Genomic DNA, 52,370 nt, shown 5'->3' on the forward strand with positions numbered 1-52,370 from the left:
TCGGCGCCATGTTCTTTCGTTAAGCTCTGGTACCAAGTGCTTTATTGCATTATATGCGACAGATGAGGGAACGCGCTTAAAACCGAGGCCTGCACACCGTGGGCAATCTTTGAATACTGGGACGCCCTGTCGTTCTGTTTGTGCTTCATCCAGTACTTTCCCCCGCCCCTTGCATCGACAGCGCTGTGTTAACTGGCCTTTTCCCTTACATGACTGGCAAATCACTTTTTCAGTTTCCACGATCTCACGCTCAGTATTTGTATATCGTTTGGGCTTGTCCTTGGTAAAGGAGGAAAAGACAGCGTCTCTTGTTGAATATTTTGTTGTAGTGACTTGTTTATCAATCATCCCTTTGCCGCTACAGGTTGAACATGGGAAAACGGAACCTGCCGAACGAGCGTAGTCCTCAAATGCGATTTTGGCCAATATGATTAAACAATGACCTAGTTTTTTACCTGCAGCTTTTGCTACCAGCTTTGGGGTCTGTTTTTTCGCATATTGCGTCAAGGCTTCTATGGTAGAAATTTTATCCTCTTCGCTGACATCATTTTTAGCGAGAAAAGCCGTCATGCCAAACTTAGCCTGAGGATCAATCATCCCCATAGCAGCTATGATGTCCGTTCCAGTTAAACGGTCGGGTGATGTACTGCTCGCAGTATCGCTAAATATCGGTGATTTGGGGTGAAAGTTTTTCAGTGCATTTTCGAGTTTCATTGGTCTTGCCTCTAAATAAAATCTAATAACTGAGCTGCCACATTTTCAGCAACCTGTTGGGTGGGAATTTTACGAAATAAAATACAGTTCCAAAGTACATCGAGGGTGGCTTTGTAGAGTTCACCAAAAGCTAGGTCGTTCATTTTGGTAAAACTGATTAATTGGGTGATACGGCGTAGGCTGCCATCAGACATTTCAAAGGTTTCATAATGGCCCAATTGTTCTACTAACCAATAACGGAGAGCATTAAAGAATTTATCAATTGGAGTATTGTCGCCAATTGGCTGCCAATATTTATCCCCTAAATTGAGTATTGCGGAGTAGTTGCGATGGCGTCGTGAATCGCGGTCTTTCTTGAAATCAGCCGAAAGCACACCACCACACTTGATTTTGACGTGCATGAATTCCCTTGCTGGGCGGGAAGCCGAAACAAGAGAGCCGTTAGATATTTTGATAAAGCTATACTGTGCCATACTTTTTCTCTCAGTAGACACAGCGAGTATTTAGATTGGGTGTTCAAGCCAATAAATGGATTATACACAAAATACTGTTTAAATGAACAGTGTTTTGTGTGTTTAACCTACCTATTCCACAGTCGTCTATGATAACAACTTAGATATCCTATTGTTTCGTTTAGAGCCGAATAGTATCACAGTATGTCATCCATTCGAATCAAATTCGCATTCTTACAAGGCTCTCTACTGGCTCTACGTAATGCACAATTTCTTTGAAGCATTTTTACCCCCTACTTACCAAGAAATAACTCAGCCTCAGTAATGCCTGATTCTTTTTGCCGCTTACGTTATTCAGCTTTACGTTCTGTTACTGTTTTTTGTCATTGGCCTGCCACTTCATCTTAGTTTGGTTAATGCACTGAGCAATAACGCTCGATAGATAGCTCATCGACTCGAGCGCCACCAAGATTTGCCCAAAATACGATTGTTGAAAGTACATCTTTTTCGCTTGTTGCGACAAAAAGAGTTATGAAAGATTCTTGGTTCCATAAACCACTTGCTTTATAAACCGATTTTTTCATTTTCACTCCAACTAACGACATCTAATAACCTTATGACAAGACGGCCTTATATCCGTTATAAAATATATAACCATATGATGGGAGCGATTTTCTTTTTTCCAAGTGCATATATTTCAACTTTTAAGCGATGTATTAAACGATTAAAAGATAAATCAAATCACCTCACTTCGGGTTATAAAGCAAGTGGTCTAATAACCCGTTTGTTTTTGATGCCCAGCCAATGCCTTTACAACATTTTGGAATGGAGTTACCTTTGATGACTTAGCTGATATAGCCCTGTATCACTCCAATGGTTTGAGCAAATTCAGACTGATTAAGTTACTGTTATTTTTTAGGTAAATATTTAATCTTATTTGTTAGCTCCTTTTTTACTTAACGATTCAACATTAGCAGTACTAATAACGAAAAATAATAGCAATACTAGTGGCATAATATTAGCAATACAAATAAAATAGATGATATGAATAGAAAAATTTCAGAATCAGACAAAATAGCAGCCCAAAATTTACGTAATATCTGGGAAAGCAAACGTGAATCTCTCAGCTTAACTCAAGAAAAAGCAGCTGAGGCACTTGGCTTTTCTACGCAAGGAGCCGTCAGCCAGTATCTCAATGGCCGTACTGCGTTAAATACAGATACCACATTAAAATTTGCCGCTTTACTTCGTGTTAAGCCTGAAGATATCAACCCCGAATTAAAAATTTTACTCGATTACGTCAGGTCAACAAATAGAAGTGAAGATACCACTCACCCACAACAATCGATTAGAAGCGATCACAACACATTGAGATTAATGGATATATATGCAAAAGCAGGTCCCGGTGGTTTTATTAATAATGACTTCCCTGACACCATAAAATCAATAGAATTCTCTTCCGAAAAGATTTTTGAGTTATTTGGTCGTAAAAGTCTTAAAGGAATTGAGATGATTAATATCAGCGGCGATAGCATGTCTCCGGCAATTAATCCTAGGGATGTTGTTTTCGTTGATACACACAGTGACTTTTTTGATGGGGATGGCGTCTATGTATTTAGTTTTGAAAGCTCCCTATTCATAAAACGATTACAGCGAGTTAAAGGCCGGAAGCTTGCGGTCAAATCTGATAATCCTGCCTATGAAACTTTTTATATTGAAGAAGCTGAGATGCATGATTTACGCGTAATAGGTAAAGTCATAAAGTCTCTTCCAATAAAAATGGTTGATTTTGCTTAACCAAAACAATCAATTAAATACTATCGCTAATATTTTCGGTTTTTTATCGCCTAGAGTAATTAGCAGTGCTATTGAATGATAAAAATATCGATGCTAATATTATTTCTACTAATACAAACACAGCAAGTATTTAGATAAGTGTTCAAACCTAAAAATCAGCCTACCTAGGGAAAAGAGTTAGGCTAACGTAAGAGGCAAGACCAGCCAGTTAGGGCTGACAAGCGTTGATTGATAGGCGTAAAAAAACCCACCTAAATGGGTTTCTTTACCTCGGGTCGCCGACCAAAGCTAACCGAGTATTCTGCTAGCGCGACCAAACGCTAGAAGAGGCAAGACCAATGATAAATCACTGATCAACTTTATTTTAAAGGAGCCGCAATAAAAGCACAACCTAAACGGTCTATGCCCACGCTCTATATGGTGAATTTTAAATTTCATCGGTTTAGGGTAACATTTTAATTGCGTTAAAAAACGTTAGGATATATAGCAAGGATAATGAAAAATAGATTGATAAATGGTACAGTTATTACTGCTTATAGCCCTAGATATTCCCCCTCATCAACTAAATAAACTTGTGTTAAATACCACCTGTTACCCTTAAAATTAAATGATATTCATAAATAGATGAGCAACTTTCTGGCTCGATATATTACATAGTAACAATAATAGATAGCCCTAATGTCTATAATCAAAGCCTATAGGTAAGAAAAAGCCTTTGCAATTAGGCCGTTATGCAGGTTAGTTTTACTCCACCTAAATAAAAAAACGCACTTACCGTGTCATTTCATTGATATATAGTTACCTAAAACATGGTTGATAAGGGGTATCACTGATGCGCAACAAGTACATTAAGTAAAATTTATCAACATGCACAGAGAGATAATAGCCCCTTACTTAAGGTAAATAAGCATTCTTTTCTATATCGATACTTTTCCTACTGATAACCGCTTAACCCTATTATCTTTTTCTATTTTGACAAATTACTATAGATAAAAAATCTATAATATCAAATTTAAAGAAATAATTCCTTATGAAAATAGGCGTAACCCTATCTATAAAGTCGCCATGGCTTATATATAAACTTTCATTAATAAGTACTGCACGCAATTGTTTTCGTTTATTCCAATCAACATCGGATTGCACAGTGATTGTCACCCTATTTTCTTTATCATTTAATGTTGAAAGAGTGATTTTTATTTCTCTTTTTTCTTTATCACATCCATATATTACTCCCAACTTAGGGTATAAGTCATAGTTTATATTTTCAAACAAACCGCTGCTATTTAACTCTCTTAAAAACTTACTAAAAATAATAATCATAGTTATCCAATAAAAAGGTGCCATTAGTTAGCACCATAAATTACAATATAGAATATAAAGTTAAATTTAATAGCTATGTGAATAGTTTTTGTATCTATACCCTTGAGACTTCATACATTCAGCGATGAGTTCTGGCCTTTCATTTGAACTCACTAAAGCAATACCAATATCATATTTACATTTTGCCAAGACATTTTCAGAGTCTTCATAATTTACACCTTCTTTATACCAGCCTGGGCCTACAACACATCCACATAATAAAAACACTGATGCATATATAGTATATTTAATATTTATTTTCATTTGCATGTTCTTTAAAATGTATATGAGAGACCAATTATATTGACTAGCCCATATTTTTGTTTTGTAATTGGGCTATCAGCCGCATCACCAAATAGATAATAACCTCCAGATTTTAAATTAAGGAAAAAATTCTCACTCAACCTATAGTTCAACCCGATTAGAATACCTGCATCTTTAATACCTGCTTTGGGGGTATATACAGCGTAATCCGTCTTAAGAGACTGCTTTTCAGTCACGCCGAAGTAAGCTTGGTTATAATTTTTATTTACGTATCTTGTGGATATATTGGTATCAATAAACCAGTCATCATTTAATTCAAAATGCGAGTTAACCCCAAACTCAACCCTTGTTGCATTATCAACATCTACCCCGCCATAATCCCTATGTCCAAGTGCCGTCAATGAATTAATATAGATAGAATGCTCTTCTATACTATAACTCACTTCAAAACCCGCAGCTATAGCACCTTTAAGGTCTCCCATTCCCTTTAAGTCTTTATTTTTACTACCAGAAAAACCAATTTCCTCTTTTCGACCTTGCATATAAGCGCCAAGAACACCTATATGAAAATTATCAAACAGACTATATTGCCACTTTGCACCACTAGTGCCCAAACTAAATATACCAAAACTGTTTGTATCTACTGTGTATTGGATCGTCGCATCCGGTATTAAAATATATTTATCAGACCCTTCATAGGGTGATGACATTCCAACACCTGCACCTAATATTAATTCATCGGCAAAAGAATTAGTGCATAAAATAGCACCCAACATTGGGACTAAATATTTAACTGTCATGATTTTCACTCTTTATTTACAGGATTATAAATGTAATTGGCTTATTAAAGACATTTTGGATTTTTCAACATAACGTTTAAGGCCATTTTCATCATAAAATGCCTTATCATTTCCATTATTTAATTCTTTAAGTTTATCTATAAGGTCAAACTTATCTCCCTTACTTGCAATAAATATATCTACCTTTTGATCATACAAAACCTGATAGCTATACTGGAGGTCTTCAATAATTTCTGGATAATTCAGATTATTAATTAAATAATAGCCAGGAGTTGCTAGGCTATCTGCATATATCAGTGTGTCATTATTATTTAGTTTTATCTTCCATGACGTACTTCCCGGTAAATGCCCTGGCGTTAATAATATAGTAAAAGTTACACCATCAAGACTAAATGATTCATTATCATTTAAGAGTAAATCTGTTTTAACTGAAGGAAATAATAATGCATCACCTAATGCAAAATCATCTGCACCACCTAAAGCCAATTGCTCAGCATTGAGTTTATTCGAAACGACCTTTGCACCACTTATTTTTTTTAATTTAGCTATCCCACCCGCCTGATCCAACCTAGCATGGCTGTTCAAAATATATTTGATATCCCTAATATTAAACCCTAGTTTTTCAATATTACTTTGAATTAACTCTGCGCTTTCATTTAAGCCCGCATCAATGAGTACATGACCTTTATTTGTTGTGATCAATATAGACGTTAAATTTGTCGTTCCAACATACCAAACTTGAGGGGCTATTTTGAAAGGTGCAATAGGCTTTGCCCATTCCATAAAGACACTTTTAGGTGGAGCGACAGATAATGGTTGCTCAGGATGTAATGAAGCATAAGCTATAGGTTGCACGACTAACCCTTGCATGCAGAGCAATACTATTAATTTTAACTGTTTCATGAATACCGTTACTTGTTTATCATCGAAACAAGATGATAGTATAAGTAAATTGAATTCTGCTCATTAATATTGGTGCAAAATGAACCTGGCTCAATTTGATTTTAATCTTCTCAAAGTTCTCTATGCATTACTTTTAACAGGAAGTACCAAGGAAGCAGCTTCTAAACTGGGTATTTCATCTTCCGCGGTCAGCCACGCATTGAGTCGGCTACGCTCAGCGTTGGGTGACCCGTTATTTAAACGAGAAAATAATCTTCAAGTTCCAACCCCATTTGCTTTAACACTTAAAGCGAAACTCGTTCCCCTTTTTATTTCCTTGAATGATGATTTATTTACAGATTCCATTGATGGCTCAAGAAGTTTCAAAATTGTCTGCCCCCCAGCATTGATGGATATTATGACCTCTCCTTTATCAGAACTGTCTTTCAAGTTAGATTTTTACGCGGAATGTATTCCATACCAAAGGCGGTCTTGGCGTGAAGAAGTGCTTGATGGCACCATTGATTTAGTCTTTGCTGTCGGTGGAGATCAAAGCCCTGTATCGTCGCTAAAATTTGAAACTATAGGTATTAGCCGATTAGTCATTATCTACGGAGCGCCATTAAGACCAGCTTTAGAGCACGTTAAAGAATTAAGCCTTGAACAACTCGTATCTTATAAACATGTCTATTGTTTACCTTGGCCCCAAGATGACAACGAACTAGATAGGCAATTACGTCGAAGAGGTTTATTTAGAACTATTGGCTTTAAATGCCCAGAATATTCGCAAGTGATATCAGCAATAAATAGCAGCCCATATTTAGCGATTGTGCCAGAACCTTGGCTAGAAAATCAGTCACTAAAACATACCATTTACCAAACGAAGCTTACTGATAGCCTTGCCATTGGTAATTTATTTATGATGCACAGAAAATCAATGCAACCTTGGAAGAAAAAAATTGTTGCGTCACTTAAATCCAAAATAGAATCGTATTATAAGACGACTAATTTATAACGATATCAGAGCATCTGTTAATAAAAGTATATAAAATCGCTATCCAAGCGAGTAAAAATAAGTAAGGCGGGAATATCCCGCCTTTTGTTATCATTTTAATGGTGAGTTTAATAATGCTATGGCGTTACCAGAAAAGTGCGTATAAAACACACAAAACAACCATAATAACGTAAGCGGAAATATTGAAACCTGTTGACGTTTTAAAGGTCTCGGAAGTTAAAATAATAGCGCCATCACAATCATCCCCTTTTGCCGTTGTAAGGCTAATCAACCCGATCACTACAGCAGTAAAGAAGAAGGTGTACATCATTTGATCAAGGAAAGGCATACCTAATGGCATTAATTTCAAGAATAAAGCAAATGGAATAGACAATAATACCCCGATGATCGCGCCTTTCGCATTTGTTTTCTTCCAGAATAAACCTAACAAGAATACCGCTAAGATCCCAGGGCTCACTAAGCCTGTATATTCCTGTATATATTGGAAAGCTTGCCCGATATTACCCAGTAATGGTGCAATAAAGCAGGCGATGATCAATGCAACAACCGCACTGACTCGGCCAACATTAACCAATTTATGGTCCGTTGTTGCAGGTGCAATATATTCCTTATAGATATCCATGGTGAAGATAGTCGCTACAGAGTTCAACATAGAAGCTAAAGACGATACGATAGCGGCTGCTAATGCTGCGAATACCACCCCTTTCGCGCCTACAGGCAAGAACTGGGTTAGCCACGGATAAGCTTTATCCGCTTGCGCTAATGTCGGTATATGTTCTTGTGCCATAGTCCCCAAACCAGCAAGCAATGCAGGGTCTGAAACTATCACAAAAGCAGCGATACCAGGCACAACAACTAAAATCGGTACAATAAGTTTTAGAAACGCAGCAAATACTAACCCTTTTTGAGCTTCATTGATGGATTTAGCGGCTAATGCACGCTGAATGATATATTGGTTAAAGCCCCAATAGTATAAGTTGGCAACCCATAAGCCACCGATTAACACGGCTATCCCCGGTAAATTACTAAACTGAGGGTTATCTTGGCTTAGGATCATTTCAAAATGAGTAGGCGCTTCGCTTGCCATACGGCTCATTCCTGCAAACAAACCGGCGTCCCCACCAATATAACTCACAGCCATAATTGTCGTTAACAAGCCACCTAAAATCAGGAAGAATACTTGCACGACATCGGTCCATGCTACTGCGGATAAGCCACCATAGAGGGAGTAAATTACCGCAAATAATGCTAAACCAAAAATAGCATAATTCATTGGTATACCTAGGATTGTTTGTAACGCTAACGCACCTAAATATAGGACTGAGGTTAAGTTAACAAAGATAAATAATGCTAGCCAGAATACCGCTAAAATGGTTTTTAATGTTTTATTAAAGCGTTTTTCAACAAATTCAGGAATAGTATAAATACCTTTATCAATAAACACAGGCATAAAATACTTAGCGACAATAATCAAGGTAAGTGCCGCCATCCATTCGTAGGATGCAATTGCCAGACCAATCGAAAAGCCTGATCCAGACATGCCGATAAATTGTTCTGCGGATATATTTGCTGCAATTAATGATGAACCGATAGCCCACCAAGGCAATGTTTTACCTGCCAAAAAATAATCTTTAGTTCCTTTTTTTTGCCCGTTTTTATCTCGTGATACCCAGAGCCCAACACTAATAATAACAAGCACGTACAGGATGAAGATCCCGTAGTCTAAAGTGCTTAGTCCAACCCCTTCTGTCTGCATAATAAAATTCCTTCGCCAAATGATAACGAAGTTAGTGTAAACGTTACCACAAATAATCACCGTTACTTAAATCACATATTTTCACAATATTCTTAAGAATATTCACTGAATTAGCTAAACATTAGATTTAAACCTAGAAATCACGTCATAAATGGCATAAATAACAGAGAGAATCTGAAAGTCAGCAGGCTAAAATCTAAAATACGTGATGACCATCAAAAATAAATGATAACGTTTACATAAAAAGTGAATGAGTGCTCAATTCATGGCTCTAATGGCATTACCACTAAGAATGCAATGGTCGAACGGAATTGCGCTGAACTAAGGTCGGGGAGTAAATTAAGCTATCCCCTAAGATTTTTTCACCCCGAGCTAAAGAGAGGGCTAATTGCGTTGCTTTTTCAGCCATCATTTGAATAGGATAACGTACAGTGGTTAAACGCGGGTGAATATACCGAGCAATCAAAACATCATCAAAACCAATTACTGAAACCTGTTCTGGTGAGTGAATTTCATTTTCATCCAATACGGCAATCGCCCCTGCTGCCATAAAATCGTTATAGCCAACCACGGCGGTGATCTCCAATGACTTGGTTAGCAAATTAGTCATTGCTTGTTCCCCGCCTTCACCGTAAGGGACACCATATTCGACATAACTTTCTGAAAGAATAATACCATTATTTTTTAACGCATCGCGATAGCCCATTAAGCGCTGTACCGCATCCTCAATTTGATGATTTGAAGAAATATAAGCGATTTTAGTATGCCCATGACGAATTAGATGTTCAGTCGCTAAATATGCCCCTTTATAGTTATTTAATGAAATACAACGGTGAGCGATTTCATCAATATGCCGATTAATCAGCACCATACTTGGAACTTCTTTCGCGTATCCAATCAGTTCATCATCCGAAAGGGCTTTTGAATGAATAATCAATGCATCACAGCGGTTATTGATCAATAACTCAATAGATTGGCGCTCTTCTTTGGCATTATGATAACCATTGCAAATCAAAATATGTTTGCCATTTCGATGAGCAACGCCATCAACGGCTTTAACCATTACCCCAAAAAATGGGTCGGATACATCATTAACCAGTACACCTATTGTATTAGAACTTTGGTTCACTAATGCACGAGCAGCAGCATTTGGCCGGTAACCCAACTTATTCATTGCACTTTTTACTGATGCAATAGAAGCTTGACTCGCTTTCGGCGATTGGTTGATCACCCGTGAAACCGTTGCAACAGAAACGCCGGCTTCTTTTGCTACATCTTTGATTGTCGCCATCGTATACCTCTACAATTAGGATGGCTTATTAAACAATGAGCTAGGATTAAAAACAATGGCATAACGCATATTAAAATCATTTAAATGAAAACAACGGATTATTCATGCCTAAATAGCAAAACACCGCATCACTGCGGTGTTAATAATTATGCGAAATAATACATTAAAAAATAAATTGATAGCATGTTTCGCTAGTATAGCGTTGATTTGAGTATGAAATTGGGCTGTATTTAGCCCCCCATTCAGGGTGGTTTACCGCATCAGGTGGAAATTGAGTTTCAAATGCAACGCCAGAAAACGGGGTATATTCCTTTGTTTTTCCCGCGACAGAAGTCAAATAATTCCCTGTATATAATTGCATTGCTGGCATGGTTGTTGAAATATTCATCTGAACATCCCCCGCAGGTGCACGAAGTGAAGCGACCGTTTGCTTCCCATCAATACGAGTGCTATCAAGGATAAACGTATGGTCATATCCCCCAACCATTATTTGGTCTTCATCTTGTAAAAAACCACGGCCAATTGGCTTTCCTTGGCGAAAATCAAAATAGCTGCCAGTAACACCGCGCCACGCCCCTGTTGGCACCCCGTCTTTGTTTGTCGGTACATAATCGTTACTGTGGATTTTAAGCTCGTGCTCAAATAACGTTTTTTCCGTATTTTCCCCAGCAAGGTTAAAGTAGGTATGGTTAGTCAAGTTCACAGGGCAAGTTGCCGATGTTTGGTACTGATAACGAATAATGACCTGATTTTCATCTGTTAATTCATAACTCGTATCGACTCGCAACTCACCGGGAAAGCCTTGGTCACCATGAGGGGAAATCAGAGTAAACACCACCTGTTGAGCATGACGCTGTGAAATAGCCCAAACCCGATAACTGAAATTATCTTCCCCCCCATGTAAACAATGCATTCCTTGATTACTAGACACTTTATAATTTTCACCATCAATCGAAAATTGTGCGTTCGCGATTCGGTTGGCAACACGGCCCACTGTAGCCCCTAAATAAACCGTCTGCTGCATCTGCTGCGCAATATTTGGCGAACCTAAAATAACATCACGCTGACCACTTGCTAAGGGTAAGATACAGCTCATCCAGCTTGCCCCCAGGTTCGTCAAAGTAATTTTCATACCATTTTGATTGGTTAGCTCAATAATTTTAGCGGCTTGTAACGCAAGACGTTGCTCGTGAGTAAATTGCATTTTTTCCCTCAATTTGTCAGGTTCTATGATCAACTCAAACTCACTACGCCAGCGCCGGCACTTGGCTGACAAACATAAATATCCGCCTGTAAGCCTGTCATTTTAGAATATTGGGCTTCAACAGCCTCAATCACTGGTTGCACAAGTTGTTGTTGCATTAAGGCCACCACACAGCCCCCAAAACCACCACCGGTCATACGCACACCACCTTGAGCCCCTAAAACAGATTTCACAATGTCGACTAATGTATCAATCTCTTTTACGGTGATCTCAAAATCATCGCGCATGGAAATATGTGATTGCTCCATCAATTGGCTTAACAAGGGTAAATCATTTTGTGTCAACGCGATTGCGGCTAACTGTGTACGCTCATTTTCACTAATCACATGCTTAGCCCGTTTGGCAACTAATGGCGGTAATTGATGTTGTTTTTGCAAAAACTCATCATAGGTCACGTCACGCAATGCCTTTACAGCCAAGCGCTCAGCAGCTTCTTCACATTGTTTACGCCGAGTATTGTATTCACTTCCCACTAGCCCCCGTTGTTTATTTGAATTGATTATCATCACAACTAGGTCGTCAGGGATAGAAATTGCCAGTAAATCCAAACTACGACAATCAATCAATAAGGCATGCCCCTCATCACCACAGGCTGAAATTAATTGGTCCATGATGCCACAGTTACAACCGACAAATTGGTTTTCCGCCTGTTGACCATTCAGCGCAATATCTTGCTGACTAATATCTAATTGATACAAGGCCTTCATTGTTTGCCCTATAACCACTTCTAATGAAGCTGAAGAACTTAACCCCGCTCCTTGCGGTACATTGCCACTGACTGCGATATCACATCCGTTAAACTTAAACCCACGTTGCAGCAAGAACTTAATTACACCGCGAATATAATTGGCCCACATTTTTTCAGGTAAAAATGTAATTTCTTGGTCTAGGCTAAACTCGTCACAATCATTATTATAATCGGCAGCAACTACTCGAATAATACGGTCATCACGTTTTGCCGCCGCAGTCATTGTTAGGTAATTAATGGCACACGGCAGCACAAAACCGTCATTATAGTCTGTGTGTTCACCAATCAGATTCACTCGCCCTGGAGCCTGAACATAAATATTCGCTGGATAACCAAAGGTTTTCTCGAATGAATTAGCAACCGTTTTTTTCAGCATTTCCACTGTTTGCTTTCCTTAATCGTAAAATTGATTTACTCGAACAATAAAATCCAAGCAAATATTAATTTGAATAATTCCTTAGCTATTTCGTTAGGTTTAGCGTTGTTTGTAATGTATTTCGCTAACCTCTCTTAAACGCTGGGCTGCCTGTTCTGGCGTTAGGTCACGCTGGGTTTCAGCTAACATTTCATAACCCACCATAAATTTTTTGACCGTTGCAGAACGCAATAGCGGCGGATAAAACAACGCATGTAATTGCCAATGTTCAATATCTTTATGTGGTTTAAAATAAGGGGCAAAGTGCCACCCCATCGAATAAGGGAAGGAACACTGAAATAAATTGTCGTAGCGGCAAGTCAGTTTTTTTAGCGCCAAACTCAAGTCTGTACGGACGGTCTCATTCATTTCATCCATGCGCCTAATCGGTTGTTTAGGTAACAGCATCGTTTCAAACGGCCAAGCGGCCCAATAAGGTACAACTGCTATCCAATACTCTGTTTCCACCACAGTACGCGCACCAGATTTTTGTTCTGCATTGACATAATCCATCAGTAGATTACTGCCATGGCGCTGATAGTATTGTGCTAAAAAATGGTCTTTTCGTTCGATTTCATTTGGCAGAAAATCACTCGCCCAAATCTGCCCATGAGGGTGCGGTTGAGAGCACCCCATGATTTCACCTTTATTTTCAAATACCTGAACCCAAGTAAATTGTTTACTGAGTTCCGTAACCTGCTGTTGCCATGTTTCCACCACCTTTTCAATTTCTGGAAGTGAAAGCTCAGGTAGCGTTTTACTGTGATCTGGTGAAAAACAAATGACTCGGCTAACGCCTCTGACTGATTGAGTTTGAAATAACGCTGACTGGTTTTCTGGCTGAGCACAGGCTTGCTCTAACAAAGCACCGTGATCATTTTGAAAAACATAAGTACCTTGATAGTTAGGGTTTACCTCGCCTGAAACACGAGTATTTGTTGGGCACAGAAAACAATTTTTTTCGTATTCAGGCAAGTCTGTTATTGACGGCTTTTCATCTTGACCACTCCATGGGCGCTTTGCTCGATGAGGTGAAACCAAAACCCATTGCCCCGTCAACGGGTTATAACGGCGATGAGGGCAATCTGAGGGGTTAAATGGCATCTTATTCATGCTATCAATCTCCTATTTATTGTATCCATTAGGGTTATTTACTTGCCAACGCCAACTGTCTGCGGCCATATCATCAAGGGTACGCACCGCTTGCCAACCTAATTCACGATACGCTTTTTCAGGAGTAGACCAATACTCTGCGATGTCCCCAGCACGACGAGGTTGGATAGTATAAGGAATAGGCTTCCCAACGGCTCTTTCAAACGCCTGCAACACTTGCAGTACACTGAAGCCATTTCCGGTTCCCAAGTTATAGATATGTAACCCTGCTTGCTGACCGACTCCTTGCAATGTAGCAACATGCCCATCGGCTAAATCCATTACATGGATGTAATCACGAACGCCAGTCCCATCAACAGTAGGGTAATCGTTTCCATAAATTGCTAGTTTATCCCTTTTTCCTACCGCAACCTGTGTAATATAAGGTGTTAAATTATTTGGCACACCTTGAGGGTCTTCCCCCATTAGGCCTGATGAATGTGCACCCACAGGGTTAAAATAGCGTAATAAGGAAATCGACCACGAATTATCGGCGTGATAAAGGTCAGATAAGCAACGCTCAACCATGTATTTACTGGTGCCATAAGGGCTTTGCGTGTTACCTGTTGGGAAGTTTTCTGTAATGGGTAATGTGCTAGGTTCCCCATAAACGGTAGCCGAAGAGCTGAAAATTAAGCTTTTTACGTTAGCTTTATTCATACAACGAGCTAAAACCAATGTGCCATTGACATTAACATCATAATATTCAATGGGTTTTTTAACTGATTCGCCAACCGCTTTTAACCCTGCAAAGTGAATAACTGAACGAAATTGATGGGCGCTAAAAATAGATTTAATAGCCGGTTCATCTCGAATATCACAGTGATAAAAAACCGGCCTCACCCCAGTTAATTGTTCAATGCGATTAAGCACTTCCAATTTAGCATTATGTAAATTATCAACAATAACAGGAAGTAATCCAGCTTTTATTAATTGGACACAAGTATGACTACCAATATAACCCAATCCCCCAGTGACGAATATTTCACCCTGCTGCATGTTTCACTCCTTAGTACGCCTTCAATTTCATATTTGCCTTTCAGCTTGCCGTTGTGGGCGAGTATACCAACGAGTTGATATCCAATTCTGTGATCAAACTCAATTTAGTGTAAACGTTTACACAAAAATAGCAAAGAACCGATGAATATCATGTGAATTGAAAAAATAAGATGCCAATCGAGGATAATGATTTGGATAAAAAAAGCGCAGAGTAACTTTGTGACTCTAATAAGTTACTTTATGAATATTATTATGACGAAAAAATATTCAACCGAATCGAAATCAGTGTATTAGGGTTCCCCCCCAACCACATTATGAATAACGTTTAGTCACCACCATTCTTGTTTGATGATTTATGCCATTCATCTCATATATCAACGCTCCCACTCACTGTTTCGCTACTAGGAACAGTCTACAACCATATAATTAAATATAAAAATCAACATATTACATCAAAATAACTCTTATTTTGATGAATAATCACAATTGATTCAGTGACCAACTTAACACTGTAGCAACAAATCATTTACTTTGTATGTTATTTCATCTAAATATATTTACATCGATTAGCGGAACACTGTTCCTAATAAAGGAACGAAAAATAACAATAATACCGTTTAATTTAATGCACACAGGGGGAAGCATGAGTAATCAGTTACAATCCGCAGGGTTTGTTTTAACTCTGCTAGACCATTTTTCAATTGATAAACCAATATGGGGAGTGCGTGAACTGGCTCGTCATATCGGTAAAAGCCCCTCAATGGTGCAACGTGGGTTTAACCTTTTAGAGGAGCAAGGGTTTCTACAAAAAAATAACAGTAAAGAGTACTTATTGGGCTTACGCTGCATCGAAATTGGCCACATAGCAAATAATACACGGCAATTTTCTCAGTTGGCTAATGATTACCTCCAGCCATTAGCCAGCAAAACGCATGAAACTATTTTTATTTATCGTCGCTATAACGATATCGCCATTTGTAATTTTATTTTAGAAAATGACCACCTAATACGCTTTACCTCAAAAGAAGGTGAGGCCTTGTCATTACACGAAGCGCCTTTTACACAAATTATCTTAAGTTCAATGGATGTGACTTATATTGAGGATTATCTTTTAAAACACAATTTACAAAATGATTTGGAATTAAAACATCAATTGAAACTTTACGCGGATGAAGGTTATGCCTATTCAAAAGAAGCTTACCTTGCAGGGACTCAAGGGCTATCAGTACCTATTTTTTCATTTGAAAAAGGGGTGTTAGGCTCTTTATGTATTGCTGCCTCAAGCCAAAGTAAAAATTTAACTGAATATTATCCATTATTAAAATCTACAGCAAGTAAGTTATCTGCCATATTTTAAATATGGAGAAATATAAAAAATAAATATAATTCAATATTAAAATAGGTAACTCTATGAATATATCTCATGATAAAAATGATACTGAGGTACGTGTATCTATTTTTTCTCCAGCACTGCTTATTGCAATAATTATATTATCATTTGTTGGTGCTATTATCGGTATACAAATTATTGTCACACTAGGAATATCGGCGAACACCTCAATTATTGGCGCTGTATTAGCTATATTATTATCAAGATTACCATTTTCAATTTTTTCTTCATTTAAATTTATAGATGCTCAAAATTTAATTCAAACCAGTATTTCAGCCGCCACTTTTGCTGCAGCGAATGGATTGATGGTCTCAATCGGTGTCCCTTGGGTGCTCGGTATGCCTGAATTAATTTACCCTATGATGGCTGGTGCATTTGTGGCTATTATTATTGATGGCACAATATTATACGGATTATTTAATACTCGCGCATACCCAGCGAGTGCCTCTTGGCCTGCTGGCGTTGCAACAGCAGAAACACTATGGGCAGGAAATAAAGGTGGCAAAAGACTAGGTGCTCTATTAACAGGTTTTGCTGCAGGCGCAATCGGTGCGGGATTTGGCATCCCTATGGCCTCTGCAGGTATCGCTTTAATCGGTAGTATCTTTGCATTATTCATGTTTGCTATTGGCTTACTTATTCGTGGTTTTTCTGAATCGGGTCTAATTAGTTATAATTTATATGAACACTATGTCCCTCACGGTGTAATGATTGGGGCAGGAATTGTCGCACTCATTCAAATAGGTGCCATTGTTTTTCGTAATAAAAAAGAAACGGATCAGCGAATTAAAGAAAGTGAAGAACTTATTCAAAGTAGCCGCCGTATTAAATCAACACTAATTAAAGGGGCTATTTTCTACTTTCTCACCGCCCTCGCCTTAACCTTTATTAGCCAAATTTTTGTGGCGATGACATTGCCACAACTCATCGGATTCCTTATTTTTGCTACCCTAGCAGCTTTGATTCAAGAGATGATTGTGGGGATGGCTGCCATGCATTCAGGTTGGTTTCCAGCGACGGCAGCTGCGCTTATCTCATTAATGATAGGTATCCTTATTGGTTTTCCCCCTGAAGCATTAGCCGTATTAGTTGGGTTCTGTGTCGCCACTGGCCCTGCATTCGCAGATATGGGGTTTGACTTAAAGACTGGGTTTATGATCCGCGGTAACGGCAAAAACCCAAATGTTGAACGCTATGGCCGAAAACAACAATATTTTGCCTCTATTATTGGTTTTTCCTGTGCCTTAGTCGTTGTTGCACTGACTTATGATTTCTATTTTCAGCAAGACAAAATTGTCCCTGCCTCTCGACTCTATGCGGCAACAATTCAAGCAGGCAGTTCATCTGATGTCGCAATGATGTTGTTACTGTGGGCCATTCCTGGGGCTGTTATTCAATTAATTGGCGGGGCAAAAAACCAAATTGGTGTTCTTTTTTCAACAGGCTTGATGATCAACTACCCCATTGCAGGTTGGACCGTTCTCGTAGCGCTCGCCGTGCGAGTCATCATACAACGCTTCTTTAATATTAGCTCAGATAAAATTTCAACTTTCGCTGGAGGACTCATTGCCGGTGATGCGCTCTATTCCACCGCCAAAGCCTTTCTTCCAACGATAAAAGCAAAACTGCTTTCCCTATGGGCTCGATAGTTTTCAATAGGAATATAATTATGATGAATATATGGCAACAAGCACAGCAAGATACCCTAGTCTCACAAAACTACGTCTATTTCGATACTGGAGCCGCAGCCCCCCCACCCAAACCGGTCATTGATGCGGTAAAGGCCTACCTCGACAAAACAGCAGAACAAGGTATCTATCTGCCAAGTTTTCGCAAAGCAACATACCAGCAGGTCGAAGTTTGCCGGAAAAAAATGGCCACGTTTATTGGTGCTAAAGAAAATGAAATTGCATTCACTAAAAATGGTACAGAGTCCATTTGTTTAATTGCTAGAGGTATTTCATGGCAAGCAGGTGATGAAGTTATTATCCCGGATACCGAAATGCTCAGTAATATTTCAATATGGCAATTGCTAGCAGAAGAAAAAGGAATAAAAATTGTTACTGTTCAAGCCGATAAGCAAGGGGTTATTTCTCCCGCATCCATAGAATGCGCCATTACCCCCAAAACGAAACTCATCAGTTTTGTGGCATTATCTAATATAACTGGCGTTATGCAACCTGTGCAGGCTATCTGTGAAATAGCCCAAAAGTATAGGGTATTAAGCCATGTCAGTGCCTCTCAGGCTATTGGAATGTATCGTGTTAATGTTCAAAGTTGGCAATGTGATTTTATGTCCTTTTGTGGACGAAAAGGCTTAAGAGCAATCGAAGGCAGTGGGATATGTTTTGTCCGTGAGTCGTTAATCCCCTTATTAACCCCAATGCTAGTTGGTTGGTGGAATAGTAGCATCGACCCTAAAACAGGTACGGTGATATTACCCAAGACCGCTAAACGTTTTGAAGCAGGTTGCCCAAATATCCCTGCAATTATCAGTTTGAACTCTGCATTAGACTATGCATCCCAATTAGGTATCGAGCAAATTGAAATACGTAATCAAACCCTCACACAATATGCTATGCAGAAATTAGCCACAATTCCAAATATTGAAATATATGGTCCAGATAATAGCAATCAGCGTATAGGAATAATTCCATTTAACATTAAGGGTATTTCCTCTGATTTATTAATGCAAAAATTAGAAGCTAAAAATATCATTATTGAATCAGGGCATTTTATGGCAACGGCAATTTTGCAGTTCTATAACATAGAAAGAATGGCTCGATTATCATTGCATTATTTTAATACTGAAAAAGAAATAGATTTATTTATTAACGCAATTAATGATATTACAAAGGAATAAAAAATGACTAAAGCATTATTAATGAGTAGTTCACGCATGGGAAACATGAATTATTTAGAACATGCTGATGAGCAAATTCATCGATTATTACAACATAAAAAACAAAATATTTTATTTATTCCTTATGCCGCAGTGACTTTTAGCTTTGATAAGTTTGAAGCCATTGTACAACCTGTATTTAGGGCCTTAGGTTATGAATTAAAATCCATTCATCATTTTAGCGACCCGATTAGTGCAGTGCAGGAAGCACAAGCTATCGCAATTGGTGGGGGAAATACATTCGCTCTACTAAAACGCCTATACGATGCCAAAATTGTTGACATAATTTCCCAGCGCGTCAAACAGGATGGAGTACCTTATATGGGGTGGAGTGCAGGAAGTAATGTTGCAACCCCTACGATCCGTACAACTAATGATATGCCTATTGTTCAACCACCTTCATTTAATTCACTGAACATATCACCATTTCAAATTAACCCACACTTTATTTCTGGCAAACCAGTTGGTCACAATGGGGAAAGCCGCGAGGAACGTTTAAATGAATTTTTGACGATTAACCCAACCGAAGAGTTAATTGCCCTCTACGAAGGTACCGCGTTATTTATTGAAAATGAACAAGGCACTATTTTAGGTGACCAAAATGCATTATGGCTACGTGGCCCCGATAAAATTGAAGAAATTACCACTAACCAACCTTTCCGATTAGATATGATTAAAGGAGCATAATAATGTCATTGAACTATGTTAGCCAAGTCTATGAGTTATTGGACAGCCCCCATGTTGATGGGGAAAAAATGTCCTCGTTATTAAGCTCTGTTAGCCCCGACCATGCTCAAATCACGGTGACCTCAGTCAACTACGAGGCTCCTGAAGATACTCGTCAATTATGCCATTTTATTAAGGTTGTCATTCCCGGTACAGAGGGAAAACTATCTGGTGGAAATTACCCAACACTTGGTATTATTGGCCGTTTAGGGGCACAACAAGCGCAACCTAATCGAATCGGGTTAGTGTCTGATGCTGATGGCTCTATTGTTGCCTTTGCAAGTGCGATGAAACTACTTGATATGGCAGCAAAAGGTAGCCGGCTTAAAGGGGATGTGATTATAACCTCCCATATTGCAACCCATGTTTCGATAACCCCTCATGACCCTGTCGACTTTATGGGGATGCCCGTTTCCTCAGCTACGATGAATAAATACGAAGTCGATAAACAGATGGATGCCATTTTATCTATCGATACATCCAAGGGAAATAGTATTATTAAACACCGAGGAATTGCGATTTCACCAACTGCCAAGCAAGGCTATATTTTGCGAGTTTCTCCAGATTTAGTGCGTTTAATGGAATATGCGACTGGTGATGTAGCAAAAACATTCCCAATTACCACGCAAGATATTTCCCCTTATGAAAACGGTGTTTATCATTTCAATTCCATTATGCAACCCCATGTTGCTACCCATGCTCCTGTAGTTGGCTTAGCCATCACAGCCAAAGCACTGGTCCCCGGTAGCGAAACCGGTGCAAGTTATGAAAGTGAACTTGTTGATGCTACAAGGTTTACTGTTGAAGTTGCGAAGCAGTTTTGTTGGAATAAAATACGTTTTTACCAACAAGACGAATATGATGTGTTGTATAACTTGTACGGTTCCCTTGCACAAATTCAAGGTTAATTTAGCGAAAAAAGGTCACTATCAAAGTGACCTTTGGGTTTTATGATAAACCGTTATGCATCATTACTGATTTTCTTTTTTGTCATCGCCATCGCAATTATCAACAGTAGGATCAAGAAAATGGACAAGGTTAATAATAACGAATAGAAACCATTCCATTGGTATTTTTCAATCACCAACGATAGCGGATAACCTGCAATTGATGCCCCAATATAAGCAAATAAGCTAACAAAGCCTGTTGACGCACCCGCAGCATTTTTATGTGAATTTTCAGCAGCGGCCATCGCAATAAGGAACTGTGGACCAAAAATAAAGAAACCAGTCATAAAAAATAAGAATGAAAATACATATTCGTTATCAACTGGCACAATCCATAAACAGAATGACGTTATGATAATCCCTAGCGCATATATGACATTCATCTGCGCACGATTACCTTTAAAGATTAAGTCAGAACCCCATCCAGCTACGATAGCCCCAAAAAAGCCACCAATTTCAAACATCATAACGACGGCGTTCGCAGACAGTAGATTAAAACCATGATCTTCAATTAAGTAAAGATTAGCCCAGTCGTTGATCCCGGTTCTAATGATATATATTACGGCATAAGACAGCGCTAATACCCACAATACCTTATTTTTAAAAATATACTGATTAAGGATCTGGCCTAGTGGTAACCCCGCCCCTTTGGCTTCATATTTTAATTCTTCAATGTCATTGCGCCATTCACCAACTGTCGGTAGCCCCATCGTACGCGGCCTATCACGTAGCAAAATACACAAACCAATACCAATCACAATAGCAATAACACCAGGGATAATCATTCCGTAGCGCCACCCTAATGCTAATGCAACACCACCAGACAAAATTGGAATTATGGCACCGCCAATATTATGCGAGGTATTCCAAATCGCCCACCATAGACCCCGCTCATTACGTGAGTACCATGTATTGAGGATTTTCGCACAAGGTGGCCATCCCCACCCTTGGAAGAATGCATTTACCATCCATAACACAATAAACATGGATATGGATGATGTTAAACCGAATAGAATATTCACGACCCCAGTGGCAATTAACCCAACCCCCATAAAGTAGCGTGGATTAGAGCGGTCACCGATGATCCCAGACAGAAACTTAGAAGCGCCGTAAGTTAGGTAAAAAGCTGTCCCAACCATTCCGATATCACCCTTTGTGATCCCCAAATCAGTTAGCATTTCAGGCATAACAAAGTTAAAACTTTTGCGTGTGAAATAAAAAACAGCATAACCAATATAACTAACAATCATTAAATGCAGACGCCAGTATTTATATTTTGCGTCGATTTCCGATTTTGACATCGTTACTGGCACATCTGGTTGTTCCTTAAATATTGACATATTGAATCCTACTAAAAGTATTAGCAGGCAAAAATATGACAATACATTGATAGCAACAATAGGTGAATCTACTTAAATGTTACAGTTTTATTACATTTTTATTTCAATTTGTTACCGACATCAAAAAAACTTAATCGATTAAGCTTCATTTTTTAATGAGTGAATTGGTTATGCCAATTGTTTTGATGACACAATATTCACACCCTGAATAGGATTGACTGCGCCTTCGAGTAGCGCTGAGGCTATATTAGTTGCAGGGCTAATTTGGCAACTTGCAGGAAGCAAACGAGATAAAAACGAAATAACCCGTATTACCACCACTTCACCAAGGCGTTCTTGGCTTCTGTGACCACTAATGACATTTGGACGCACTATTGTTAAAGAAGAAAACCCCAATGATATTAAACGCTTTTCAAGCTCCCCTTTCACTCGGCTATAGAAAAAAGGGGAATTAGCATTAGCGCCTAATGCCGAAGTCAAAACAAAGGTTGGACAATGCCATTTTTTAGCGAGCTCAGCACAGGCTAACGGGTAATCATAATCAACTCGGCGAAATGCAGCCTTTGACCCCGCTACTTTCATTGTTGACCCTAAAGTACACACCACCGCATCAACTCCCCAAAGATCTGCCTCATCTGGCAAATGATTAAAATCAACCGTTGGCGCCCATAACTTAGCATGCTCAGGTAAATCACGGCGCGTAGGCGCAATAACCTGCGTGACTCGAGGGTCAGCTAAAGCTAATGATAATACATGGCTACCGACTAGCCCTGTTGCCCCAACAATGAGTAATTTCACTTTATTTCTCCATGAGTCAGCAGTGAACCCTAACTATAGCTTAGCATTGCATCGCGCTTATTGCCTTTGCTAACTCTCCCATAATGAATAATTTTCTTCCCGACTCAAAGGTTTGTATCCCTTTTGTTGTTTGTTTGTGAAAAACGCTTGATATTGGCAATGATTCTAAAGATAATCATTCTCAATATCATTTCTATTATCAACAAATTTAGTGTGGTAAATAATATGACAGCGCCAGTTGCAGAACACAACGTCGAAACGGCAAAGCAAACCGTTAAAGCTGACGTAATAGAAAGCCAACAACTCTTGGGGCCTAATGGCAAGGTCTCAATTCAACATAATGGCGAACTTTATTTATTAAGACAAACACGTACAGGTAAATTGATTTTAACTAAGTAGTCTGTGCCAAAAATATAAATCGCAAGCCACCTAGGTTATTATCCAGGCAGCCAGCTTAATCTAAGCATAGGAAAGGTTTCTTATGGAGTTTAAACTGACGTCTGTATACCCTATTTTTGCCTCTGGGCACCCTGTATACATAAATAACTATTCGATCCACCAACATGGTTTTACACCATTCTATTTGCGTAAAATGACAGATAACGTTACTCCGTTATCACAACCAAACTACGCCTATCTCAGTGATCTACAGTCATTAACTCCCCTTTTTTCTTATGCTAGCGCACCACTTACACTCAATTTCCCCTGTGTGATACCAAAGTCAGTTCCCCCTGACCCACTCACTTTTATTTAGCCATAAGCTGCTAATTAATAAATATTTAACTCATTCTGTTTAATACAGCGAAAAATAAAATACGTTATGGAGTCTCACAATTATGTCCCATGTTTTACGAGTGTCAGTTATAACCAGTGCGATATTGGGGGTTATAGCCAGTGCACAGGCCCAAACCACTGAAGTCTCATCCAAAAAGAATGCCAACGATGTTATGACCGTCTATGCCACTGGGACTGAGCGCGATAGCTTTGATACACCAATGATGGTGACTGTAATCAAAAATAATTCCCCAGAAACCGAAACTGCAAATAACGTGAATGATATTTTACGTAAAGTGCCTGGAATTGGTGTGACAGGAACCGCTCGCACCAATGGCCAAGATATTTATATGCGTGGTTTTGATCGCAATGGGATTTTGACGCTTGTTGACGGTGTACGACAAGGTACTGATACGGGCCATATTAATGGTACCTTTATTGACCCTGCCTTGATTAAGCAAGTGGAAATCATTCGAGGCCCTTCAGCTTTGCTATATGGTAGTGGTGCCATGGGGGGAGTCATCGCGTGGGAAACTGTTGATGCGAAAGATTTATTACGTGAAGGGCAAAACCACGGCTTCCGCGTATTTACCCAAGGCTCAACTGGAGACCATAGTATTGGTTTTGGTGGTACCGCTTTTGGTCGTAGCGACAACCTTGATGGCGTATTCAGTTTCGTGACCAAAGAGACTGGCGATATTCGCATGAGTAATGGCGATGACATGGATAACAAAGAGACTATTGGCAACCTATTAGCTAAAGGAACATGGCAAATAGACGATACGCAAAAATTATCAGGCCAACTCCGTTACTACAACAACGATGCTCACGAGCCAAAAAACCCTCAAGAGCTCACTAGTACACCTAAAAACTTAAAAGTTAACCGCACGACTCGCCAACGTGATGCACAAGCGACATACCATTTAAAACCGTCTTCACAGAATTGGCTCGACCTAAAAGTGACGCCTTATTATTCAGAGGTCAATATCACAGCCAAAGGGCAAGGCACCCCTTATGAGGGGCGTACGCAAAAAACCTCTGGTATAAAGATTGATAATAAAACTAATTTCTACGACTTACCTGTTGCTTCGCATAACTTAACCTATGGCAGCGAAGCTTATCAGCAAAAACAAACCCCTTACGCGGCAGCCACTCAATTCCCTGATGCTGAGATCACCTTTGCTTCTGGCTTTTTACAAGATGAGATCACCTTAAAAGATTTACCTGTTTCGTTCATTATCGGCACACGTTATGACCATTATAAATCGAAAGCGAAAGGTAATGAAAAAGTCAAAGAAGGTAAATGGTCATCTAAAGGAGCAGTCAGTATTACGCCAACTGACTGGTCAATGCTGTTTGCTTCATATTCTGAAGCATTTCGCGCACCTACCATGATGGAAATGTATAACGATAGTATTCACTTCCCTATGGGACCGAATAAATTTAACAGATGGCGTCCTAACCCAAACTTAAAACCAGAAACAACTCGGACAGCTGAATATGGCTTTGGTTTGCGTTTTGATGACTTAATGATGGCTCGTGACAACCTACAGTTTAAAGCGAGCTACTTTGATACTAAAGCGAAAGACTACATCAATACCGACGTTAATATGGTGGAAAACTACACCACCTCTATCAATGCCAAACGCGCCAAAATTTGGGGTTGGGATGCTTCTCTCGATTATACAAATGATTATGCCAAATGGAGTTTAGCTTACAACCGCACTGAAGGAATTAATGAATTCAATGGTGAGTCAATTACCTCCATCAAGCCAGAATCCGTCACAAGCAACCTGTCAATCCCTGTCGCCAATAGTGGGTTCTCTGTAGGCTGGTTAAGCGAATTTACACGCCACACCAATTTCAATAAAGCCTCAAAAGCCCCTAAACAAGCGGGGTATGCAGTTCATGACTTTTACGTCAGTTACCAAGGTGATGGGCAGCTCAAAGGGTTAGGAACGAGTGTGGTATTAGGCAATGCCTTCGACAAAGAATATTACTCATCGCAAGGCATTCCGCAAGATGGTCGTAATGCCAAGCTACTTGTCAGCTTCCAATGGTAATTCACACAATTTAAGGAGATACACGTGAATTCAACACTTTTCGAGCGTTACCAACAAGCTAAAGCAGATAATAAAGCCAGATACGCTCGTGATCTTGCCGCTTATTTAAATGTTTCTGAAGCACAACTGCTACACAGTCGTGTGGGTCATGATAAAGCTGTGCGCTTAGATATTGATGCACCTATGCTTCTGACCGAATTGGCCAGTGTTGGGAAAGTCAAAGCTATTACTCGCAACGAATACGTGGTTCATGAGCAAGTTGGTCGCTATGACAATGCCACATTTAGCCCGCATGGTGGGTTAATTTTGAACCCTCGCGCACTTGATTTGCGGATGTTTTTTAGTCACTGGGATGCGATTTTTGCCCTGACTGAAGAAAGCAAACAAGGTGAACGCCACAGTATTCAGTTCTTTGACAAACATGGTGATGCTCTACATAAGGTCTATACCACTGAAGAAACGGATATGGCGGCTTGGTATGCGCTCATTGACAAATACACAACCCAAGATAATGCAGAATTAGTTCATCAGCCCATCGTTCCTTTTACCAGTCAACCTATTAGCGAGGAACTAAAGCGCCAGTTAGAACAACAATGGCGCAATATGACGGATGTCCATCAGTTTTTTGTGTTGTTAAAGAAAAATAACTTAAGCCGCCAGCAAGTTTTTGCCGCTGTTAGCGATGATTTAGCTTGGAAAGTCCCTAATGATTCCTTCAATCAGCTGATTAATACTGCATTTAAGGATCAGAATGAAATCATGATTTTTGTGGGCAACCGCGGATGTGTGCAAATTTTTACTGGTGAAATAAAAAAAATCATGCCATACCAAAGCGAAGGTTCAGACTTAAAGTGGCTAAACATTTTCAACCCTGATTTCACCTTGCACATGATTGAAAATGGCATTGCCGAATGCTGGGTAACTCGTAAACCCACACAAGATGGCTTTGTAACTAGTCTTGAAGTCTTTGATAACCAAGGAAATCAAATCGCACAAATGTATGGGCAGCGTACCGAAGGGACTCCAGAGCAAGAGCAATGGCGCCAACAAGTCACCGCATTACCACGCATTTAAAACTAGGTAACTTATTATGAAACAATGGCTTCTAACAATTGCAACGCTGGTCATATCAATGAGTGCTTACGCAACAGAACGTATCGTCACTTTAGGTGGTGACGTCACTGAAATTGTGTATGCCCTAGGAGCGGAACAACAACTCGTTGCCCGCGATAGCACCAGCCTTCACCCCGAGCAAGCAACCAAACTTCCTGATGTTGGCTACATGCGGATGCTAAATGCGGAGGGCGTGTTATCCATGCGCCCAACACTCGTACTAGCGAGTGAGCTCGCAAAACCTTCGATGGCATTATCACAAATAGAAAAAAGTGGTGTAAAAATCATCAAGGTAACGGGGAAGCCTAATTTAGAAGCCATTCCCAAAAAAATTGAGACTATTGCTAACGCCGTGGGAAAAACGAGCCAAGGCGAGCAACTTATTAATCAATTTAATCAAGCACTAAGCCAGGTCAATACAACGCCTATTGATAAAAAAGTTCTATTTATCATGAGCCATGGCGGAGTCCTGCCCCTTGCAGCAGGGAAGCAGACTGCCGCAGATAGTGTTATCAGCGCCATCGGGGCAAAAAATGCGATGTCTAACTTTGAGAGTTACCGCCCTTTATCTCAAGAAGGGTTACTCTCAAGCCAACCTGATTTAATCGTGTTTACGGAAGAAGGCGTTAAGTCACTAGGGGGAATCGATAAAGTGTGGAAATTACAGGGAATGTCAATGACACCTGCTGGGAAAAACAAAGCTCTGCTCGTTGTTGACGATGTCGGTATGCTCACCTTTAGCTTAGGTACCCCTCAAGTCATGCAACAACTACGTGAGGCATTAGAAAAGTCCCAATGAGCCGTTTTAAAAACCCATTTTTGGTGATTATCGTTTTATTTCTAGTGCTTTGTGGCCTGACCGTTCTCGCATCTAATGCAGGTGCAATGAACTTTTCATTTAAAACGCTGTGGCAAGCTTCTGCCACAGATACCGACTGGCAAATTTGGTTAAACATTCGCCTGCCGCGTATTTTAATTGCAATCCTAGTCGGCCTTGCACTCGCTGTTTCAGGTGCAATTATGCAGGGCCTATTTCGTAATCCGCTTGCGGACCCAAGTTTATTGGGGATTAGTAGTGGTGCTGCTTTATCCGTTGCCGCTTTTATTGTTTTTTCCATTTCATTGCCGACGGTTATGCAGGGCTATGGTCACGTTGCTGCCGCATTCGTGGGTAGCCTGACCGTTTCTTTCATTATTTTTAGTTTGAATCGTTCATCAAATGGCAATCTAGCACGGCTTTTATTAGCCGGAATTGCCATTAATGCATTGTGTATGTCATTTATTGGGGTTCTTAGCTATATCAGTAATGACCAACAACTCAGAACATTTAGCTTATGGATGATGGGAACACTCGGGAATGTTGACTGGACTTCATTGGCTATTGCCGCTTCCGTTATTTTGCCCATCAGTGTTGTCTGTTTAGCACAAGGGAACAAGCTTAATATCTTACAACTCGGCGATGAAGACGCTCATTATCTTGGCCTAAATGTTGAACGTGCTAAATTTATTTTACTCTTCCTTAGCGCCATGTTGGTCGGCTGTGCTGTTGCGATGAGCGGTGTCATTGGTTTTGTTGGCTTAGTCGTTCCGCATTTGATCCGCATGACACTTGGCCCTGATCACCGCTGGTTAATTCCAGGTTCTGCGATAGTCGGTGCTTCACTACTCTTAATTGCCGATACTATTGCGCGAACAGCTGTTGCCCCTGCAGAAATACCTGTTGGTTTACTCACAGGCCTTATTGGTGGCCCCTATTTCTTATGGTTGATTCTACGGCAACCCGCGGGGAAAATTTAAATGACGCAAATGAAACCAACATTGTTAGAAGCCAAAAATTTATCTTACAAAATCCACGACAAAACCTTGATCCAAGATATCAGTTTATCGATAGGACAAGGGGAAATGGTCGTTATTATTGGGCCTAATGGTGCAGGTAAATCCAGTTTATTGAAGTTACTCACCGGCTACAATACTCCAACTCAAGGTGCTTGCTTTTTAGAAGGCAAGGCACTATCCGATTGGGATCACAACCACTTAGCACGTAAACGCGCTGTCATGAAACAGCATAGTCACCTGCAATTTGCATTTACGGTTGAAGATGTAGTTGCTATGGGGAGAACACCTTATGGCTCTGAAAACAAGCACCTTGCCATTGATGAGGCGTTATCACAAACGCACTGCCAACCATTGCGTCAACGGGATTACCGGCAGCTTTCAGGGGGGGAACAACAGCGAGTCCAATTAGCGCGCGTGTTAGCCCAATTATGGCAGCCAACCCCACAACCGGCTTGTTTATTTCTTGATGAGCCAACCTCTGCTCTCGATTTATACCACCAACAGCATAGCCTACGGTTATTACACCAACTCACTCGTGAACAGCCACTAGCAGTTTGCTGCGTATTGCATGACCTTAACCTTACAGCATTATATGCGGATAAAGTCTTATTAATCCATGATGGTCAACTTGTGGCGAAAGGTTCTCCTACTGATGTATTAACCACCGAAAACCTAACGCGTTGGTATCAAGCAGATTTAGGCGTCACTCTACACCCTGAAAATAACACACCATATATTTATTTACGCCATTGATTTATTTATAATATTAATTACCCCATAAGCACTTTAACTCATAACTTGCTAAAGTGCTTTTATTTACCCTTTAATCTAATTATCTGTCACTATTTAAAATAGCCCTACTCTTATAAGTTGTTGCCGTGATGATTTATTTCCTGCATAGCCTATTGATTTACCATTATTAAATATACAACGTGGTTATTATTCTAAAAATGAGTAGAATCAAAACAATACGTTAATAATAAGCCTAAATTAAAAAATAAATATCAAGTAATTTCACTTAGAATGCATGTCTGATTTAGTAAAGCTGACAAGGAAGCACATGGAAAATAATATCATAACAACATTAATAGAATTAACACACCGAGGAAATGATGATGTAAAAATAGCGGCCATATCTGCATTGGGGGATTATCGAGCCACAGTTGAGCAGCAGACGGCTGTCACTCGGCTACTTGAATTATGCAAAGACCCAAATAAAGATGTTGCGGTATCTGCAATAAAAGCATTAAGTAAACTTTCTGACCACTTTTAATCTATGGGTAATACTATTTTTTCGAGTCATGCTATTGTATATAGCACTCACCTTCTAGCTTATTGTCATAAACTTTAACAGGCTTTCTTATTCCCTGAAAAATCACCATTGAACCTGATAACGACGAAGATAAACCCCTATGACTTATTAGGTAATTTGGTGATTAAACTCTCTCATAAAATAGCACACAGCAACCGAGTTTTTTTAATATTATTTATAATTTTATTTTGCTAATATCAACGTTCCTGCACTTTAATAATTAGGAAATTAATAATATTAATATATTTCTCCCATCTATTTTTAATAATAGTATTTTTTAGGATAAATTATGGATCACAGAGTGTTAGAAACATTTCTTCGTTTAACTAAACGAAAAAATGATGACGTCAAAATAGCCGCCATTTCAGCTTTAGGTAACTGTAAACTACCTATTGAGCAAAATAATACAATTAACCGATTACTTGAACTCTGTCATGACCCAAATAGAGATGTTGCAATAAGTGCAATCAATGCTGTGAGCAAATTATTAAACCAACACTTTGAATAGAATAATACTCTGAAATTTGTTATCTAAATATTTCTAATTTTTATAATAAAAAAGTGAAACTCATTATCGAGCCCCACTTTTTATGTTTTAGTTATTTTATTTCAAATGTAATGCATGGAACGCAATGTGTTCACCAATAAAACTACTAATAAAATAGTAACTGTGGTCATAACCATCGCGTAAATTTAATGTATATGCATGCTGTTTTTTATCGCAAATATCAGCAAACAATTCAGGCTTTAACTGTTCTTTATAAAAAGGGTCCGCCGTACCCACATCGACTAATATTGGGGGAATAGAGTCCGCGTTTTCAAGCAAATTTACCGTATCGTATTGAGACCAACGCTCCCGTTCATCCCCTAAATATGCCGTAAATGCTTTTTGCCCCCATGGAACTTGAGATGGAGCCACAATAGGTGCAAACGCAGATAAACTACAATAACGGCCCGTATTACGTAAGCCAATCATCAGTGCCCCATGCCCACCCATGGAATGACCAAAAATGGAGCGCTTATCTGAAGCGGGTAAATGAGCTTCGACCAAAGTGGGTAATTCCGACACAATATAATCATACATTTGGTAATGGCTATTCCATGGAGCTTGCAGAGCATTAATGTAAAAACCCGCTCCTTGACCCAAGTCATAAGCCTCATCATCCGCCACTTTAGCCCCTCTAGGGCTTGTGTCAGGGGCTACCAAAATAACACCATGCTGAGCAGCAAACTGCTGCGCACCCGCCTTAGTAATAAAATTTTGCTCATCGCAGGTTAACCCTGACAACCAATAAATCACTGGGCAAGGCTGAATTTTTGCCTGAGGCGGTAAATAGGCAGCAAATTTCATTTCACAGCCAAGCACCGTAGATTGATGTTGATAAACATCTTGCCACCCCCCAAAAGAGGCATGGCGTTCAATTCTCTCCATGACCCCCTCCCTTAGTCGTAGTGAATAACTGTACGAATTGATTTACCTTCATGCATTAAATCAAATGCTTCATTAATGCTATCTAATGGTAAGGTATGTGTCACAAACGGCGCGAGTTCGATATCCCCTTTCATTGCATCTTCAACCATTTTTGGTAGTTGACTACGCCCTTTCACACCACCAAATGCAGTGCCTCGCCATGAACGACCTGTAACCAATTGGAATGGGCGAGTCGATATTTCCTGCCCTGCACCAGCAACACCAATAATAATTGATTGCCCCCAACCACGGTGGGCACTTTCCAATGCTGCTCGCATCACATTGACATTACCAATACATTCAAAAGTATGGTCAACCCCCCACTCCGTCATTTCAATTAATACCTGCTGGATGGGTTTATCATAATCTTTAGGGTTTAAACATTCCGTTGCACCAAACTGACGTGCTAATTCAAATTTTGCGGGGTTAGTATCAATCGCAATAATGCGCCCAGCTTTTGCTTGTCTTGCCCCTTGAATGACAGCAAGGCCAATACCACCTAGACCAAATACAGCAACAGAATCACCTTCTTGTACTTTCGCCGTATTGTGAACTGCGCCAATACCTGTTGTTACACCGCAACCTAGTAAGCAAACCTCTTCATGATTGGCTTGCGGATTAATTTTCGCTAAAGAGACTTCTGCAACCACAGTATATTCACTGAAGGTTGAGCACCCCATATAATGGTAAATAGGTTGCCCGTTATAGGAAAAACGCGTTGTACCGTCAGGCATTACGCCTTTACCTTGTGTTGCCCGTACAGACACACACAAATTGGTTTTACCTGATTCACAGAAAACACACTTCCCACACTCCGCAGTATAAAGAGGAATAACATGGTCACCTACCTCAACACTTGTTACCCCTTCACCAACTTCCACAACAACCCCAGCACCTTCATGCCCTAAGACAACGGGGAAAAGCCCTTCTGGGTCATCGCCTGACAAGGTGAAAGCATCCGTATGACAAACACCCGTGTGGCTAATCTTAATTAACACTTCCCCAGCTTGAGGAGGCATTACATCAATCTCTACAATTTTTAGTGGTTCGCCTGGACCAAATGCGACTGCTGCACGTGATTTCATCATTATTCCTTATTTATTTATCGCAAGTATGTTCGAATCAGTGAAATAGCATCATCCACTGAATCTTTTTGCAATTGTGTTGTTGCTGACTCTTGAAGCCCTTCGCGTAAGTGGCTTTCTAATACCCCAGCCATCAAACCATTAACTGCACCGCGAATTGCCGCTATTTGCTGTAAAATCGCGGCGCATTCAGCTTCATCTTCCAAAGCCGACTCTAGAGCTAATAACTGCCCCTTTATTTTCCTGACTCTCGTCAGTACCGCTTTTTTTTCTTTTGGTGAATGTGGCATATTCAAGCCCTTTCTTATACATAGGGGGAGTATAGTATCTAAGAGATTATCTGTACAGGGCTTATCTATTTGTAAAAATAAAAACTTAAAATTCCCCTTAGTGAGAAAATAAATTATCTATTTGGTTTATAAAGTATAATTAACTTATATGCAGAGAAAGAAAGGTATAAAAGCGTCAAATACCAGGCTGAAAAGTAATTTTCCTCGCCCACTTAAGCGTAAAAAATTTTCGATGAAAAATGCAAAGTAAATATCCCAAAGATGGGTTATCTACTTTGCAAATTAATAACCAAGGTTTAGATTAGTTGTTCAAGGTTTTTAATCGGTTGATTTCTTCGCGAAGAGCATCTATTTCTCGCTCTAATTTCTCAGTATTGTCAAGGTGATACTGATTATTCAACCTCGTAGGGCCTGTCGCACCCGAATAATGGTCATAACAATTATTTTGTACCTTAGTAATCGCACGTTCTAACCCAGCAACTCTATTTCGATTCCCATGCATTTTGGCATATCTTAATTGCTTTTCTAATTGGTAAATTTTATTTTCACAACCATAGTATTTATATCCTGCCGAAGAAGATAATGGGATAAATAATATTGATAAAAATATTAACAATACTTTTTTCATTCAAGACTCCTACATACAAAAATATTTTAATCACTAAAATATAATCATTTTTGTACATTATTTAATATAGGCAACCTCCTAATTTAGCTTAATCCAATAGAATATAACAAATAAAATGCGTAAAACACCGTAATGATGATAATGATTATTTATCATAAATACTAAATGAAGCTAAAAACATTCTTTCTGATGCTTTATTACAGACAGACATACTTTTCTTTGTTACTTTATGTTCAACGGACTATTCTACAAGGATGTAGCTAAAAATTTGTTCCTTAATCTTATCAGTTTTCTCTGGTTAAGCATTATTCTCCCAACCAAATCGATTAGTTTAATTCAACTATTATCGTTATATAGTCGTTTCCTGCCTTGATTAAACTGACTTCTTAAACTTCTCATCAATTAAGCACTATTGGCTAATAGCCAGCGAATTTAATAAAAATAGGATATAACGAATACTTTTTCTTGGTTAAGAATAGGTCGAAACCATCACTGCTTTTCATTTTTATTTTGCGGCTATTTACGGAGTAACGCTATAGTATAGATTCTAAAGAAAATCACCCCCACAGAGAGTATTAATGCACCCTTCTGAATTCGAATTAACATTTGCAAATGCTGACGAAAAACGTTTTCATAGCGCATTAAAACAGGCGAGCCAAGCGTACCTGCACGCAAAACAAGACCATGTATATGCAGGGAAAGCTGACCTAATAGCTATAGTGACCTTGTTTGCTATTGCTCTATTGAGTTACCTGCCAACACTGTTTACCTCGTCCACTTTGGTTTACGTATCCTCTTACTTTGTATTCGTTCTACTTATTATGTTATTAAATGTAATAGGCCAACATGACGCTTGCCACAATACCCTGTTTAAAACACGCTGGAAAAATCGCGTATTTGGGCGCTTCGTAACCTTACCTCTGGGACTAGAGCCTGAATTTTGGCGTACACGGCACGTTCATTATCACCATCATTACGCCAATATTGAACACTATGATCTAGATACTGAAGAAAATGGGGTTTTTCGCCAAACGCCATTCCAGAAATGGCGTCCCTTTATGAAATATCAACATATTTATTGGCCTTTTGTTGCCTCACTCTCATTGACATGGATTGCATTAGTATTTGATTGGTCAGATAGAACTGGGAAAACACGCTTAAAAACTCAAAAAGTTTTAGAGGGTAAGTTAGGATGGAGCCTCTTTCTTGCTAGCAAATTAGGCCATTTAATCTTAATGATAGGGTTGCCGTTATTCTTTGCTCATAGCCATGGGATCAGTTATACCACAATATTTATTACTTATTTATTAAGCCAAATGGTCGCCTCTATTTTTGTCATTTACTTGCTCCTCGGTACTCATTGGGCAGAAACACAATTTTTTACCGCTCCTGATGACAAGCAAATAAAACATGGTTGGTACCATCATAATTTTGTGACGGCTTGTGATTGGGTCCCTTCACCTCATTATTTGTGGCGCTTAACCGGTGGGTTAAATTACCACCTCACTCACCACCTTTTCCCTAATTGGCACCACCGTCATTACCCTGCTCTCGCCAAGATTTTGGCAACGCTAGCACAACAACATAACATGCCGTATCGTTGCATTAATTACAAACAGCTTGTTGCTGCGCAGTTACGTTTCTTACGACAAATGGGGGAGCCTCCCTTATCATAATTCCCTAAACAATGTTGTCTTATTCCCCCCTTACTTTCGCAATGCCAAGCATATCCTAAATAAATTAATTTAGGATATGTCACCATCAAAATAATTACTTAAGAGTAACACGTTAGACTTTTGCTATTTTATTACTAAAAAAACATTGTTAATAACAATCAATTAAAACAATTGATTTAATTATTGATATAAAAATAAGCAACCCATTATCCTTCATTACAACCAACACCTTTTATTTATCATTTATTTAGCATTAATTTATTAAGAAATTATTAAGTCGGACATTACGTTTATTGATGATTTATTTAAGTTATAAAAAATATAATCGAAGAAAAATTATATTTAAAACTACACACTACAATTTTAGAATGGTTAAAACTCGCATGAAAAAAGCAGAGTATTTTATAAAACAATTACGCACATTTGTTGTCAGTGATAAAACGTATCTGGCTAATAAATTTACTAAAAATCTTAATTATCGTCCTGATTTTAAAGCCCCGAAAAGCTTTAATGAGAAGGTGAATTTTAGGATGCTACGTGACAAAAACCCACTTTACACTCAGTTTGCAAATAAACTAGCCGTACGTGATTATGTTTCCCGTACAATAGGTAATGAATATTTAGTCCCTATTTTAGCGACTTATAAAAATGCCAATGAAATCATTATTGATGACCTACCGGAATGTTTTGTTTTAAAATGTAGTCATGATAGCGGCAGTAGCGTTATATGTAATAATAAAGCTGAATTTAATTGGCCGAAAGCAAAGGATAAATTGGCATTTCATTTAACCAAAAACCTTTATTACATTACTCGTGAACGTCATTATAAAAATATTCCAGCACGCATTATCTGCGAGGAATATATTGATTTATTTGCCAATAAAAACAAAAAACTCGTGCCTGAAACATGCCGTGTTCACTGTTTCTCTGGTAAACCTGTCTATGCTGAAATTGATTATACTGATGAGCTTGGTAATGAATTTATTAACATCTATGATGTTAATTGGCAGTTGCAGCCCGTTACCTTTGGCTACCCGAATATGTTAGACCCTGTTCCTGAACCACCATTGTTTAAAGAAATGTTACGTCTAGCCGAAATCCTGGTCACTCCTTTTGACTACTGTCGAGCCGACTTTTTAATGTCAGATGAAAATACACTTTATTTTAGTGAGTTGACCTTTGCACCAAATGCAGGCAGAACAGAAATATCGCCTCTTTCATGGGACTTTAAACTGGGGGAATTGTGGGAGCAGCGGATCACACCAGCAAAAAATGATGTTCCTGTAGGGGCTAAACTCGCCACCCCTGCCGCTAACAAGAAAAAATAATACTAAATAAAACAAAAGGCTCTGTACTAAATAACAGAGCCTTTTTGTTGTTGGCAAACTGAGTAAATTTAATTCGCCAAAACACTCGCTTTACGGCGTAAGCTAGCAATTAACATATAAATTGCCGTTACCAACAATACAAGGAAGAAGAAATCCACTAGCCCATTCTGCTGGTTTAAAAAAGTCCCAGCTGCTATCGGCCCCATTGCTGAGCCAATACTATAACTAAATAGCATAACCTGAGTTGCTGCAACAATATAGGACGAATCAAGGTTGTCACAAGCTAAGGTAATTGCAACAGGATATAGCGCAAATGTTGACATCCCTAATAATGCTAGAGCCACAATCATGACTAAATAATCGCTAGAGATATAAATCACCCCCATCGCGAAAACACCTAACAAAGAAACCATCGCCAATAATAATGTTTTACTCATCATAACAGATAACTTGCTGACGACTGGCTGAATTAACATCCCACCTAAAATAATTGAAGCCATCAAAACACCCACTTGGTCAGTGGTAAATTGATCTTTTTTCAATGATAGTGGCATTAACCCATAGATAGTGCCCATCGTCATACCCGAAACCATGCAACCAATAATTGCGGGTTTACTTAAACGAGATATTTTCTTTAATGATAATTTTTGGTGTGAGCCACTTTCAGGCTGGCCTCCACGCACAAATAATGGCGGCATAACAGCTAATAATAATAACCCTAAAACCACCATAAAAGGGTATGCACCATGCGTACCAATAACGCCAATCGCCAATTGACCTAGTGTTGTCCCGCCATATAATGAAGTCATATAAAAACTTAGGCGTTTTGCTCGTTCTTTAGGGTTATCACCAATCAATAACCAAGATTCAACAACGACAAAAATACCGGCGACAGCAACCCCTGCGATTAAGCGGTTCGGCAGCCAAGCTTCAATGGTAGGAACCCAAGGTAGTACAATCACCGTTGCCGCTAACATTAACAGAAAACCAATAAATGCTAAGCGATGGCCTATTTTTGCAATAACAGGTTCAATCAGCATTGAACCAATTAATAAGCCAATATAATAAGCGCTGGCTAACCACCCGGCATATTGTGTGTCAATGCCAAAACTCCCCATCGACAGAGGAATTAAGCTCATTAAATAACCCGATGCAATAGCAAAAATCGTTAACCCTGCAACAGGAACGAATGCATTGTCGCGTTTGCGCATGATAGTAGTGGACTGATTCACGCCCCACTCTCCAACTAACAAAGTAAATAATATGCGCTGCAACTACATCGTAGAATACGACAACGTTGTGTTCTTAAAAAAGGAACACAATTCGGCGATTAGTGCAGTAGTAAAATAACAAAGGTAAGACTAATTTGAGCGCAATATAGATCGTTCAATCGCTAAGTTAAAATGAGAAAATCTAATGGTGACTAGCAAAATAATTTATGTGAGAAAAATCACGTTTTTTACCAGGGATAACTTAGATAAAACACTGGTACAAAAAATAAATTATCACATTAAAAACAACAAGTTAAACAAAGCAAAGCTTAAATAGTTTCTGTTACTTTTTGATACAACTTAAGTAATATTCCAAGTAGCGAAAAGTGCTATCCCACAAAATAATTCATTTATTAATTTATTCATTACAATATTGACTATATAAAGCCAATCACCCCCAACTATTTTATATTCAATAACCCCATCACTTTTTCTTTTTATATAAGCGTAGGCATTAGATGATTCGTTTCCAAAATAGCCAACACTTAACTTATAGCTCATAAAATAATTACGGAGTGTTTAATCAATGCCAATGATAACTGACCGACTTAAGTTGAAAGACGACGCCAAAGTGTTGTTCTACTAATCCCTAAATACTGAGCTACGGCTTTGCGGTCCCCATTAAACCGGGCCATCACTTGCTCTAATGACTCATCAAGTTTATTTTCCGTTACTATTTCAGTGCCATCATCGATATGCCTTTCTGGTGACAAACTCATTAACATCGTTTTTGTAATTGCTTTTTCTGGATAAGCGCTGCAATACAATGCCACACGCTCCATTAAATTTCTCAATTCACGTACGTTACCAGGCCACGCATAATTGACAAAAAAATCACGGCTATCCAACAATTGCTGGACCCGAAATGAAGGTAATGGCAGCATCAAACCTGCAAATGCTAGCTTTAATAACCTTTCAGCTAGCACCAAAATATCGTCTCCGCGCTCATTGAGAGCAGGCACTCGCATTCTTAGCACCCCAAGTCGGTAAAAAAGATCAGCTCGAAAACGCCCTTCTTTTACCCAGCTATCTAAATCACAATGTGTCGCACAAATAACTCTCACATCCACCTGTAGAGGTTTATACCCCCCCACACGTACCACAGAACGCTCTTCCAGAACCCTAAGTAACCGAGTTTGTAATGCAATTGGCATCTCACCTATTTCATCTAAAAACAGCGTTCCACCATTCGCGATCTCAAATAACCCAGCACGACCACCGCGTCGAGACCCTGTAAATGCCCCTTCTTCATAACCGAAGAGTTCAGCCTCTAGCAATGTTTCCGGAATTGCGCCACAGTTTACAGCCACAAATGGCATATGTTTTTTACTGCGCTTATGTTGATTAAATAAGCTAAACTCATGATGGATTGCTTGTGCAACCATTTCCTTCCCTGTTCCACTGTCCCCTTGAATAAGTACAGTCGCATCTGAACGGGCATACAGCATAATCGTTTGCCGCACATGTTCCATGGGGGATGAAGAGCCAATCAAGTCATTGATAGTATAGCGAACTTTTGTAGGGTTAACGGGCAAATACTTATCTTGGGAACGACTATTTTGCTGTGATAATCTGCTCAGTTCAATCGCATCAGAAAATGCTTGTCGTATCGTTTGCGTCGAGTAAACAAAAATCCCTGTCATGCCCATTTCATCGGCAAGGTCCATAATCAAACCCGCACCAACCACGACTGATATTCCCATCGCTTTTAGAGCTTTAAGCTGCGATCTCGCATCTTCCGCTGTCACATAACTTCGTTGCTCAATATGCAAACCGAAGCGGGATTGAAACTCATCCAATGAAGGAATGATATTTTTATAATTGATAATTCCTACTTTATCGCTTATTTCTCTGGCCTTTGCTAATGATTGCATCACATCAAAGCCGCTGATTTTGACAATAATAACCGGAACTGAAACATGACTTTTCAAATAAGCCCCATTCGAACCTGCGCTAATAATGGCATCACAATGCCCTTCTTTTAAACGCTCACGTACGGCTTCTGCCGCCTGCTCAAAGCCAAGGTTTAATGGGGTAATGTCAGCTTGTTCGCTAAACTCAGGGCTAATATCCCGAAAAAGCGTGAATAATCTCGATACTGAGACGGTCCAAATAATCGGTTTATCCATAAAGACGATACCTTTCTCATGTTTCATTTTATGTTTCATTTAACAATATAATGTTTCAATGAAACAAAATAGCCTATTATTTAAAATCTGCTCTTAATGTCACAATTTAAATAAATTCTTAATCAATTGATTTCTAATAATTTTATAAAAAATATTTTTTATTTTTCAAACTGGCATACCAATTGCTATATGACTACCACTACAATAAATTTATTACATATCATTAACAATTAATGAGGCTACTATGTCATCGATTTCTGCTGGACAAAAATTTCGTGATGCAGTCACGCAAGAATCTCCATTGCAATTAGTGGGAACAATTAATGCCAACCACGCCTTACTCGCTAAACAAGCAGGTTATAAAGCTATCTATTTATCTGGTGGAGGGGTCGCTGCTGGGTCATTAGGCATGCCTGATTTAGGTATTTCAACATTAGATGATGTACTGATTGATATTCGTCGCATCACAGATGTGTGTGATTTACCGCTACTGGTTGATGCAGATATTGGCTTTGGCCCTTCCGCTTTTAATGTGGCTCGTACAGTAAAATCGTTCTGTAAAGCAGGAGCCGCAGGCTTGCACATTGAAGATCAAGTTGGTGCAAAGCGCTGTGGTCATCGCCCTAATAAAGAAATTGTCTCGACACAAGAAATGGTTGACCGTATTAAAGCGGCAGTTGATGCACGTACAGATGATAGCTTTGTGATTATGGCACGAACAGACGCCTTAGCTGTTGAAGGAATAGATGCCGCGCTTGAGCGAGCACACGCCTATATAGAAGCCGGTGCTGATATGCTATTTCCAGAAGCCATTACTGAACTATCCATGTACCAGCGCTTTACGAGTAATACATCCGCCCCAGTGTTGGCTAATTTAACTGAATTTGGCCAAACCCCGCTGTTTACCCTTGATGAGCTGCGCAGTGTCGGCATCGCAATTGCGCTTTACCCGCTTTCTGCATTTCGCGCGATGAATAAAGCAGCAGAACAGGTTTATTCCACACTACGTAAAGAAGGCACCCAAAAAAGTGTTATTCCTCTTATGCAAACACGGGAAGAACTTTATCAAAGCATTCATTACTACGATTATGAACAAAAACTTGATGCTTTGTTTGCTCAGAAAAAACCTTAATTCGTTAGGCCATCATATTTAACACAAGTTGCACCTCCTCTATCCCCTACAAGGAATAAATGATGAATGAACAACTTAATCGCCCTGAAGCATCTCAATTTAAACCTAAAAAATCTGTTGCGCTTTCCGGTATCGCGGCTGGAAATACCGCTCTTTGTACTGTAGGCCGTAATGGCAATGACCTACATTACCGTGGGTTTGATATTCATGACTTAGCAACTCAGTGTGAATTTGAAGAGGTCGCTTATTTGCTGATCCACGATAGGCTTCCTACCGCAACCGAACTAGTCGCTTATAAAGAAAAACTAAAATCTTTTCGTGGGTTACCTGCCGATGTAAAAAAAACGCTAGAGTCCATTCCAGCTAATGCACACCCAATGGATGTCATGCGTACAGGGGTTTCAATGATGGGCTGTGTCCTTCCAGAAAAAGAATCCCATTCCTTTTCTGCTGCTAGAGATATCGCTGACCGCTTACTGGCATCGTTAGGCTCAATGTTACTGTATTGGTATCATTTTAGTCATCATGGACGCCGCATAGAGACCCAAACCGATGATGACTCTATTGGCGCACATTTTTTACATTTATTACACGGTAAAACCCCCCCTGCACAGTGGGAAAAATACATGCATATTGCCTCTATTTTATACGCAGAGCATGAATTCAATGCATCCACTTTTGCAGCCAGAGTTATTGCAGGTACAGGGACAGACTTTTATTCCGCAATGACCGGTGCTATTGCTGCACTTCGAGGTCCTAAACACGGTGGAGCAAATGAAGTTTCATTAGAAATTCAGCAACGTTATGCATCGATGGATGAAGCTGAACAAGACATTATGTCTCGTGTAAAAAATAACGAGGTGATTATTGGTTTCGGTCATCCCGTTTATACCCTCGCCGACCCACGCCATCCCATTATTAAATCGGTAGCTTTACAGTTATCTGAACAAAACTTAAATCGTCATTTATACACGGTTGCTGACCGCATTGAATCCGTGATGAAACGCGAAAAAAATATGTTTCCTAATTTAGATTGGTTTTCCGCAGTGGTGTATCACTTGATGGGCATCCCAACCGCCATGTTTACCCCATTGTTTGTCATGGCACGTACTGCGGGCTGGTCTGCTCATATTCTTGAACAACGACAAGACAATAAAATTATTCGCCCTTCAGCCAACTACATTGGCCCTGAAAATCAACTATTTACTCCGATAGAACAGCGCTAATAAAGGTAAAATAATGACAACTCAAACCGTTAATTCGCAGAAAATTGAATTTGATAAAGTGATCAGCGACATTGTTGATTATGTAGTGAATTACCCCATTGTCTCTGATTTAGCTTACGATACGGCCTATCATTGCCTGTTAGATACATTAGGTTGTGGCATGGAGTCGCTCGAATACCCCGCTTGCAAAAAATTGCTGGGCCCTATCGTCCCCGGAACAATCGTACCTAATGGCACAAAAATTCCTGGTACACAGTTTCAATTAGATCCTGTTCAAGGCGCATTTAATCTCGGTACAATGTGTCGCTGGTTAGATTTTAACGATACTTGGCTTGCCGCTGAATGGGGGCACCCTTCTGATAACCTAGGGGGGATTTTAGCAACAGCAGATTGGTTATCGAGAGAGAACATCAGCAAAGGAAAACCGCCATTAGTAATTAGAGATGTTTTAACCGCAATGATTAAAGCCCATGAAATTCAAGGTTGTATTGCGCTAGAAAACGCCTTTAACAAAGTGGGTCTCGACCATGTTATTTTAGTTAAAGTAGCATCAACCGCCGTTGTTGCTCACATGTTAGGGTTAGAAAGAGAACAGATCCTAAATGCAGTTTCTCAAGCGTGGATTGATGGTCATAGCTTACGGACTTATCGACATGCGCCCAATACGGGCTCGCGTAAGTCATGGGCAGCCGGTGATGCCACATCACGAGCAGTTAGGCTTGCGTTAATGGCTCAAAAAGGTGAAATGGGCTACCCAACCGCTTTGACTGCTAAAACATGGGGCTTCTATGATGTTTTGTTTGATGGGAAACCACTGACTTTTCAACGTCCTTATGGTTCATATGTTATGGAAAATGTTTTATTTAAAATTTCCTTCCCAGCAGAATTTCACTCACAAACAGCAGTTGAAGCGGCTTTACAGCTCTACCAAACGCTATTGAAATTAGGCAAAACGGCGCAAGACATTGAGTCTATCGCTATCCGTACACATGAAGCATGCATCCGTATTATCGATAAAAAAGGCCCATTGCATAACCCTGCTGATCGCGATCATTGTATTCAATATATGGTGGCAGTCCCATTAATTTTTGGTCGCCTCACCGCTGCTGACTACGAAGACAATATTGCAAATGATAGTCGTATTGATGAACTACGGGCAAAAATGCACTGTTATGAGGACCCTAATTTCACGCAGGATTATCACGACCCAGAAAAACGTTCGATCAGTAATGGGGTAACCATCACCTTAAAAGATGGCCAAGTGCTAGAAGAGGTCGTAATCGAATACCCTGTCGGCCACAAACGTCGTCGTAAAGAGGGAATGCCATTATTATTACAGAAATTTAGAATAAACTTGGCAAGACAATTCCCTGAAGCCCAGCAACTACGTATTCTTAAAGCATCCCTTGATAAACCACTATTGGAAAAAATGCCGGTGAATGAATATATGGATTTATTTGTTATTTAATATTGTTTTTGTAACTGTTTCCGTCCTCTAATGTGAACAGCACCTCAAAAGTTGGACGCCATTAGTCTGGCTTTTGGGGTGTTTTTTTATCTATTAAATACCGTAAAATTAGGCTATTACGTATAAGTATCAAAATAAAAATTGGTAACAGGTTTGGCTGGTATAAATTTTGTTAGGTTGAACAAGTGAATCATATTGCTCCCCCCATTCTGGATGATTTACCGCATCTGGAGGAAACTGTGTAGCAAGTACCACACCTGAATAGGTTGTATAGGTCTGGCTTTTTCCTGATACTGCAACTAAATGATTGCCACTATAAAGCTGAAGTGCTGGCATAGTGGTCGCAATATTTAATTTCACATCCCCATTAGGTGACCCAAGTGTTGCGACAGTTTGCACTCCATCCGTAAGGGTTTTATTTAACACTAATGCGTGGTCATACCCTCCGACGTGCTGTTGTTCTTCATCTTGTAAAAAATGAAACCCAATACGCTTACCCTGACGAAAGTCAAAGCTGGTTTCTGTTACATCACGCCACTCCCCCGTAGGGATACCATCATGAGTGATTGGCAAATAGGCATCGGCATGCACTTGTAAATCATGTTCGAGTGCTGTTCTTAGCGAGTCTTCCCCTGCTAAATTAAAATAAGCATGGTTAGTGAGGTTAACAGGGCCATAATCTGTTGATTGATATTTATAGTCGATAATGACTTGATTTGTTTCGGTTAATTCATAACTCACTTCAATATAGAGACGACCAGGAAAGCCTTGATCTCCCTCAGGAGAGGTCAACACAAAAACCGCTTTCTGTGGACTAGGTTGAAGAATTCCCCATATACGATAACTAAAATTATCTTTTCCACCATGCAAGCAGTGATTACCTTGATTATTCGATACTCGATAATGTTGCCCATTAATAGTGAACTGTGATGCACAAATCCGGTTAGCGACTCGCCCAACTGTGGCACCGAGGTATACACCTTGCTCCATATGCTTTGCCATATTGGGGGCTCCCAAGATGACATCCCTTTTCCCTGTCGCTAAAGGCACTATACAGCTAACCCAACTGGCACCGAGGCTCGTTAAGATAATTTTCATCCCATTTTTATTGGTTAGAGCGATAACTTTTGGCGTTCGGAGCCTCTGACATTGTTCTTGAGTAAACTGCATTTTTCCCTCAATTATTCAGTATTAACCCGTATAGTTCGCTAGGCGGGTGTCATCATTAATGCATATTGTTTGGAAACAACTTGCTGATTTTCCATTTGTAACTCATAAAGTGCAATAACTTATTGTTAAGTTTCTAATTCATATTAGCAACAAAAAAGCCGAGCTATTAAAAGCTCGGCCTTATATAAAAATAGATTAATTCATGGTGGTTTAGTGCTTATGGTTTTTATCATATGGGTCAAGATGGGTCATAACATCTAATATTTGCGGGTTTTCCATCAATTTTTTCCGCACATTCACTGCAATATCATGGCCTGCGGTAATACTCATATTGCCATCAAGTTCTAGGTGAACATCCACTAATAAAAAATCACCTGATTTACGGGTTTTTAAATCATGATATCCAGATAACTCATTAATACCCTCTAAAACAGTGCGAATTTCTTGTAATGTTTCTTCATCAGCGCCTTTATCCATTAGGTCTTGCATCGATTGATTGGTGAATTTAAACCCCATACGAAAAACGAATGTCCCAACAATCAAAGCAGCTATTGGGTCAAGGATCCGCAACCCACATAAGCTACCAACAATACCAACTGCAACAACTAATGAAGAGGCAGCGTCAGAACGCGCATGCCATGCATTGGCAACTAACATATTAGAATTCACTTTTTTCGCCACATACAACATATAACGAAATAAGCCCTCTTTCGCGACTAAAGCCACTAAAGCTGCAACTAATGCAATCATATGAACTTCAGGGATCAGTGCTGGGTTCAACATTTTTCCAATCGCTGACCACACCATTCCCACACCGACCACTAACAAAATAATCCCTAAAATTAATGAAGCTCCATTTTCATAACGAAAATGGCCATAAGGGTGGTCTTCATCCGGCTTTTTGTGGCTTTTTTTATTCGCAATAAGTACAACAAAATCTGCAACCAAGTCAGATAATGTATGAATACCATCAGCAATTAACCCCGAAGAGTGTGAAAAAATACCAATGATTATCTGCCAAATCGACAACAGCGTATTCACCACCACACTGATTAGTGTGCTTTTCTTTGCCGCTTTGAATTTTGCTTGTTGCGTTTCAAACTCACTCATTTTATTAGATGAAGTATTTTTTATATTCATAAAATATATTCTTTAATGAAAAACAAAATAATTATCATTCAGATAAACCTTTTAAATCAATAAGTTAAAAATGATTTCTCTGTATGTTCTCACATTCTTCGTTTAAAGTCCCATTATTAATTGTAAATAAAGCTTTTAACTAATAATAATTACCCTTTCTTTTTATTAAGTTAATAATATTAAACTTGCAAAAACACGATAAATGCGCATTTAATAGCATTTGTTACTTTCTATTTAACTTATAGTATATTGTAGGTAAGCCACTATAATTAATTTTAAATGACACTAAATGAGGTAGCTATGTATCAAAAAATCCTAGTTCCTATTGATTTGTTAGAAGATGAATTGAATCAAGAGATCCTCAAACACGTAGAAGCGTTAGCGCAGCTAGGCTCACCTGAAATTCACTTTCTGTCTGTAATCCCTAGTGTCGAGTTGTTTTTTGGTATTGAAATCGCAGCACTACCTGAAAGCCATAAAGATTCCGCTGAACGTTCAATTCTGGCGATGCGCGCACTTGAAGAAGTCATAAAAGACATCAAAGTTTCCGATAAGCAAATTAACTGTAAAGTCAGTATCGGCTCAGCTAAAGATGAAATATTAGATTATGCGCAAGAAATTAACGCAGATTTAATTGTGGTCGGTTCACATCGCCCAAGCACTTCAACCTATCTATTGGGCTCTACTGCATCCGCTATTGTGCGCCATGCTAAAACTTCGGTATTTGTTATTCGTTAAATATTTTCTGATAAAAAATGCCGCAATATGCGGCATTCTTTTAATTATTTTTTGATGGAATCCATTAGCTTACCATCGGTTGACCAAACTCGGTATTTAACTTGCATATCTGATGGCGTATAAACCACGATTGGCAGCTTACTGTTATAACGCATAAAAGCGTCATCGCCTAATTGTGTGGAAACAAAACGGTCTTTCGCAGGTTCAGGGCAGCCCATCATAGTAGAGGCAGGGCCTTTGACTTCATCTAGTTTATAGTAATCATATCCCCAGCCTTCCAATGTTTTTTTATCCAGATCTCCCATAAACCATTGGCGGTTACAATCAGCTTTGATGGTTTTCCCAATGACTAATTCAACCATAAAGTCATTTTCATTTTGTTGATTGGCAAGTTGAATGACATGACGTGTCATACCTGATTCTGCTTTTGGATATGGCGCGATCTTTTCCAACTCTTCCGTTGCTACTGCACAAGATGAAATCAGTGCCGCTGCCATTACAGATAAAATCGCTTTCTTCATTATTTATTCCTATTTCAGAAGATAAAACCAATTAAAAAAACCATACTTGGCTATATGTTAAGTTATTTACACCATAATTATCACTATGGATGATTCTTAATTACAAAAAAATAAATCACCCCCAGTATTAACGTAATCATACTTAATTTTAGTAGAGTGATCATAAAAATGATAAAAATTATGTAAATTACCCCCTATTTTAATGCACAACAGCTAGGCACTGATTATACTGAACTTGAGGCTTAATACATTCTGAGGAGGTAGTATGTTATCAGCAGATCAAGATTTAGTTTCAAAATTAGTATCTACACATCCCCGTTTTCAAACTCTTTATGAAAAGCATCATCAACTCGACAAAGAAATCAGTAAGCTCGAGGGCCCTTCAGGCGCAGGTTATAATGAACACGTAGCCAAACTGAAAAAAGAAAAATTACATCTTAAAGATGAAATGCAAAAAATAATGTTGTCGAATAGGTGATCAGCCACTTCACCACAACGATACTAGCTCAGCTTTCTCTGCCGCTTTTATAAAAAAGTGGGACTTTAGCTAAGCAGTTAATATGACTTTATTTGGCTGATATTTTAAGCCGCCATTAAGTTATTAATACTTTCTTATTTAAGAGGGTAGCTTATTACCCTCTTTTTCAGCCCTCAGTAAAATCCACCGCTTTCTTGAACACCATCAATAAATTACTCAATAATTTATCGTTAACTATTCATTACACCAATAAAGTTGTATATTAAATGTATGTTTACTGTAATAGAGGACTTGTTATGGCTGGCAAACGTATTAATCGGGAAATTAAAACAATTGAAAAGATGATAAAAATCTATGAAAAAGCACACCCAGCAACCAATGATGCCCCCGATTATTATCAAAAACTCTATTTTTATGCCGTAAATCGACTAGAGAAATGCCGTTATGGTGAAATAAAGCCCGCCTGTAAACAATGCCCTATCCATTGTTACCAACCAAAAATGCGTGAACAAATGAAGCTAATCATGCGTTGGGCTGGCCCAAAAATGCTTATTCATCACCCAATACTCGCGATACGCCACCTTCTCGATGACCGTAAACCCGTCCCTGATTTGCCACCTAAGGTTAATAAGAGAGCAAACTCTAAAGAAAGTTCATAATAAGCGAATACAGTAGATTCCACTTCATTGCATTAAAAAAGCAATATAACCCCCATCGGCTGTTATCACTAATCTTCTTATAATGATTAAAGAGCCTTACCATTATCAGTTTGTATCTATAATCCCCCCTTTAGCAATATCCTACTGTAATTTTTGAAATTTCTTCAGTGGGCTATTTGTTGCTAAAAATCTCCTTAATAGGCCATGCCCTATGCAAAAATTTATAAAATGTATTTTTTTTCAGTAATGATGGATACCTAAAAAATAGTAACCCTTAAAAACTATTTATTAAAATCTATATTTATATAACCTATCAAACCTATCAGCTTTGCCTATTGATTAAAAAACAAGATTAATGTCTCAATTTCATCCCTTTTACCCCACTTTTAATAAAGAAAATCAATCATAATGATTAATGCTTTTAATAACTCAATGTAATAACATTAGTATTGATAAAATAAACTTATCAATACTACTTTTGACGAGTTTTATAGTCATTATTAACATACCTATAATTAACACTAATTCCTATAAAATGACAAACAAGCATTAAATTGAAAAAAACTCACGTTACGCGTAACAAAACAACAAAATATTAACATCCAGATGACTTTAATAAATTAGAATAATATTTCAGATAAATAACAAAAATATAGAATATTATAAAATCCCCTCCCACAAAACAACGGAAATACCTTTCAAATGAAAGGAAAAGCTCGAAAAAACCATGTTTTGAAACATTTTTTAATATTTAAATTTACAGTGTGACATAAAAACAATCGATAAATATAATTTCAGCCTTACTAGTAGTAGCGACTTTAGATATCAATAGAAGAAATAGCGTGATGTTTAATTTCGCTAATTACATTTGGAATATTTAAATGAGATTAATAAGGTGTCAATTATGCAAATTGAAAGTAACTTAAACCAACAGGTTATCAAACGAATAAGTGTAGATAGTAGTATGTCTCATAATATTATGGATTTTGCGACAAAAGGTATTTTTATTGTAGAGAAAGGTTCACTATTATTAGAAACTCCAGCTAACTTACAAACCTTAAACGAAGGGGATATCTTATATCATAAGCAAGGTTCATATTCCTTGCAAATGACTGATCCTTCAGTAGATTGCCAATTACTTTGGATAGCTTTAGATGATAAGTTTTTACGTGATTTTATTGCAACACATGGCTCTCAATTAAGCGAAATAGAGCGAAATGAGACATTCTCAAGTGACATCATTAAATTTACCTCATATTCATTAATTGATGATATTAAAAATAGCCTGAACTCATTTATCGATCATGAATATCCTGAAGTAATTGTTTCCCTTCGTGTAAGTGAATTACTCTTATTATTAAGCTACAGTGAGCAAGGCGCTTTATTATTATCTAATTTTAGGCAACTCAGTAGCCGACAAGCGGAACGTTTGCAATTATTTATGGAAGCCAATTACCTTAAAGAATGGAAATTAAGCGAGTTTGCACGAACGTTTGGTATGGGGTTAACGACCTTTAAAGAATTATTTCATACTGTATATGCTACATCACCACGCTCATGGATCAGCGAAAAACGAATTATGTATGCACACCAATTATTAGTTAACACTGCAATGAGTATTGTGGAAGTGTCAATGGAAGCTGGCTTTTCTAGTCAATCCTACTTTACACAAACTTATCGCAAGCGGTTTGGATATACGCCTAGCAGATCAAGAATAGCGGCTTAATATCGCAGCATATCGCGCATAGACACATGCCCTGTCAGTTATAGAAATTTCAGCTTTAACTATAAACTGGCAGAAAGGCACCCTCCGTCGTCCCCCCCCTTTCTAATTAACATCCACTGACTAAATTCCCCCCCTAGATTACTGATACCATAAAAAAAGTAGCCTGCCTTTTAATGACAAACTACTTCTCAAGATAATCTTAGGTAGCCGCTAAATTATTTAGCTTTAATAATTTTCAAATCAATAATAGACATTGAATTAGGTGGCACTTCGCCCGGTATCCCTTCAACGCCATAACCGCCTTCTGGTTTGATGTACACTTTAACCATTCCGCCTTCTCCAGCCCGTTCAACAAATGAATTCAACGGTGTCGGTAACTGGTCATAAGGTAATGTGACTGGGTTTTGCTCAGTATACATTACAGTAACCTTACCATCCGTTAGTTGCTCCCTCATAATAAAAGTAACATCTTTACTCTTAACATTTTTTATCGGTGAGCCGGCCTGAATAATTTTATAATAGGTATTACTATCAAGTTTACTGTATTTTTGAGCGGTAATTTGCTCAATTATTTTCTGGTTTTTCTTCGCGTTTTCTGCAGCTATTACTTTTAAATCTTTACTAGGAAGGGCTCTTCCAGCTAAACCTGCTGTTGAACTTGTTCTTCCCTTCGCTTTTAACGCATCGTTTTCAACTTGTAACTGAGTAATGCGACGATTTAAATCCATTATTTGTGATTTTAATGCATTATCACCGGTTACAGAATTGAGCGAATCTAATTCTCTTTGCAGTTTTTTCAATTTTGTTTGGGCTGCAGCCGATTCTTTTTGTGAATCCACTTTCAAAGTACTGATAAGCTTATTTGCATCAGTGAGTTGCTGCTCAAGCTTTTTACTTTCATTTTGTTGAGTCGCCAATTCTCCCTGAATTGATTTTTTCTCTGCATCTAACTTCGTTAAAGCAACTTCCTTTTGTTTCAACAAGGTAATTTGTTTATTTAGATCAGCAGTTAACTCTTTAATCTGTTTATCATTTGCTTGACCGATCAAAGCGGTTTGTTTTTCCACGTTCGCTTGCAGTTTTTGCAGCTCTGCGTTGGCTTGTTTTAACTGCGCCTGTGCCGTGGCGTAATCCTGCTCATTTTTCTGCAAACGCGCTTGCAGCGCAAGTTGCTGCTTCTCGCTGTCAGTAAACTGTTTCGATAATGCATTTTGCGCCGCTTGGTGCTCTGCCAGCTGTTTTTTCGCTGCCGCCAGTTCGCTTTCTAACGCCGCTTTCTGGGCTAATTTCGCGGTTTGATCCGCTAATGACGCTTGGATTTTATCCGCTTGCTGCGCTTTGTCTTGTAACTGCTTCGCCAACTGCTGGTTCTGCTGCTCTAAAGCTTTCGCTGCTGCTTGTTGCTTGGCTAACGCTTCGCGCGTGGTTTGGCTTTCTGCTTGCGCTTTTTCCAGCCCAGCTTCTTTTTGTTTCAATAACGCAATTTGTTTATTCAAATCCGCTGTCAGCGCTTTCACTTGCTCATCGCTGGCTTGGCTCATCAAGGCAGTTTGTTTTTCCACGTTCGCTTGCAGTTTTTGCAGCTCTGCGTTGGCTTGTTTTAACTGCGCCTGTGCCGTGGCGTAATCCTGTTCATTTTTCTGCAAACGCGCTTGCAGCGCAAGCTGCTGCTTCTCGCTGTCAGTAAACTGTTTCGATAATGCATTTTGCGCCGCTTGGTGCTCTGCCAGCTGTTTCTTCGCTGCCGCCAGTTCGCTTTCTAACGCCGCTTTCTGGGCTAATTTCGCGGTTTGATCCGCTAATGATGCTTGGATTTTATCCGCTTGCTGCGCTTTGTCTTGTAACTGCTTCGCCAACTGCTGGTTCTGCTGCTCTAAAGCTTTCGCTGCTGCTTGTTGCTTGGCTAACGCTTCGCGCGTGGTTTGGCTTTCTGCTTGCGCTTTTTCCAACCCAGCTTCTTTTTGTTTCAATAACGCAATTTGTTTATTCAAATCCGCCGTCAGCGCTTTCACTTGCTCATCGCTGGCTTGGCTCATCAAGGCAGTTTGTTTTTCCACGTTCGCTTGCAGTTTTTGCAGCTCTGCGTTGGCTTGTTTTAACTGCGCCTGTGCCGTGGCGTAATCCT

At 39.1% G+C, this 52,370-nt stretch carries 49 protein-coding genes and 1 pseudogene (1 of these 50 only partly in view); 25 read left to right on the forward strand and 25 right to left on the reverse strand.

The window, feature by feature from the left end:
- The 3 genes from ACHB7C_RS12090 to ACHB7C_RS12100 form a co-directional block, all read right to left on the reverse strand.
- On the reverse strand, positions 1-714 hold the 5' portion of the coding sequence (locus ACHB7C_RS12090) for an antitermination protein (RefSeq protein ID WP_048607795.1). 90 nt of this gene lie to the left of the window's left edge; the window shows 714 of its 804 coding nt (coding positions 1-714); it begins with the start codon at positions 712-714; the stop codon falls past the left edge of the window.
- Between the two features lie 11 nt (positions 715-725).
- The gene (locus ACHB7C_RS12095; protein ID WP_042844962.1) at positions 726-1,187 is read right to left on the reverse strand and encodes a DUF1367 family protein; all 462 of its coding nucleotides are present in this window, start codon (positions 1,185-1,187) and stop codon (positions 726-728) included.
- A 392-nt stretch (positions 1,188-1,579) separates the two neighbouring features.
- A complete protein-coding gene (locus ACHB7C_RS12100; protein WP_164975505.1) occupies positions 1,580-1,750 on the reverse strand; it encodes a hypothetical protein in 171 nt (56 codons plus the stop codon).
- Between the two features lie 460 nt (positions 1,751-2,210).
- On the opposite strand from ACHB7C_RS12100, the gene ACHB7C_RS12105 reads away from it, so the two are divergent.
- Positions 2,211-2,963: a LexA family transcriptional regulator gene (locus tag ACHB7C_RS12105; protein WP_071548264.1), complete on the forward strand. Its 753-nt coding sequence runs from the start codon at positions 2,211-2,213 to the stop codon at positions 2,961-2,963.
- Positions 2,964-3,920: 957 nt separating this feature from the next.
- Here the strand turns inward: ACHB7C_RS12105 and ACHB7C_RS12110 are convergent.
- The 4 genes from ACHB7C_RS12110 to ACHB7C_RS12125 are packed head-to-tail and all read right to left on the reverse strand — an operon-like array spanning position 3,921 to position 6,289.
- On the reverse strand, positions 3,921-4,307 hold the full coding sequence (locus ACHB7C_RS12110; RefSeq protein ID WP_042844968.1) for a hypothetical protein: 387 nt from the start codon (positions 4,305-4,307) through the stop codon (positions 3,921-3,923).
- Between the two features lie 42 nt (positions 4,308-4,349).
- A complete protein-coding gene (locus tag ACHB7C_RS12115; RefSeq protein WP_042844971.1) occupies positions 4,350-4,586 on the reverse strand; it encodes a hypothetical protein in 237 nt (78 codons plus the stop codon).
- Between the two features lie 11 nt (positions 4,587-4,597).
- A complete protein-coding gene (locus ACHB7C_RS12120; RefSeq protein WP_129466190.1) occupies positions 4,598-5,386 on the reverse strand; it encodes a MipA/OmpV family protein in 789 nt (262 codons plus the stop codon).
- Positions 5,387-5,410: 24 nt separating this feature from the next.
- The gene (locus ACHB7C_RS12125; RefSeq protein ID WP_042844972.1) at positions 5,411-6,289 is read right to left on the reverse strand and encodes an HARLDQ motif MBL-fold protein; all 879 of its coding nucleotides are present in this window, start codon (positions 6,287-6,289) and stop codon (positions 5,411-5,413) included.
- 79 nt (positions 6,290-6,368) lie between these two features.
- On the opposite strand from ACHB7C_RS12125, the gene ACHB7C_RS12130 reads away from it, so the two are divergent.
- A complete protein-coding gene (locus ACHB7C_RS12130; RefSeq protein ID WP_042844974.1) occupies positions 6,369-7,283 on the forward strand; it encodes a LysR family transcriptional regulator in 915 nt (304 codons plus the stop codon).
- Between the two features lie 124 nt (positions 7,284-7,407).
- Here ACHB7C_RS12130 and ACHB7C_RS12135 read toward each other — a convergent pair whose 3' ends face one another.
- The 6 genes from ACHB7C_RS12135 to galE all read right to left on the reverse strand — a co-directional run bounded on the left by ACHB7C_RS12135 (position 7,408) and on the right by galE (position 14,908).
- Positions 7,408-9,039, reverse strand: a complete 1,632-nt coding sequence (locus ACHB7C_RS12135) for a sodium/sugar symporter (RefSeq protein ID WP_042844975.1) — start codon at positions 9,037-9,039, stop codon at positions 7,408-7,410.
- A 286-nt stretch (positions 9,040-9,325) separates the two neighbouring features.
- A complete protein-coding gene (locus tag ACHB7C_RS12140; RefSeq protein ID WP_042844978.1) occupies positions 9,326-10,330 on the reverse strand; it encodes a substrate-binding domain-containing protein in 1,005 nt (334 codons plus the stop codon).
- Positions 10,331-10,493: 163 nt separating this feature from the next.
- Positions 10,494-11,534 carry a galactose-1-epimerase gene (galM, locus tag ACHB7C_RS12145; protein WP_129466193.1) on the reverse strand — a complete coding sequence of 347 codons (1,041 nt, stop codon included), beginning with the start codon at positions 11,532-11,534 and terminating at the stop codon, positions 10,494-10,496.
- Between the two features lie 29 nt (positions 11,535-11,563).
- Positions 11,564-12,724: a galactokinase gene (gene galK, locus ACHB7C_RS12150; RefSeq protein ID WP_395347447.1), complete on the reverse strand. Its 1,161-nt coding sequence runs from the start codon at positions 12,722-12,724 to the stop codon at positions 11,564-11,566.
- Between the two features lie 93 nt (positions 12,725-12,817).
- Complete coding sequence (locus ACHB7C_RS12155) at positions 12,818-13,870, reverse strand: UDP-glucose--hexose-1-phosphate uridylyltransferase (RefSeq protein WP_198860819.1); 1,053 nt, start codon at positions 13,868-13,870, stop codon at positions 12,818-12,820.
- A 12-nt stretch (positions 13,871-13,882) separates the two neighbouring features.
- Positions 13,883-14,908 carry a UDP-glucose 4-epimerase GalE gene (gene galE / locus ACHB7C_RS12160; RefSeq protein ID WP_166685937.1) on the reverse strand — a complete coding sequence of 342 codons (1,026 nt, stop codon included), beginning with the start codon at positions 14,906-14,908 and terminating at the stop codon, positions 13,883-13,885.
- Positions 14,909-15,551: 643 nt separating this feature from the next.
- Between galE and ACHB7C_RS12165 the strand changes: the two genes are divergently transcribed.
- The 5 genes from ACHB7C_RS12165 to ACHB7C_RS12185 are packed head-to-tail and all read left to right on the forward strand — an operon-like array spanning position 15,552 to position 20,834.
- Entirely contained in the window at positions 15,552-16,265 is a 714-nt protein-coding gene (locus ACHB7C_RS12165) for an IclR family transcriptional regulator (protein ID WP_164975506.1), read from the forward strand.
- Between the two features lie 53 nt (positions 16,266-16,318).
- Entirely contained in the window at positions 16,319-17,947 is a 1,629-nt protein-coding gene (locus ACHB7C_RS12170) for an OPT/YSL family transporter (protein ID WP_210855304.1), read from the forward strand.
- Between the two features lie 20 nt (positions 17,948-17,967).
- A complete protein-coding gene (locus ACHB7C_RS12175) occupies positions 17,968-19,161 on the forward strand; it encodes an aminotransferase class V-fold PLP-dependent enzyme (RefSeq protein ID WP_208325137.1) in 1,194 nt (397 codons plus the stop codon).
- 3 nt (positions 19,162-19,164) lie between these two features.
- Positions 19,165-19,887: a dipeptidase PepE gene (pepE, locus tag ACHB7C_RS12180; RefSeq protein ID WP_048607808.1), complete on the forward strand. Its 723-nt coding sequence runs from the start codon at positions 19,165-19,167 to the stop codon at positions 19,885-19,887.
- A gap of 2 nt (positions 19,888-19,889) precedes the next feature.
- A complete protein-coding gene (locus tag ACHB7C_RS12185; RefSeq protein WP_048607809.1) occupies positions 19,890-20,834 on the forward strand; it encodes a DUF1177 domain-containing protein in 945 nt (314 codons plus the stop codon).
- A 53-nt stretch (positions 20,835-20,887) separates the two neighbouring features.
- Here the strand turns inward: ACHB7C_RS12185 and uhpC are convergent, their stop codons facing one another.
- Entirely contained in the window at positions 20,888-22,213 is a 1,326-nt protein-coding gene (uhpC, locus tag ACHB7C_RS12190; RefSeq protein WP_042844996.1) for an MFS transporter family glucose-6-phosphate receptor UhpC, read from the reverse strand.
- A gap of 168 nt (positions 22,214-22,381) precedes the next feature.
- Positions 22,382-23,011 (reverse strand): NAD(P)H-binding protein, encoded by a 630-nt coding sequence (locus tag ACHB7C_RS12195; protein ID WP_042844998.1) that lies wholly within the window; start codon positions 23,009-23,011, stop codon positions 22,382-22,384.
- 225 nt (positions 23,012-23,236) lie between these two features.
- Between ACHB7C_RS12195 and hemP the strand changes: the two genes are divergently transcribed.
- From hemP to ACHB7C_RS12240, 9 genes are all read left to right on the forward strand, one after another.
- Complete coding sequence (gene hemP / locus ACHB7C_RS12200) at positions 23,237-23,410, forward strand: hemin uptake protein HemP (protein ID WP_094301214.1); 174 nt, start codon at positions 23,237-23,239, stop codon at positions 23,408-23,410.
- Positions 23,411-23,492: 82 nt separating this feature from the next.
- Positions 23,493-23,765 carry a hypothetical protein gene (locus ACHB7C_RS12205; protein WP_129466200.1) on the forward strand — a complete coding sequence of 91 codons (273 nt, stop codon included), beginning with the start codon at positions 23,493-23,495 and terminating at the stop codon, positions 23,763-23,765.
- Positions 23,766-23,847: 82 nt separating this feature from the next.
- Positions 23,848-25,848, forward strand: coding sequence for a TonB-dependent hemoglobin/transferrin/lactoferrin family receptor (locus tag ACHB7C_RS12210; protein ID WP_131680642.1), 2,001 nt, complete (start codon positions 23,848-23,850; stop codon positions 25,846-25,848).
- Positions 25,849-25,872: 24 nt separating this feature from the next.
- Positions 25,873-26,922: a hemin-degrading factor gene (locus tag ACHB7C_RS12215; RefSeq protein ID WP_395347453.1), complete on the forward strand. Its 1,050-nt coding sequence runs from the start codon at positions 25,873-25,875 to the stop codon at positions 26,920-26,922.
- Positions 26,923-26,938: 16 nt separating this feature from the next.
- Complete coding sequence (locus ACHB7C_RS12220; protein WP_042845005.1) at positions 26,939-27,760, forward strand: hemin ABC transporter substrate-binding protein; 822 nt, start codon at positions 26,939-26,941, stop codon at positions 27,758-27,760.
- Complete coding sequence (locus ACHB7C_RS12225) at positions 27,757-28,758, forward strand: iron ABC transporter permease (protein ID WP_131680644.1); 1,002 nt, start codon at positions 27,757-27,759, stop codon at positions 28,756-28,758. Before ACHB7C_RS12220 ends, ACHB7C_RS12225 begins: the two co-directional genes overlap by 4 nt.
- The gene (locus tag ACHB7C_RS12230; protein WP_395347456.1) at positions 28,759-29,550 is read left to right on the forward strand and encodes a heme ABC transporter ATP-binding protein; all 792 of its coding nucleotides are present in this window, start codon (positions 28,759-28,761) and stop codon (positions 29,548-29,550) included. It abuts the gene before it with no gap.
- Positions 29,551-29,857: 307 nt separating this feature from the next.
- Positions 29,858-30,070 (forward strand): HEAT repeat domain-containing protein, encoded by a 213-nt coding sequence (locus ACHB7C_RS12235; RefSeq protein WP_131680645.1) that lies wholly within the window; start codon positions 29,858-29,860, stop codon positions 30,068-30,070.
- A 328-nt stretch (positions 30,071-30,398) separates the two neighbouring features.
- A complete protein-coding gene (locus tag ACHB7C_RS12240; RefSeq protein WP_042845009.1) occupies positions 30,399-30,617 on the forward strand; it encodes a HEAT repeat domain-containing protein in 219 nt (72 codons plus the stop codon).
- 96 nt (positions 30,618-30,713) lie between these two features.
- On the opposite strand, the gene fghA is transcribed toward ACHB7C_RS12240, so the two are convergent.
- The 4 genes from fghA to ACHB7C_RS12260 form a co-directional block, all read right to left on the reverse strand.
- Complete coding sequence (gene fghA / locus ACHB7C_RS12245) at positions 30,714-31,541, reverse strand: S-formylglutathione hydrolase (RefSeq protein ID WP_042845010.1); 828 nt, start codon at positions 31,539-31,541, stop codon at positions 30,714-30,716.
- An 11-nt stretch (positions 31,542-31,552) separates the two neighbouring features.
- Positions 31,553-32,665 carry an S-(hydroxymethyl)glutathione dehydrogenase/class III alcohol dehydrogenase gene (locus ACHB7C_RS12250; protein WP_042845011.1) on the reverse strand — a complete coding sequence of 371 codons (1,113 nt, stop codon included), beginning with the start codon at positions 32,663-32,665 and terminating at the stop codon, positions 31,553-31,555.
- A 17-nt stretch (positions 32,666-32,682) separates the two neighbouring features.
- Positions 32,683-32,955, reverse strand: a complete 273-nt coding sequence (frmR, locus tag ACHB7C_RS12255) for a formaldehyde-responsive transcriptional repressor FrmR (RefSeq protein ID WP_166685940.1) — start codon at positions 32,953-32,955, stop codon at positions 32,683-32,685.
- A gap of 301 nt (positions 32,956-33,256) precedes the next feature.
- Positions 33,257-33,583, reverse strand: a complete 327-nt coding sequence (locus tag ACHB7C_RS12260) for a DUF1090 family protein (protein ID WP_166685941.1) — start codon at positions 33,581-33,583, stop codon at positions 33,257-33,259.
- A gap of 578 nt (positions 33,584-34,161) precedes the next feature.
- On the opposite strand from ACHB7C_RS12260, the gene ACHB7C_RS12265 reads away from it, so the two are divergent.
- Together ACHB7C_RS12265 and ACHB7C_RS12270 are read left to right on the forward strand one after the other, a co-directional pair.
- Positions 34,162-35,259 (forward strand): acyl-CoA desaturase, encoded by a 1,098-nt coding sequence (locus ACHB7C_RS12265; RefSeq protein ID WP_272678825.1) that lies wholly within the window; start codon positions 34,162-34,164, stop codon positions 35,257-35,259.
- A gap of 383 nt (positions 35,260-35,642) precedes the next feature.
- A complete protein-coding gene (locus ACHB7C_RS12270) occupies positions 35,643-36,587 on the forward strand; it encodes an ATP-grasp fold amidoligase family protein (RefSeq protein ID WP_129466203.1) in 945 nt (314 codons plus the stop codon).
- A 68-nt stretch (positions 36,588-36,655) separates the two neighbouring features.
- On the opposite strand, the gene ACHB7C_RS12275 is transcribed toward ACHB7C_RS12270, so the two are convergent.
- Both ACHB7C_RS12275 and prpR read right to left on the reverse strand, forming a co-directional pair.
- Positions 36,656-37,798, reverse strand: coding sequence for an MFS transporter (locus ACHB7C_RS12275; protein WP_042845016.1), 1,143 nt, complete (start codon positions 37,796-37,798; stop codon positions 36,656-36,658).
- A 608-nt stretch (positions 37,799-38,406) separates the two neighbouring features.
- Positions 38,407-39,987: a propionate catabolism operon regulatory protein PrpR gene (prpR, locus tag ACHB7C_RS12280; protein WP_395347472.1), complete on the reverse strand. Its 1,581-nt coding sequence runs from the start codon at positions 39,985-39,987 to the stop codon at positions 38,407-38,409.
- Between the two features lie 244 nt (positions 39,988-40,231).
- On the opposite strand from prpR, the gene prpB reads away from it, so the two are divergent.
- The 3 genes from prpB (at position 40,232) to ACHB7C_RS12295 (ending at position 43,813) form a co-directional block, all read left to right on the forward strand.
- A complete protein-coding gene (prpB, locus tag ACHB7C_RS12285) occupies positions 40,232-41,119 on the forward strand; it encodes a methylisocitrate lyase (RefSeq protein ID WP_042845017.1) in 888 nt (295 codons plus the stop codon).
- Between the two features lie 62 nt (positions 41,120-41,181).
- Positions 41,182-42,345 carry a 2-methylcitrate synthase gene (gene prpC / locus ACHB7C_RS12290; RefSeq protein ID WP_349483793.1) on the forward strand — a complete coding sequence of 388 codons (1,164 nt, stop codon included), beginning with the start codon at positions 41,182-41,184 and terminating at the stop codon, positions 42,343-42,345.
- Positions 42,346-42,358: 13 nt separating this feature from the next.
- The gene (locus ACHB7C_RS12295; RefSeq protein WP_071548271.1) at positions 42,359-43,813 is read left to right on the forward strand and encodes a bifunctional 2-methylcitrate dehydratase/aconitate hydratase; all 1,455 of its coding nucleotides are present in this window, start codon (positions 42,359-42,361) and stop codon (positions 43,811-43,813) included.
- A 129-nt stretch (positions 43,814-43,942) separates the two neighbouring features.
- Here ACHB7C_RS12295 and ACHB7C_RS12300 read toward each other — a convergent pair whose 3' ends face one another.
- Positions 43,943-44,983, reverse strand: a complete 1,041-nt coding sequence (locus tag ACHB7C_RS12300) for a galactose-1-epimerase (RefSeq protein ID WP_166685946.1) — start codon at positions 44,981-44,983, stop codon at positions 43,943-43,945.
- A 210-nt stretch (positions 44,984-45,193) separates the two neighbouring features.
- Entirely contained in the window at positions 45,194-46,123 is a 930-nt protein-coding gene (locus ACHB7C_RS12305) for a cation diffusion facilitator family transporter (protein WP_187550098.1), read from the reverse strand.
- 300 nt (positions 46,124-46,423) lie between these two features.
- Here ACHB7C_RS12305 and ACHB7C_RS12310 point away from each other — a divergent pair, with 300 nt between their 5' ends.
- Positions 46,424-46,861: a universal stress protein gene (locus tag ACHB7C_RS12310; RefSeq protein WP_042845023.1), complete on the forward strand. Its 438-nt coding sequence runs from the start codon at positions 46,424-46,426 to the stop codon at positions 46,859-46,861.
- A 44-nt stretch (positions 46,862-46,905) separates the two neighbouring features.
- On the opposite strand, the gene eco is transcribed toward ACHB7C_RS12310, so the two are convergent.
- Positions 46,906-47,382 (reverse strand): serine protease inhibitor ecotin, encoded by a 477-nt coding sequence (gene eco, locus ACHB7C_RS12315; protein WP_042845024.1) that lies wholly within the window; start codon positions 47,380-47,382, stop codon positions 46,906-46,908.
- A 265-nt stretch (positions 47,383-47,647) separates the two neighbouring features.
- On the opposite strand from eco, the gene ACHB7C_RS12320 reads away from it, so the two are divergent.
- The 3 genes from ACHB7C_RS12320 (at position 47,648) to ACHB7C_RS12330 (ending at position 50,245) form a co-directional block, all read left to right on the forward strand.
- Positions 47,648-47,860 (forward strand): DUF465 domain-containing protein, encoded by a 213-nt coding sequence (locus tag ACHB7C_RS12320; protein ID WP_042845025.1) that lies wholly within the window; start codon positions 47,648-47,650, stop codon positions 47,858-47,860.
- Between the two features lie 296 nt (positions 47,861-48,156).
- Positions 48,157-48,519, forward strand: a complete 363-nt coding sequence (locus ACHB7C_RS12325) for a nitrous oxide-stimulated promoter family protein (protein WP_042845026.1) — start codon at positions 48,157-48,159, stop codon at positions 48,517-48,519.
- A 904-nt stretch (positions 48,520-49,423) separates the two neighbouring features.
- Complete coding sequence (locus ACHB7C_RS12330) at positions 49,424-50,245, forward strand: AraC family transcriptional regulator (protein WP_042845028.1); 822 nt, start codon at positions 49,424-49,426, stop codon at positions 50,243-50,245.
- Between the two features lie 215 nt (positions 50,246-50,460).
- On the opposite strand, the pseudogene ACHB7C_RS12335 reads toward ACHB7C_RS12330, so the two are convergent.
- A pseudogene (locus ACHB7C_RS12335) lies at positions 50,461-52,370 on the reverse strand (hypothetical protein); the annotation flags it as partial.

Source organism: Providencia sp. 2024EL-00732 (genome assembly GCF_044006275.1).
Taxonomy (GTDB): Bacteria; Pseudomonadota; Gammaproteobacteria; order Enterobacterales; family Enterobacteriaceae; genus Providencia; species Providencia huashanensis.

Bases quoted from the DNA above. Each gene is read 5' to 3' on its own strand.
- ACHB7C_RS12250 (WP_042845011.1), bottom strand. From the start codon at position 32,665: ATGAAATCACGTGCAGCAGTCGCATTTGGTCCAGGCGAACCACTAAAA.
- uhpC (WP_042844996.1), bottom strand. From the start codon at position 22,213: ATGTCAATATTTAAGGAACAACCAGATGTGCCAGTAACGATGTCAAAA.
- galE (WP_166685937.1), bottom strand. From the start codon at position 14,908: ATGCAGCAGGGTGAAATATTCGTCACTGGGGGATTGGGTTATATTGGT.
- prpC (WP_349483793.1), top strand. From the start codon at position 41,182: ATGAATGAACAACTTAATCGCCCTGAAGCATCTCAATTTAAACCTAAA.
- ACHB7C_RS12330 (WP_042845028.1), top strand. From the start codon at position 49,424: ATGCAAATTGAAAGTAACTTAAACCAACAGGTTATCAAACGAATAAGT.
- ACHB7C_RS12100 (WP_164975505.1), bottom strand. From the start codon at position 1,750: ATGAAAAAATCGGTTTATAAAGCAAGTGGTTTATGGAACCAAGAATCT.
- ACHB7C_RS12305 (WP_187550098.1), bottom strand. From the start codon at position 46,123: ATGAATATAAAAAATACTTCATCTAATAAAATGAGTGAGTTTGAAACG.
- ACHB7C_RS12110 (WP_042844968.1), bottom strand. From the start codon at position 4,307: ATGGCACCTTTTTATTGGATAACTATGATTATTATTTTTAGTAAGTTT.
- ACHB7C_RS12210 (WP_131680642.1), top strand. From the start codon at position 23,848: ATGTCCCATGTTTTACGAGTGTCAGTTATAACCAGTGCGATATTGGGG.
- ACHB7C_RS12165 (WP_164975506.1), top strand. From the start codon at position 15,552: ATGAGTAATCAGTTACAATCCGCAGGGTTTGTTTTAACTCTGCTAGAC.
- ACHB7C_RS12320 (WP_042845025.1), top strand. From the start codon at position 47,648: ATGTTATCAGCAGATCAAGATTTAGTTTCAAAATTAGTATCTACACAT.
- ACHB7C_RS12125 (WP_042844972.1), bottom strand. From the start codon at position 6,289: ATGAAACAGTTAAAATTAATAGTATTGCTCTGCATGCAAGGGTTAGTC.
- ACHB7C_RS12310 (WP_042845023.1), top strand. From the start codon at position 46,424: ATGTATCAAAAAATCCTAGTTCCTATTGATTTGTTAGAAGATGAATTG.
- ACHB7C_RS12205 (WP_129466200.1), top strand. From the start codon at position 23,493: ATGGAGTTTAAACTGACGTCTGTATACCCTATTTTTGCCTCTGGGCAC.
- ACHB7C_RS12115 (WP_042844971.1), bottom strand. From the start codon at position 4,586: ATGAAAATAAATATTAAATATACTATATATGCATCAGTGTTTTTATTA.
- ACHB7C_RS12240 (WP_042845009.1), top strand. From the start codon at position 30,399: ATGGATCACAGAGTGTTAGAAACATTTCTTCGTTTAACTAAACGAAAA.
- ACHB7C_RS12140 (WP_042844978.1), bottom strand. From the start codon at position 10,330: ATGGCGACAATCAAAGATGTAGCAAAAGAAGCCGGCGTTTCTGTTGCA.
- ACHB7C_RS12325 (WP_042845026.1), top strand. From the start codon at position 48,157: ATGGCTGGCAAACGTATTAATCGGGAAATTAAAACAATTGAAAAGATG.
- ACHB7C_RS12170 (WP_210855304.1), top strand. From the start codon at position 16,319: ATGAATATATCTCATGATAAAAATGATACTGAGGTACGTGTATCTATT.
- pepE (WP_048607808.1), top strand. From the start codon at position 19,165: ATGACTAAAGCATTATTAATGAGTAGTTCACGCATGGGAAACATGAAT.
- ACHB7C_RS12270 (WP_129466203.1), top strand. From the start codon at position 35,643: ATGAAAAAAGCAGAGTATTTTATAAAACAATTACGCACATTTGTTGTC.
- prpB (WP_042845017.1), top strand. From the start codon at position 40,232: ATGTCATCGATTTCTGCTGGACAAAAATTTCGTGATGCAGTCACGCAA.
- ACHB7C_RS12135 (WP_042844975.1), bottom strand. From the start codon at position 9,039: ATGCAGACAGAAGGGGTTGGACTAAGCACTTTAGACTACGGGATCTTC.
- ACHB7C_RS12105 (WP_071548264.1), top strand. From the start codon at position 2,211: ATGAATAGAAAAATTTCAGAATCAGACAAAATAGCAGCCCAAAATTTA.
- frmR (WP_166685940.1), bottom strand. From the start codon at position 32,955: ATGCCACATTCACCAAAAGAAAAAAAAGCGGTACTGACGAGAGTCAGG.
- galM (WP_129466193.1), bottom strand. From the start codon at position 11,534: ATGCAATTTACTCACGAGCAACGTCTTGCGTTACAAGCCGCTAAAATT.
- fghA (WP_042845010.1), bottom strand. From the start codon at position 31,541: ATGGAGAGAATTGAACGCCATGCCTCTTTTGGGGGGTGGCAAGATGTT.
- ACHB7C_RS12300 (WP_166685946.1), bottom strand. From the start codon at position 44,983: ATGCAGTTTACTCAAGAACAATGTCAGAGGCTCCGAACGCCAAAAGTT.
- ACHB7C_RS12230 (WP_395347456.1), top strand. From the start codon at position 28,759: ATGACGCAAATGAAACCAACATTGTTAGAAGCCAAAAATTTATCTTAC.
- hemP (WP_094301214.1), top strand. From the start codon at position 23,237: ATGACAGCGCCAGTTGCAGAACACAACGTCGAAACGGCAAAGCAAACC.
- ACHB7C_RS12275 (WP_042845016.1), bottom strand. From the start codon at position 37,798: ATGCGCAAACGCGACAATGCATTCGTTCCTGTTGCAGGGTTAACGATT.
- ACHB7C_RS12225 (WP_131680644.1), top strand. From the start codon at position 27,757: ATGAGCCGTTTTAAAAACCCATTTTTGGTGATTATCGTTTTATTTCTA.
- prpR (WP_395347472.1), bottom strand. From the start codon at position 39,987: ATGGATAAACCGATTATTTGGACCGTCTCAGTATCGAGATTATTCACG.
- ACHB7C_RS12260 (WP_166685941.1), bottom strand. From the start codon at position 33,583: ATGAAAAAAGTATTGTTAATATTTTTATCAATATTATTTATCCCATTA.
- ACHB7C_RS12295 (WP_071548271.1), top strand. From the start codon at position 42,359: ATGACAACTCAAACCGTTAATTCGCAGAAAATTGAATTTGATAAAGTG.
- ACHB7C_RS12130 (WP_042844974.1), top strand. From the start codon at position 6,369: ATGAACCTGGCTCAATTTGATTTTAATCTTCTCAAAGTTCTCTATGCA.
- ACHB7C_RS12155 (WP_198860819.1), bottom strand. From the start codon at position 13,870: ATGAATAAGATGCCATTTAACCCCTCAGATTGCCCTCATCGCCGTTAT.
- ACHB7C_RS12185 (WP_048607809.1), top strand. From the start codon at position 19,890: ATGTCATTGAACTATGTTAGCCAAGTCTATGAGTTATTGGACAGCCCC.
- ACHB7C_RS12095 (WP_042844962.1), bottom strand. From the start codon at position 1,187: ATGGCACAGTATAGCTTTATCAAAATATCTAACGGCTCTCTTGTTTCG.
- ACHB7C_RS12220 (WP_042845005.1), top strand. From the start codon at position 26,939: ATGAAACAATGGCTTCTAACAATTGCAACGCTGGTCATATCAATGAGT.
- eco (WP_042845024.1), bottom strand. From the start codon at position 47,382: ATGAAGAAAGCGATTTTATCTGTAATGGCAGCGGCACTGATTTCATCT.
- ACHB7C_RS12120 (WP_129466190.1), bottom strand. From the start codon at position 5,386: ATGACAGTTAAATATTTAGTCCCAATGTTGGGTGCTATTTTATGCACT.
- ACHB7C_RS12235 (WP_131680645.1), top strand. From the start codon at position 29,858: ATGGAAAATAATATCATAACAACATTAATAGAATTAACACACCGAGGA.
- ACHB7C_RS12175 (WP_208325137.1), top strand. From the start codon at position 17,968: ATGATGAATATATGGCAACAAGCACAGCAAGATACCCTAGTCTCACAA.
- ACHB7C_RS12265 (WP_272678825.1), top strand. From the start codon at position 34,162: ATGCACCCTTCTGAATTCGAATTAACATTTGCAAATGCTGACGAAAAA.